At 67.3% G+C, this 55315-nt stretch carries 56 protein-coding genes (1 of these 56 only partly in view); 17 read left to right on the top strand and 39 right to left on the bottom strand.

The genetic code is table 11. The features are described 5' to 3' along the window. From BBX35_RS10825 to BBX35_RS10805, 5 genes are all read right to left on the bottom strand, one after another. Positions 1–1491, bottom strand: partial view of a tripartite tricarboxylate transporter permease gene (locus BBX35_RS10825; protein ID WP_067219668.1) — the 5' portion only. The gene continues 36 nt to the left of window position 1, outside the view; 1491 of the gene's 1527 nt are visible here — the first part of the coding sequence; its start codon is at positions 1489–1491; its stop codon lies beyond the left edge, outside the window. A 1-nt stretch (position 1492) separates the two neighbouring features. After that, positions 1493–1975 carry a tripartite tricarboxylate transporter TctB family protein gene (locus BBX35_RS10820; RefSeq protein WP_067219988.1) on the bottom strand — a complete coding sequence of 161 codons (483 nt, stop codon included), beginning with the start codon at positions 1973–1975 and terminating at the stop codon, positions 1493–1495. A gap of 66 nt (positions 1976–2041) precedes the next feature. Beyond that, positions 2042–3034 carry a tripartite tricarboxylate transporter substrate binding protein gene (locus BBX35_RS10815; protein WP_067219985.1) on the bottom strand — a complete coding sequence of 331 codons (993 nt, stop codon included), beginning with the start codon at positions 3032–3034 and terminating at the stop codon, positions 2042–2044. A gap of 137 nt (positions 3035–3171) precedes the next feature. Next, positions 3172–4098 carry a LysR family transcriptional regulator gene (locus BBX35_RS10810; protein ID WP_067219665.1) on the bottom strand — a complete coding sequence of 309 codons (927 nt, stop codon included), beginning with the start codon at positions 4096–4098 and terminating at the stop codon, positions 3172–3174. A 61-nt stretch (positions 4099–4159) separates the two neighbouring features. Further along, complete coding sequence (locus tag BBX35_RS10805; protein WP_067219664.1) at positions 4160–4939, bottom strand: amidohydrolase family protein; 780 nt, start codon at positions 4937–4939, stop codon at positions 4160–4162. An 86-nt stretch (positions 4940–5025) separates the two neighbouring features. Here BBX35_RS10805 and BBX35_RS10800 point away from each other — a divergent pair, with 86 nt between their 5' ends. The 4 genes from BBX35_RS10800 to BBX35_RS10785 are packed head-to-tail and all read left to right on the top strand — an operon-like array spanning position 5026 to position 8701. Continuing rightward, positions 5026–5757 (top strand): GntR family transcriptional regulator, encoded by a 732-nt coding sequence (locus BBX35_RS10800; protein WP_067219661.1) that lies wholly within the window; start codon positions 5026–5028, stop codon positions 5755–5757. A gap of 29 nt (positions 5758–5786) precedes the next feature. Next, on the top strand, positions 5787–6743 hold the full coding sequence (locus tag BBX35_RS10795) for a tripartite tricarboxylate transporter substrate binding protein (protein WP_067219658.1): 957 nt from the start codon (positions 5787–5789) through the stop codon (positions 6741–6743). A gap of 1 nt (position 6744) precedes the next feature. Next, complete coding sequence (locus BBX35_RS10790; RefSeq protein ID WP_067219656.1) at positions 6745–7191, top strand: tripartite tricarboxylate transporter TctB family protein; 447 nt, start codon at positions 6745–6747, stop codon at positions 7189–7191. A 1-nt stretch (position 7192) separates the two neighbouring features. Next, positions 7193–8701, top strand: a complete 1509-nt coding sequence (locus tag BBX35_RS10785) for a tripartite tricarboxylate transporter permease (protein WP_067219654.1) — start codon at positions 7193–7195, stop codon at positions 8699–8701. 272 nt (positions 8702–8973) lie between these two features. On the opposite strand, the gene BBX35_RS10780 is transcribed toward BBX35_RS10785, so the two are convergent. From BBX35_RS10780 to BBX35_RS10750, 7 genes are all read right to left on the bottom strand, one after another. Beyond that, positions 8974–10389 carry a M20 family metallopeptidase gene (locus BBX35_RS10780; RefSeq protein WP_067219652.1) on the bottom strand — a complete coding sequence of 472 codons (1416 nt, stop codon included), beginning with the start codon at positions 10387–10389 and terminating at the stop codon, positions 8974–8976. A gap of 1 nt (position 10390) precedes the next feature. Next, a complete protein-coding gene (locus BBX35_RS10775) occupies positions 10391–11974 on the bottom strand; it encodes a gamma-glutamyltransferase (protein ID WP_067219649.1) in 1584 nt (527 codons plus the stop codon). Between the two features lie 60 nt (positions 11975–12034). Next, positions 12035–13057 (bottom strand): oligopeptide/dipeptide ABC transporter ATP-binding protein, encoded by a 1023-nt coding sequence (locus tag BBX35_RS10770; protein ID WP_083202186.1) that lies wholly within the window; start codon positions 13055–13057, stop codon positions 12035–12037. Next, positions 13054–14040, bottom strand: coding sequence for an ABC transporter ATP-binding protein (locus BBX35_RS10765; protein WP_067219646.1), 987 nt, complete (start codon positions 14038–14040; stop codon positions 13054–13056). The genes BBX35_RS10770 and BBX35_RS10765 overlap by 4 nt, the downstream gene beginning before the upstream one ends. Positions 14041–14045: 5 nt before the next feature. Beyond that, positions 14046–14945 carry an ABC transporter permease gene (locus BBX35_RS10760; protein ID WP_067219644.1) on the bottom strand — a complete coding sequence of 300 codons (900 nt, stop codon included), beginning with the start codon at positions 14943–14945 and terminating at the stop codon, positions 14046–14048. Positions 14946–14951: 6 nt separating this feature from the next. Further along, positions 14952–15869 (bottom strand): ABC transporter permease, encoded by a 918-nt coding sequence (locus tag BBX35_RS10755; protein WP_067219642.1) that lies wholly within the window; start codon positions 15867–15869, stop codon positions 14952–14954. 177 nt (positions 15870–16046) lie between these two features. Next, positions 16047–17543, bottom strand: coding sequence for an ABC transporter substrate-binding protein (locus BBX35_RS10750; protein WP_228187649.1), 1497 nt, complete (start codon positions 17541–17543; stop codon positions 16047–16049). Between the two features lie 195 nt (positions 17544–17738). On the opposite strand from BBX35_RS10750, the gene BBX35_RS10745 reads away from it, so the two are divergent. Then, positions 17739–18515, top strand: coding sequence for an IclR family transcriptional regulator (locus BBX35_RS10745; protein ID WP_067219637.1), 777 nt, complete (start codon positions 17739–17741; stop codon positions 18513–18515). A gap of 15 nt (positions 18516–18530) precedes the next feature. On the opposite strand, the gene BBX35_RS10740 is transcribed toward BBX35_RS10745, so the two are convergent. The 6 genes from BBX35_RS10740 to BBX35_RS10715 are packed head-to-tail and all read right to left on the bottom strand — an operon-like array spanning position 18531 to position 24501. Then, positions 18531–19796: a four-carbon acid sugar kinase family protein gene (locus BBX35_RS10740; protein ID WP_067219635.1), complete on the bottom strand. Its 1266-nt coding sequence runs from the start codon at positions 19794–19796 to the stop codon at positions 18531–18533. A 4-nt stretch (positions 19797–19800) separates the two neighbouring features. Further along, on the bottom strand, positions 19801–21099 hold the full coding sequence (locus BBX35_RS10735; protein WP_067219632.1) for a ribulose-bisphosphate carboxylase large subunit family protein: 1299 nt from the start codon (positions 21097–21099) through the stop codon (positions 19801–19803). An 8-nt stretch (positions 21100–21107) separates the two neighbouring features. After that, positions 21108–21647 (bottom strand): VOC family protein, encoded by a 540-nt coding sequence (locus BBX35_RS10730; protein ID WP_067219629.1) that lies wholly within the window; start codon positions 21645–21647, stop codon positions 21108–21110. 8 nt (positions 21648–21655) lie between these two features. Beyond that, complete coding sequence (locus BBX35_RS10725) at positions 21656–22933, bottom strand: TRAP transporter large permease (protein WP_067219626.1); 1278 nt, start codon at positions 22931–22933, stop codon at positions 21656–21658. Beyond that, positions 22930–23454, bottom strand: coding sequence for a TRAP transporter small permease (locus tag BBX35_RS10720; RefSeq protein WP_067219624.1), 525 nt, complete (start codon positions 23452–23454; stop codon positions 22930–22932). The genes BBX35_RS10725 and BBX35_RS10720 overlap by 4 nt, the downstream gene beginning before the upstream one ends. A 30-nt stretch (positions 23455–23484) precedes the next feature. Further along, positions 23485–24501, bottom strand: coding sequence for a TRAP transporter substrate-binding protein (locus BBX35_RS10715; protein ID WP_067219622.1), 1017 nt, complete (start codon positions 24499–24501; stop codon positions 23485–23487). Between the two features lie 191 nt (positions 24502–24692). Here BBX35_RS10715 and BBX35_RS10710 point away from each other — a divergent pair, with 191 nt between their 5' ends. The 5 genes from BBX35_RS10710 (at position 24693) to BBX35_RS10690 (ending at position 28623) form a co-directional block, all read left to right on the top strand. Next, entirely contained in the window at positions 24693–25706 is a 1014-nt protein-coding gene (locus BBX35_RS10710; protein ID WP_067219620.1) for a LacI family DNA-binding transcriptional regulator, read from the top strand. Positions 25707–25908: 202 nt separating this feature from the next. After that, positions 25909–26100 carry a PLD nuclease N-terminal domain-containing protein gene (locus tag BBX35_RS10705; protein WP_067219617.1) on the top strand — a complete coding sequence of 64 codons (192 nt, stop codon included), beginning with the start codon at positions 25909–25911 and terminating at the stop codon, positions 26098–26100. A gap of 114 nt (positions 26101–26214) precedes the next feature. Then, positions 26215–26406 carry a NepR family anti-sigma factor gene (locus BBX35_RS24090; protein WP_067219615.1) on the top strand — a complete coding sequence of 64 codons (192 nt, stop codon included), beginning with the start codon at positions 26215–26217 and terminating at the stop codon, positions 26404–26406. Beyond that, positions 26406–26984: a sigma-70 family RNA polymerase sigma factor gene (locus BBX35_RS10695; protein WP_067219613.1), complete on the top strand. Its 579-nt coding sequence runs from the start codon at positions 26406–26408 to the stop codon at positions 26982–26984. Before BBX35_RS24090 ends, BBX35_RS10695 begins: the two co-directional genes overlap by 1 nt. Then, positions 26971–28623 carry a sensor histidine kinase gene (locus BBX35_RS10690; RefSeq protein ID WP_067219611.1) on the top strand — a complete coding sequence of 551 codons (1653 nt, stop codon included), beginning with the start codon at positions 26971–26973 and terminating at the stop codon, positions 28621–28623. Before BBX35_RS10695 ends, BBX35_RS10690 begins: the two co-directional genes overlap by 14 nt. 308 nt (positions 28624–28931) lie before the next feature. Here BBX35_RS10690 and BBX35_RS10685 read toward each other — a convergent pair whose 3' ends face one another. Both BBX35_RS10685 and BBX35_RS23655 read right to left on the bottom strand, forming a co-directional pair. Continuing rightward, positions 28932–29111, bottom strand: coding sequence for a DUF1328 domain-containing protein (locus BBX35_RS10685; RefSeq protein ID WP_067219609.1), 180 nt, complete (start codon positions 29109–29111; stop codon positions 28932–28934). A 90-nt stretch (positions 29112–29201) separates the two neighbouring features. Continuing rightward, positions 29202–29378, bottom strand: coding sequence for a hypothetical protein (locus tag BBX35_RS23655; protein WP_171901433.1), 177 nt, complete (start codon positions 29376–29378; stop codon positions 29202–29204). Between the two features lie 547 nt (positions 29379–29925). Between BBX35_RS23655 and BBX35_RS10675 the strand changes: the two genes are divergently transcribed. The 3 genes from BBX35_RS10675 (at position 29926) to BBX35_RS10665 (ending at position 31387) form a co-directional block, all read left to right on the top strand. Further along, positions 29926–30483 (top strand): PRC-barrel domain-containing protein, encoded by a 558-nt coding sequence (locus BBX35_RS10675; protein WP_067219603.1) that lies wholly within the window; start codon positions 29926–29928, stop codon positions 30481–30483. Between the two features lie 122 nt (positions 30484–30605). Beyond that, complete coding sequence (locus BBX35_RS10670) at positions 30606–30956, top strand: ElaB/YgaM/YqjD family protein (protein ID WP_067219601.1); 351 nt, start codon at positions 30606–30608, stop codon at positions 30954–30956. A 5-nt stretch (positions 30957–30961) separates the two neighbouring features. Further along, on the top strand, positions 30962–31387 hold the full coding sequence (locus BBX35_RS10665) for a hypothetical protein (protein WP_141402587.1): 426 nt from the start codon (positions 30962–30964) through the stop codon (positions 31385–31387). A 39-nt stretch (positions 31388–31426) separates the two neighbouring features. Here BBX35_RS10665 and BBX35_RS10660 read toward each other — a convergent pair whose 3' ends face one another. Both BBX35_RS10660 and BBX35_RS10655 read right to left on the bottom strand, forming a co-directional pair. Continuing rightward, positions 31427–31960 carry a sigma-70 family RNA polymerase sigma factor gene (locus BBX35_RS10660; protein ID WP_067219595.1) on the bottom strand — a complete coding sequence of 178 codons (534 nt, stop codon included), beginning with the start codon at positions 31958–31960 and terminating at the stop codon, positions 31427–31429. Further along, positions 31957–32157, bottom strand: coding sequence for a NepR family anti-sigma factor (locus tag BBX35_RS10655; protein ID WP_067219593.1), 201 nt, complete (start codon positions 32155–32157; stop codon positions 31957–31959). The genes BBX35_RS10660 and BBX35_RS10655 overlap by 4 nt, the downstream gene beginning before the upstream one ends. A 138-nt stretch (positions 32158–32295) precedes the next feature. Here BBX35_RS10655 and BBX35_RS10650 point away from each other — a divergent pair, with 138 nt between their 5' ends. Beyond that, complete coding sequence (locus BBX35_RS10650; RefSeq protein ID WP_067219590.1) at positions 32296–33090, top strand: response regulator; 795 nt, start codon at positions 32296–32298, stop codon at positions 33088–33090. An 80-nt stretch (positions 33091–33170) separates the two neighbouring features. Here BBX35_RS10650 and BBX35_RS10645 read toward each other — a convergent pair whose 3' ends face one another. Beyond that, positions 33171–33368: a CsbD family protein gene (locus BBX35_RS10645; protein WP_067219589.1), complete on the bottom strand. Its 198-nt coding sequence runs from the start codon at positions 33366–33368 to the stop codon at positions 33171–33173. Positions 33369–33539: 171 nt separating this feature from the next. On the opposite strand from BBX35_RS10645, the gene BBX35_RS10640 reads away from it, so the two are divergent. Next, positions 33540–35144 carry a CHASE domain-containing protein gene (locus BBX35_RS10640; RefSeq protein WP_083206199.1) on the top strand — a complete coding sequence of 535 codons (1605 nt, stop codon included), beginning with the start codon at positions 33540–33542 and terminating at the stop codon, positions 35142–35144. Between the two features lie 201 nt (positions 35145–35345). After that, positions 35346–36476: an AI-2E family transporter gene (locus BBX35_RS10635; RefSeq protein WP_067219586.1), complete on the top strand. Its 1131-nt coding sequence runs from the start codon at positions 35346–35348 to the stop codon at positions 36474–36476. On the opposite strand, the gene BBX35_RS10630 is transcribed toward BBX35_RS10635, so the two are convergent. From BBX35_RS10630 to BBX35_RS10600, 7 genes are all read right to left on the bottom strand, one after another. After that, positions 36443–37222, bottom strand: a complete 780-nt coding sequence (locus BBX35_RS10630) for an iron ABC transporter ATP-binding protein (RefSeq protein ID WP_067219584.1) — start codon at positions 37220–37222, stop codon at positions 36443–36445. The genes BBX35_RS10635 and BBX35_RS10630 overlap by 34 nt on opposite strands. Next, positions 37219–38187 (bottom strand): iron chelate uptake ABC transporter family permease subunit, encoded by a 969-nt coding sequence (locus tag BBX35_RS10625; protein WP_067219582.1) that lies wholly within the window; start codon positions 38185–38187, stop codon positions 37219–37221. Before BBX35_RS10625 ends, BBX35_RS10630 begins: the two co-directional genes overlap by 4 nt. Positions 38188–38233: 46 nt before the next feature. Then, positions 38234–39235: an ABC transporter permease gene (locus BBX35_RS10620; protein WP_067219579.1), complete on the bottom strand. Its 1002-nt coding sequence runs from the start codon at positions 39233–39235 to the stop codon at positions 38234–38236. A gap of 43 nt (positions 39236–39278) precedes the next feature. After that, positions 39279–40205, bottom strand: a complete 927-nt coding sequence (locus tag BBX35_RS10615) for a siderophore ABC transporter substrate-binding protein (protein WP_067219576.1) — start codon at positions 40203–40205, stop codon at positions 39279–39281. Positions 40206–40248: 43 nt separating this feature from the next. Next, on the bottom strand, positions 40249–41229 hold the full coding sequence (locus BBX35_RS10610) for an alpha/beta hydrolase (protein WP_067219574.1): 981 nt from the start codon (positions 41227–41229) through the stop codon (positions 40249–40251). Between the two features lie 5 nt (positions 41230–41234). Then, entirely contained in the window at positions 41235–41522 is a 288-nt protein-coding gene (locus tag BBX35_RS10605; RefSeq protein ID WP_067219570.1) for a DUF2218 domain-containing protein, read from the bottom strand. Positions 41523–41612: 90 nt separating this feature from the next. Beyond that, the gene (locus BBX35_RS10600; protein ID WP_171901432.1) at positions 41613–43793 is read right to left on the bottom strand and encodes a TonB-dependent siderophore receptor; all 2181 of its coding nucleotides are present in this window, start codon (positions 43791–43793) and stop codon (positions 41613–41615) included. A gap of 165 nt (positions 43794–43958) precedes the next feature. Between BBX35_RS10600 and BBX35_RS10595 the strand changes: the two genes are divergently transcribed. Then, positions 43959–44963, top strand: a complete 1005-nt coding sequence (locus BBX35_RS10595) for a helix-turn-helix transcriptional regulator (RefSeq protein WP_067219568.1) — start codon at positions 43959–43961, stop codon at positions 44961–44963. A 142-nt stretch (positions 44964–45105) separates the two neighbouring features. On the opposite strand, the gene BBX35_RS10590 is transcribed toward BBX35_RS10595, so the two are convergent. From BBX35_RS10590 to BBX35_RS10550, 9 genes are all read right to left on the bottom strand, one after another. Next, entirely contained in the window at positions 45106–45915 is an 810-nt protein-coding gene (locus BBX35_RS10590; protein WP_067219565.1) for a phosphodiesterase, read from the bottom strand. 27 nt (positions 45916–45942) lie between these two features. Then, positions 45943–46971 carry an ABC transporter ATP-binding protein gene (locus BBX35_RS10585; RefSeq protein ID WP_067219564.1) on the bottom strand — a complete coding sequence of 343 codons (1029 nt, stop codon included), beginning with the start codon at positions 46969–46971 and terminating at the stop codon, positions 45943–45945. Then, positions 46968–47759 (bottom strand): ABC transporter permease, encoded by a 792-nt coding sequence (locus BBX35_RS10580; protein WP_067219561.1) that lies wholly within the window; start codon positions 47757–47759, stop codon positions 46968–46970. Before BBX35_RS10580 ends, BBX35_RS10585 begins: the two co-directional genes overlap by 4 nt. A gap of 4 nt (positions 47760–47763) precedes the next feature. Further along, positions 47764–48567, bottom strand: a complete 804-nt coding sequence (locus tag BBX35_RS10575; RefSeq protein WP_067219558.1) for an ABC transporter permease — start codon at positions 48565–48567, stop codon at positions 47764–47766. 118 nt (positions 48568–48685) lie between these two features. Then, positions 48686–49648 (bottom strand): ABC transporter substrate-binding protein, encoded by a 963-nt coding sequence (locus BBX35_RS10570; RefSeq protein ID WP_171901437.1) that lies wholly within the window; start codon positions 49646–49648, stop codon positions 48686–48688. A gap of 64 nt (positions 49649–49712) precedes the next feature. Continuing rightward, positions 49713–50777: a LacI family DNA-binding transcriptional regulator gene (locus BBX35_RS10565; RefSeq protein WP_067219554.1), complete on the bottom strand. Its 1065-nt coding sequence runs from the start codon at positions 50775–50777 to the stop codon at positions 49713–49715. Between the two features lie 302 nt (positions 50778–51079). Continuing rightward, positions 51080–52189, bottom strand: a complete 1110-nt coding sequence (locus BBX35_RS10560) for an ABC transporter ATP-binding protein (protein WP_067219551.1) — start codon at positions 52187–52189, stop codon at positions 51080–51082. Positions 52190–52204: 15 nt separating this feature from the next. Beyond that, a complete protein-coding gene (locus tag BBX35_RS10555) occupies positions 52205–53935 on the bottom strand; it encodes an ABC transporter permease (RefSeq protein WP_083206194.1) in 1731 nt (576 codons plus the stop codon). Between the two features lie 96 nt (positions 53936–54031). Continuing rightward, a complete protein-coding gene (locus tag BBX35_RS10550; RefSeq protein ID WP_067219973.1) occupies positions 54032–55315 on the bottom strand; it encodes an ABC transporter substrate-binding protein in 1284 nt (427 codons plus the stop codon).

The raw sequence follows: 55315 nt of genomic DNA, 5'->3' as shown, positions 1-55315 counted from the left end.
CCACGCCTCGCGGGCCATGCGGCCGAGCGGCGTCTGCGAGATCAGCAGCGCCAGGAAGGCGATCAGCAGCACGCAGGAAATCGGATGCGACAGGAAATCCCAGATGAAGGTCGCCGGATCGTTGCGCGCCCCGATCATCGCCCGCCGATAGTTGGAATCCATCATCGGGCCCAGGATGACGCCGAGGATCACCGGCCCCACCTGGAAGCCGTAGACCTTCAGGAAATAGCCGAACACGCCGAACAGCAGCATCCAGTAGATGTCGACCGGATTGTTCTGGATGGCGTAGGAGCCGACCGCCGACAGGATGATGATCAGCGGCAGCAGGATCGCCTTCGGGCACTCGACGATCTTGGTGAAGATGCGGATGCCGGTCAGGCCGAAGATCAGCAGGAAGATGTTGGCGAGCGCCAGGTTGCCGACCGTGAACCAGAACAGGTGCGGGGTCTCGACCAGGAGCAGGGGGCCGGGCTTCAGCCCGTGGATGAACAGCGCGCCGATGATGACGGCGGTCACCGCATCGCCCGGAATACCGAGCGTCAGCATCGGCACGAAGGCGCCGCCCACGGCCGCGTTGTTGGCTGCTTCCGGCGCCACCAGCCCTTCCTTGGCGCCCTCGCCGAAGGGCACTTCCGGGTTCTTCGTCGCCCGCTTGGCATCGTCATAGGCCAGCAGGGCGGCGATGTCGCCGCCGGTGCCCGGCAGCGCGCCGATCACCGTGCCGATGCCCGAGGCGCGCATGGCGACGCGGAAATAGCGGCGCACGTCGGCAAGGCGCGGGATCACCCGGTCGATCTTCTGCTTCACCGCCGGCAGGTCGAGCTGGTGCAGCTGCACGAAGGCCTCGGCGACGCCGAAGAAGCCGATCATCGCGACCACGTAAGGGATGCCGCCCATCAGGGTGATCGTGTCGAAGGTGAAGCGCCCTTCCGCCGTCATCGGGTCGAGGCCGACCATGCCGATCAGCACGCCGAGCGCACCGGCGAAGACGCCCTTGGCGAAGCTCTCGCCGGACAGGGTGCCGACCAGCAGGATGCCGATCATCGCCAGCAGCAGGTAGTCGCGCGAGGTGAACATCAGCGCGAAGTCGGACAGCATCGGCGCGAACAGGGCGAGCGCGGCAACGCCGACGAAGCCGCCGAACACCGACATCACCGTGGTCAGGCCGACCGCCTCGCCGGCCTCGCCGCGCTTGGCCATCGGGTAGCCGTCGAGCGCGGTGGCGATGGCGCTCGGCGCACCGGGAATGTTGAGCAGGATCGCGGTGCGCGACCCGCCATAGACGCCGCCGACATAGACGCCGGCGATCAGCGCCAGCGCGTCGTTGACGCTCCATTTGAAGGTGAAGGAGATCAGGATCGACACGGCCATCGTCACCGACAGGCCGGGAATCGCACCGACATAGATGCCGGCCAGCGTGCCCGCCGCCGTGAGCATCAGCAGCCAGGGGTCGAGCCAGGAGATTGCCAGGTATCCGAAGGACTCGAGCATGTCAGAACAGCCCCTGCAGCAAGGTGCCCTTGGGCAGCACCACCTGGAAGACGAGGCTGAACACCACGTGGATCGCCGCCAGTCCGGCAAGGCTGACCAGCGCCGTCAGCCAGAAGCTGCGCCGCCACAGGAACTGGATCGACACGAACAGGAAGAGGCCCGAGGCGGCGAGGAAGCCGAGCCAGGGCATCGCCAGGATATAGAGGCCGACCAGCACCACCATCACGGTCTGGCGCAGCGGCGTGATATCGGCGAGGAAACGGCGCAGGCCCCCGCCGGCCGGCGTCATCGCCAGCGCCTTCAACAGGATCACCAGCGAGCAGACGACCATCAGCCCGGTCGCCAGCATCGGAAAGATGCCGGGGGTCGACAGGCCGGAAAAGCCGGAAATCTTGTAGGCTTCGGCGAACAGCCAAAGGCTGAGCGCGAGAAGGGCGACGGCGAAGGCGAGCTCGCCCGGCCGCCGCTGGGCTCGCGAGGACATCATGACCCTCCTGGCAGCATGAGGGCTGCGGCCGGAACCCCGTCGTCCCGGCCGCAGCAAAGGGCGTTACGGGCGCGGGATGCCCAGGCTCTCCGGGCTGACCTTGGCGGCGCCCGTGTCCTGCAGCGCCCAGGCCGTGACCTGCTGCCACTTGGCAAGGAAGGTCTCGGCCTCCTCGCCGGAGATGTTCATCATGACGTTGCCGCGATTGGCCATCAGCGTCTTGAACTCGTCGCTGCCGGCCGCCGTTGCGAAGGCGTCGACCAGCTTGGCCTTGACGTCGTCCGGCGTGTCCTTGCGCACGAAGACGCCGTAGAACGGGCCCCAGGGCAGGTAGGCGGACATGCCGGGGATCGTGTCGGTGACCGCCGGAACGCCCGGCAGCGTGTCGACCGGCTCGGCATTGACCACCGCCAGCGCGCGCATCGTGCCGGCCTTGATCTGCTCGGCCGCCGCCGACAGGCCCGACGGCATGAAGTCGACCTCGCCGCCCAGCATCGCGGTCAGGCCGGGGCCCTCGCCGTCGAAGGGAATGGCGGTGACGTCGAAGGGCGCGGAGTTGGAGAGCAGCGCGCTGACCGTCGAGGGCAGACCGCCGGGGCCGGTGGAGCCCATCTTGATCTGGCCCGGATTGGCCTTGATGTCGTCCAGCAGCTCGGCCAGCGTCTGGTACTTGGAGGCCTGCGGCACGACGATCACGGCAACGCCGCGGCCGAGAATGTTGACCGGGTAGAAGTTCGAGTAGTCGAGCTTGCTGACGCCCATGATCGGGTGCAGCTGCGGGTTCTCGGCGCCATAGAGGAACGTGTAGCCATCGGCCGGCGCGGCGTTCACATAGGCGGTGGAGATGGCGCCGGCGCCGCCGGACTTGTTGAGCACCACGATGGGCTTGCCGAGCGCGGCCTCCGCGGCCGGGTTGACCGCACGGGCGACGACGTCGGTGGCACCGCCCGCGCCCCACATCACCACGCCCAGCATCTCGCGCTCGGGGAAGTCGGCGCTGGCAACACCGGCGGACAGGGCAAGAGCAGCGACTGCTCCGGCAAGACTGCGGATCATCATTTCCTCCCAGGATCGTTGTTGCGGTCCGCCCGATCCTCCCAGACCGTGAGATGGCAGCCGCTATTGCATGTCAAAAATCGCATGCCGAAAAACTTAACGCAAATACCAATAATGCAGAGATCAATAACCTGTGGTTATGTCGCCGTGCGCCGGGTCGCCGCATCCATCTCGCCGCGCAGCAGCTCGACAAAGGCCTCGGCAAAGCCGGAGATCTCCAGGTCCGAGCGTCGCGCCACATAGGTGCGGAACGGCGTCGGCTCGGCAATCGGGATCAGACGGATGTCCGGCTCGACGCGCGGCAGGTCGGCGACCGTGAAATTGTCGAGAACGGCAACGCCGAGGTTCTGCCGCACCAGCCCCAGGACCGTCGTGCCGAAGCGGGCACGGATCTCGATGTGGAAGTCGAGACCCTGGCGGGCGAAGATCTCGGCCAGGATCGCGCCGTAAGGGTCCGCCGGGTCGATGCCGATCAGCGGAAAGGCGGCGATGTCCGCCGCGCCGACGCTGCTGCGCGCGGCAAGCGGATGGTCGCGATGGGCGACGCAGAACAGGTGCCCCTGCGCCAGCGGCTCGAAGACGATCGAGGAATGCTCGAAGCGGTGGCTCATGCACACGAACTGGCCCTTGCCGAGCAGCAGGAAGTCGATGGCCTCCTCGATCTTCAGGATCTCGATGTTCATGCGGATGTCGGGATAGCGGGCCTTCAGCCCGGCCGCCGCCAGCGGCACCATCACATTGGCGATGCTGGGCACGGAGGCGAGCGAGATCTCGACATCATGGCCGCGCTCCAGCTGGCCGATGGAGAGCTGCAGGTGGACGAGCTTCTTGTGGACCTCCTGCAGCTGCAGGAACACCTGCTGCGATTCCGGCGTCGGCACGTAGCGGCCGCCGCTGCGGGTGAACAGCTTGATGCCGAGCGAGGCTTCCAGATGCTTCATCGTCCGGCTGATGCCAGGCTGGGCGACGTTGAGAATGCGCGCGGCACCGGCAATCGAGCCCGCCACCATGACGGCGCGTAGCACTTCGATCTGGCGGAGCGTCAGCGGGGTCTCGTTGGCCATGCGCGGGCAAGGCTACAGCCGCGCTCGCCGCTTGGAAAGCGGCGGCTCGCCAAAGCCCCCCTCAGGCGAGGGAAAGGCCGTAGAGCGCCTTCACCGCCGCAGCATCGTCGCCGATGCCGAAGGCCTCGCGGGTAGCGGCCGCCCGGTCGTAGTCGGTGATGGCCTCGTGCTGGGTATGCGGCCAGTCGGTGCCCCAGACCACATGGTCCGGCGGCAGCAGCGCAAGCAGCGCACGGGCATGCGGGGCGACATCGACCGGCGAGCGGTAGGGAGCGGAAAACTTCACGAAGAGACCGGACAGATCGCCGGCCTGCGCCAGCGCGCAAAGCCAGGGATCGCAGGCCGGATCCGCCTCGTCCGGCAGGCCGAAATGATCGACCACGACAGTGACGCCGCGCGACAGAAGCGGGCCGACGATGGCCGGCAGGCGCGGCCCCTCCAGCTGGATCTCCACATGCAGCCCGCGCTCGCGCAGAAGCTGAAGCAGTCCGGCGACGGCCGGGCTGTCGAGATCGGGGAGCGGCGCCCCGCGCACCAGGTTCCAGCGAATGCCGCGAATGCCGGCCGCGACCAGCGCATCCAGCGCGCCGGCCTCGATCTCGTCCGGCACGACAGCGACGCCGGCAAAGCGCTGCTGGTCGAGCCGCGACAGGGCATCGAGCAGCTGGGAATTGTCGAAACCGAGAAAGCTGACCTGGACGATGACGCCGCCGGAAAGGCCGTGCCGCGCGATGCCGGCCTGCCAACTGGCCAACGGCGCCGGGACCGCCGGCACGTAGCGCGCACCGCGCGTCGCCGTCACTTCCTCATAGACATGAACGTGGCAATCGAACCGGATCATCCGCAACTCCCGAGCAGAATTCATATATATGACTAGTTGACTGAATGGGTCAACATCCGCTAAGGAAGGTTCGAGGAGGAGACGGAATGGCCCACAGGATACCCAGCGCGGACGAGCGGCTGCCGGCCTATGCGAGGCTGCGCGACGCCCTTGCCTCCCGCATTGCCAGCGGCGAATGGGGTCCGAACCATCCGATCCCGTCCGAGGCGCGTCTCGCGCGCGACTACGGCATCTCCATCGGCACGGTCCGCAAGGCGGTCGACGGGCTGGTGGCGGAAGGCCTCTTGGAACGGCGCCAGGGCTCGGGCACCTATCTGCGCCGACCGTCCTTCGATGCGACGCTCTTCCGCTTCTTCCAGGTGCGCGGTCCCGACGGCGCCCCCTCCTCCATTCCGACCAGCGAGCTGATCCTGCGCGCCCGCACCAAGGCGCCGAAGGAGGCCGAAGCGGCGCTCGGCACGGACGACGTGATCGGCATCATCCGCCTGCGCTCCCTGTCGGACGAGCCGGTCCTCTTCGAAGAGCTCTATATTCGCGCGGACCGCTTTGCCGGCTTCGAAAGCCTGCCCGACAGCGCCTTCGGGCCGCTGCTGTATCCGCTCTATTTCGACCGCTTCGGCGTGCTGGTGAAGCGCGCGACGGACGACCTGTCCTTCGGCCGCGCCGACGAGCAGGTCGCGGCGCGGCTGAAGCTGAAACCCGGCGACCCGCTGGCGATCATCCGGCGAACCGCCTTCGACATCGACGGAACGCCCGTCGAGTGGCGCATCGCCCGCGGCAGTGCCGCGCAATTCCACTACCGCAGCGAAATTGGCTGACAAAAGCCGCCTTACGGGAGAGAAACAACATGAAAATCAACAAGATCATTGTCGCAGCAGCCCTGCTCGGCTGCACCTCCATGCCCGCTCTTGCCGACTATCCCGAGCGCCCCATCGAACTCACCATCCCGGCCGGCGCCGGCGGCGGCACCGACACCAGCGCCCGCAAGCTGGCCCTGCTGCTGGAAGAGAAGCTCGGCACCTCCATCGCCGTGCTGAATGTCGGCGGCGGCGGCGGCTCGGTCGGCGCCTCGCAGTTCATGCAGGCCAAGCCCGACGGCTACGCGCTCTTCGCCACCTGGAACAGCCCGCTGACCACCGTGCCGCAGGTCCAGAACGTCGCCTACACGCTCGACAGCTTCACGCCCATCGCCTCGACCTCCGAGACGGCCTACACGCTGTGCGTCCATCCGGAGTTTCCGGCCGAGACGGGCGAAGAGTTCCTGGCCGAGCTCGCCGCCAACCCGGACAAGTACACCTACGGCAACGACGGCATCGGCGGCACGATGCAGCTGGCGGCCGAACGCATCTTCCAGGCCCGCGATATCAAGGCGGTCGCCATCCCGTTCGGCGGCGCCGGCGAGACGCTGCAGAACTTCCTCGGCAAGCATGTCGACATTTATGGCGGCTCGATCTCGCCGGTCCTGCCTTACGTGGAGTCCAAGGAGGCCAAGTGCCTCGTCGTGACCTCGGCCGCCGACGTGCCGGCGCTGCCGCAGGCGGCCGGCCTTGAAAGCCTCGGCCTCGGCGACAAGGAAACCCTGCTTTGGCGGGCGATCCTGGGTCCGAAGGGTCTCGACCAGGCCATCGTCGACAAGCTCGCCGCCGTCATCGACGAGGCGGTCAACGACCCGTCCTATGTCGAGTTCCTGGCCTCCAAGGGCGAGGTCCCGAACGTGGTCAAGGGCGAGGCGCTCGGCGAGCGGCTGAAGGCCGAGTTCGATGCCCTGGCCGTCGTGTCCAAGAACCTGGGCCTGGCGAAGTAAGATGGAGCGCAGCCAGGACCTGACCCTTGGCCTGCTCTTCGCGGGCCTCGGCCTGGCGGCCGCATGGCAGGCCGGCTCCTATCAGGGAGCCGGCGGCACCTACCCGATGGTGCTGGGTGTGGTCCTGGCGCTTTGCGGCGCTCTGGTGATGCTGCGTGCCGCCCGCTCGAAAACCGACGCGCCGCGGCGGCTCGTCGACGTGCCGGCCAACCTCGTGAAGGCGCTGGCCGCCGGCGTGATCTACGTGGCGCTGATCCTGCCGCTCGGCTTCTACACCGCCTCCGCGCTGCTGATGCTGGCGCTGCCGCCGGTGCTGGGCTTCCGCCGCCCGCTCTACACGGCGATCGTGGCGGCAAGCTTCGTCGCGCTGGTCTGGATCGTCTTCTCGCTGGTGCTCAACAAGCCGCTGCCGCCCGAGCTGTGGGCCGCCTCGCGCCTTGGAGGCTGAGATGGACTTCTTCCTGAACGCCGCCTCCGCCGTGATGGCGACCGGGCCGCTGGTCGCCATGCTGGGCGCGACGCTGCTCGGCGTGCTGATCGGCGCCCTGCCCGGCCTCAACCCGGTCATGGCCATCGCCCTCTTGCTGCCGCTGACCTACTCGATGGACCCGCTGGTGGCCCTTGCCATGGTCGCCGGTATCTACAACGGCTCGATGTATGGCGGCGCGATCCCGGCGATCCTGCTGCGCATTCCGGGCACCCCGGCCTCCATCGCCACGACCTTCGACGGCTTCCCGATGGCCGAGAAGGGCGAGGCGGCCAAGGCGCTGAAGATCGCCTGCTGGTCGTCGGCCATCGGCGGCATCGCCAGCGCGCTGGCGCTGATGACCGTCGGGCCGCTGCTGGCCCGCGCGACGCTCTATTTCGGCCCGGCCGAATATTTCTGGGTCGCCATTTTCGGCATGGCCTCGGTCGGCGTCATGGTCGGCAGCGACCCGGTCAAGGGCATCATGGCGGCGGTGCTCGGCCTGCTGCTCGGAACGGTCGGCATCGACCAGCTGTCGGGCCAGGCACGCTACACGTTCGACCAGCCCTGGCTGCTCGGCGGGCTCGACCTGGTGGTCGTGCTGGTCGGCCTCTACGCCTTGCCGCCGGTCCTGCAACTGGCCGAAAAGTGCGATTTGAAAGGCCTTTCGGCCGCCCAGCTGCGGCTTGCCAGCGTGCCGTTCCGCAAGGGCGAGGTGCGCGGCCTGTTGCCGACCTGGGGCCGCTCGTCGCTGATCGGCATCTTCGTCGGCATCCTGCCGGGAGCGGGCGGCAACATCGCCGCGTTCCTGAGCTATAACGCCGCCAAGAACGCCAGTTCCGAGCCCGACAGCTTCGGACAGGGCAACCCGCAAGGCGTGGCGGCGGCCGAATGCGGCAACAACGCCGACAATGCCGCCTCGATGATTCCGGCGCTGACCCTTGGCATTCCTGGCAATGTGGTCGCCGCGCTGGTGCTGAGCGCGCTGATGATCCACGGGCTGCAGCCGGGGCCGCAGCTGTTCCACCAGAACCCGGTTCTGGTCGGCGGCTTCATGATCGAGATGCTGCTGACCTCGGTGTTGATCCTGTTGGTGGGCGGCGCTGCCGCGACACGAATTTTCGCGCAGATTCAAAGGCTTCCGGGCGTCCTTCTGGTGCCCTCGATCCTGGTGCTGATGTGCGTCGGCGTCTATGTGATCAACGGACGGCCGGTCGACCTGTGGGTGATGCTGGCGGCGGGTGCTGCCGGCTACCTGCTCGAAAAGCTGAACGTACCGCTGGCGCCGATCATCCTGGGCATGATCCTCGGACCGATGGCCGAGCAGAGCGTGCGCCGCGCGCTCTTGATCAGCCGGGGCGATCCGGTGGAGCTGCTGACGCGGCCGATCTCGGCGGTGCTGGCCGCGGCGACGCTGGCGATGATCCTGTGGCCAGTGATGAAGGCGCTGAAGCGCCGCCGCGCCAAAAAGATGAGCGAAAACAAAGCATAAGAGAGTTTCGAGAATTTTCGAGACGGATTTTGCAAAATTTCGAGAAATCTTGACGCAAGCGCTCTCAATCGTCTCAAAAAACGACGCCCGGACGAGACCCCGTCCGGGCGTTGTCGTATGCGAGGATATCTCGAACCTATCCCCGGAAGCGGGCGACGACCGGCGGGACGCTTATCCCCGCCAGCGGTTTTCCAGTAATCCCCGCCGGTCCGACCCGTGGCATGATGGCGACGGATCGGACGCGCAGGTTTGCCGATTGAGGCGGCGGCGTCTCAGGCGGTCGCTTCGGCCGTCTTGCCGGCGCGGGCCGCGTTCGCCTCGCCGATGTCCCAGAACAGGCCGGCCATCATCGCCAGCGCTTCGCGGGTCATGGAATGGAGCGCGTGCTCGTTCGGCGCGTGCTGGGAGCAGCCGGGGTAGGAATGCGGTACCCAGACGGTCGGCAGGCCAAGAATGTCGGCGAAGGTCTCGTTCGGCAGCGAGCCGGCGAGGTTCGGCAGGATCGCCGGCTTCTTGCCCGTAGTCGCCTCGATGGAGGTCTTGACCCGCGTGACCCAGGGATGATCGGGGTCGAGGCGCGTTGCATGGAAGAAGCCGCGGTCGGCCGGGACGATCTCGACCATCTGGAAGCCGTTGGCATCGAGATGGCGACGCAGCGCCGGCAGGATGTCGTCGGGATCGGTGCCCACCACATAGCGCAGCTGGCAATGGGCATGGGCGCGGCCCGAGATGGCGTTGACCGGAGCGGACGGCACGCCGCTGGTCTGGGCCAGAATGGCGAAGCTGTTCCAGCCGAAGACGCGCTCGGACGGGGTGAGGCTCTCCTCGCCCCAGTCGGTGTCGACGGAGGGGCCGTCGAAACCGCCGACCGGGCAGTCCTTCAGCGCCTCGCGCACGGCCGGCGTCAGGCTGGTCGGGCGCCATTCCGGCACCTGGATCTGGCCGCGGCGGTCGGTGATCGAGGCGAGCGCATGGGCCAGCACCATGGCCGGGTCGCGCAGCAGCCCGCCCCAGTTGCCCGAATGGTGGGCGCCCTCGCGCAGCTCGACGCGCAGGTCGAAATTGACCGCGCCGCGCGAGCCCATGAACAGGGTCGGTCGGTCGGGATGCAGGCGCGGGCCGTCGGAGGCGATCAGCACGTCGGCGGCGAAGGTATCGCGGTTCTGCGAGAACAGCTCGGCAAGACCGGGCGAGCCGCATTCCTCGCCCATCTCGATGATGATCTTGCAGTTGAAGCCGAGCGAGCCGCGCTCCTCGAGAATCGTCCGCAGCGCCGCGATGTTGATGCAATGCTGGCCCTTGTTGTCGGCGGTGCCGCGCCCGTAGAGCTTGTCGCCCTCGCGCACCAGGCGGAAGGGATGCAGCCCCTCGCGCCACTGGTCGGTCTGGGCGCGGATGACGTCGCCATGGCCGTAGGTGAGCACGGTCTCGAAGGCCGGGTCCTCGATGCGCTCGGCGAAGAGGAAGGGCACGGACGGGTCGACAGGGTTGGTCATGATGCGGCAGGCGAAGCCGAGCCCGGTGAGCTTGGGCTCCATCTCCTCGACGAGATAGCGCATCAGCTCCGCCCGGCGGGACGGGTCCTGGCTCTCGGTCTCGAAGGCGAGCATGCGGGCAAGCTCGGTCTCGTAACCGCCGCTCGAAAGGAAATTGTCGATGCGCGCGATGACGCTCTCACGGTTTGCCACGTCAGGCTCCCTCGGTTTCGGGCACGGCGTCGCCCCATGGCGACATGATCTCCGTGCACCCCATGTTGATGCCGTCCTGCCGCAGCACGCCCGCCGGGCAGGCGAAGGCATACGGGAAGACGGCGCGGCGGGTGGCCGTCACCGGATGGACGGCGGACAGCGCGGACACGACCGACTGCGGCAGCGTCTCGTCGGCGAGAATCGCCCCGCCGCCGCTGTTGTCGATGCGCGGCTGGTGGAAGGCCCCTTCCAGGGACATGTCGAAGTCCATCAGGAAGGAGGTGAGATTGAGCACGGCCGGCAGGATCTTGCGGCCGCCGGACGCGCCGATGGCGAAACGCCGGCCGTCCTTCTCGCCGATGGCCGGGCAGACGTTCATCAGGCAGGCCTTGTTGGGCGCCAGCGAGTTCGGCTTGCCGGGCTCCGGGTCGAACCACATGATGCCGTTGTTCATGAGGAGGCCCGTGGACGGCGAGACGACGCGCGAACCGAACACCGCCAGCAGCGTCTGGGTGACCGCGCACATGTTGCCGTGCCGGTCGACGACGCTGAAATGGGTGGTGCAGGACGGGGTGCCGGAGCCCTCTGCCTCGCCCGTGTCGCCCATTTCGCGCAGGCGCCGCTCGTAACTGGCCGACAGCGCTCGGGCCATCTCGGAATAGCTGGTGCCGTCCGGCGCGGAGGACGGCGTGAAGGCGGCCTCCATCATCGCCAGGCACTCGACGAGATTGGCGCCCGCCGTCAGGCCGCGCGCCGCATGGATGGTGCCGCCGCGATAGGACGTCTCCAGCGCGGGAGCGAGCACCGCCCGGTAGGCGGCAAGGTCGGCCTGCGACAGCGAACCGCCCTTGGCCTGGACATCGGCGGCCATCGCCGCGGCGATGTCGCCCTCGTAGAAGTCGCGCGCGCCGGCCTCGGCGATGCGCCGCAGCGTGCCGGCAAGCCGGGTCTGGTCGAGCCGCAGGTTGGGAACCGCGGTCCAGCCGGAGGATTTCGGCCAGATCCCGTCGTCGAGGAACATGGCCGCCGCATCGGGATCCTTGGCGAGCTCGCGCGCCACCGAGGAGATGATCAGCGAGGCATACCAGTCGACCAGCATGCCCTCGGCGGCAAGGTCGGCGGCCGGCATGACGAGGTCCTTCCACCCCATCCGGCCCCAGGTGGCATGCGCCAGTTCCATGCCGGCAACGGTGCCGGGAACGGCGATGGCCGTGGCGCCCTGGACGTTGCGGTCCTCCACCACGGACGGCCAGGGGAAGAGATCGTTCGACTTGCCTTCGCCCGACAGCGGGTAGTCGGCCGGGTCGAGAGCGGCGGGCGAGCGCATGCCGAAATTGATGCTGTGCGCCTTCTGCTCGTCCTCGCGCCACAGGACCATGGCGCCGCCGCCCGCAGGGCCGCTCATCCACGGCTCCAGCACGCCGACGGCGAAGGAGACGGCAACGGCCGCATCCACCGCATCGCCCCCGGCGGCCAGGACGGCAGCGCCCGTCTCGGCGGCCACCCGGTGCTGGGAGGCGACGACGCCGCCTTTGGTCTCGATCACATGCTTGCGCACGGACTGGGTGCGCGAAAGATTGCTCATGGGATGTTCCTCACCACAGACGGGACGACGACGGGGCGACGATGATCAGCGGGGCGGTGGTCAGCGGGCCGGCGCCGCGTGCAGATGGCAGTCGACATGGCCCTGCGGCCCGGCGACATGGGGCGGCGGGGTGGTCTTGCAGATGTCCATGACCTTGGCGCAGCGCGGATGGAAATGGCAGCCGGACGGCGGGTCGATGGGGTTGGGATAGGTCGCGCCGAGATGGGTGTCGGGCACCGAGAGGTTCGGGTCCGGCGTCAGCACGGATTCCAGCAGCGCCTGCGTATAGGGATGGCGCGGGCCGGCGAAGAGCTCGGACGCCGGCGCCTCCTCGACGATCTTGCCGAGATACATGACGGCAACCCGCGTCGCCAGATGCTCGACCACCGCCAGATTGTGGCTGATGAAGAGATAGGTGAGGCCCAGCTCCTCGCGCAGGTCGCCGAGCAGGTTGAGGATCTGCGACTGCACCGACACGTCGAGGGCCGAGGTCGGCTCGTCGCAGATGACGATCTCCGGGTTCATCACCAGCGCGCGGGCGATGGCGACGCGCTGGCGCTGGCCGCCCGACAGCTGGTTGGGATAGCCGCGCAGCACGCGCTGCGGCAGGCCGACGAGATCGAGCATCCGCGTGACCGCCTTGGCCCGCGAGGCGCTGTCGCCGATCTTGTGGACCACCAGCGGCAGGGCGATGATGTCCTCGATGCTCTTGCGCGGGTTGAGCGAGGAATACGGGTCCTGGAAGATCGGCTGGATGCGCCGGGCGAGCACGGTGCGCTCGCGCGCGGTGACTTCGCGCCCGTCGATCAGCACCTTGCCGGAGGTCGGCGCCTCCAGGCCCAGCAGGATCTTGGCGAGCGTGGACTTGCCGCATCCGCTCTCGCCGACGAGGCCGAGCACGTCCTTGCGGTGGATCTTCAGGTTGACGCCGCCGAGCGCATGCAGCGGCTTGGGGGCGGAGAACATGCCCTGCTTGACGCGGTAGGTCTTGGTGACGCCGGCGAGTTCCAGCACCGGAACGGCGCTGGCGTCGGACGCGGCGGCCGGGGCCGCGGCAGCTTGGGTCGTCGTGGTGGGGCTCATGACGGCGCTCCTGGCTGAACGTCGTGGATGCAGCGATACATGTGATCCTCGCCGGTCCGGCGCACCGGCACCTGCGAGGCGCACACGGCCTCGGCCACGTCGCAGCGCGAACGGAAGGCGCAGCCTTCCACCTTGCCGATCAGCGAGGGCACGATGCCGGGGATGGAGCCGAGATGCTCGCCGGGCTTGGTCTTGCCCGGGACCGGGATGCAGCGCAGCAGGCCGCGGGTGTAGGGATGGCGCGGATTCTCGAAGATCTCGCGGGCGCTGCCCTTTTCCACCACCTCGCCGGCATACATCACCACCACCTTGTCGGCGATGCGGGCGACGACGCCGAGATCGTGGGTGACCAGGATCATCGCCATGTTCATCTCGCGCTGGAGATCGGCGAGCAGGCGCAGGATCTGCGCCTGGATGGTGACGTCGAGCGCGGTGGTCGGCTCATCCGCGATGATCAGCTCCGGCTCGCACATCAGGGCCATGGCGATCATCACGCGCTGGCGCAGGCCCCCGGACAGCTGGTGCGGATACTGGGAGAGCCGGCTCTCGGCCGCCGTGATGCCGACCTTGCCGAGCAGCTCGATGGCCCGGGCCCGCGCCTCGGCACGGCTGACCGGACGGTGCAGCTGGAGCGCCTCCATCAGCTGGTCGCCGATGGTGTAGGCCGGGTTGAGCGAGGTCATCGGCTCCTGGAAGATCATCGCCATCCGGTCGCCGCGCAGGGCGCGCATGGCCCGCGGCGACTGCGTGCGCAGGTCGATGCCGGAAAAGTCGAGCTGTGCCGCGTTGCAGCGCATCTTCTTCGACAGAAGGCCCATGATGGCGAGCGAGGTCAGCGACTTGCCGCTGCCGCTCTCGCCGACGATGCACAGGGTCTCGCCGCGCTTCAGCTCGAAGTCGATGCCGCGCACCGCGTGAAGGGTGCCCTGCGCCATCGGGATGTCGATGGTGAGGTTGTCTACCTTGAGGACAGGTTCGCTCATGGATCTCAGCCCCTGTTTTCCGGTGCGGTGACGTCGCGAAGCCCGTCGCCGAGAAGGTTGATGGCCAGAACCAGGATGAACAGCGCGACGCCCGGAATGGCGATCAGCCAGGGCTCGAACAGCATCATCTGCTTGCCTTCCGAGATCATCAGGCCCCAGGACGGGGTGGGCGGCTGCACGCCGAGGCCGAGGAACGAGAGCGCGGCCTCCAGCAGGATGGCGTGGGCCATTTCCAGCGTCGCGACGACGATCAGGTTGTTGACGACGTTCGGCATGATCTCGCGCAGGATGATGCGCCGGGTCGAGCAGCCGATGGCCTTGGCGGCGTTGACGTATTCGAGATCGCGCACCTGTAGCACGGAAGAACGCATGACCACCGCGAACCGGTCCCACAGCAGCAGGCCGAGCACGCAGACCACCACCTGCAGCGAGCCGCCGAGAATGGCGACGACGGCCAGCGCCACCAGCACCACCGGCATGGCCAGGCGCACGTTGATCAGGAAGGTGACGACGAGGTCCACCCGGCCGCCGAAATAGCCGGCGGCAACGCCCATCGCCGTGCCGATGAGGCCGGAGATCAGCGCCGCGAACAGGCCGATGGCGAGCGAGATGCGGGCGCCGTAGAGCAGCCGCGCGAGATAGTCGCGGCCGAGGAAGTCGGTGCCAAGCAGATGGTTGGGATCGGCGCCCGGCATCCAGAACGGCGGCTTCATGCGCGCCATCAGGTCCTGGGCATAAGGGTCGTGCGGCGTCAGCAGCGGGGCGAACAGCGCCAGCGCGACGATGATCGCCAGCACGACGATGCCGAAGACGAGACCGTAATGGCCGAAGATGCGCTTGCGCAGGATCGCGGCCGGGCTCGGGGTGCGGAGGTCTTCCGCGACGGTTTCGATGGTGCGTGCCATGTCGGATCAGCCCACCCGGATACGCGGATCGAGCCAGGCATTGACCAGATCCGACAGGAACGTGAAGACGATGTAGAACAGCGAGAAGATCAGGATCAGCGCCTGCACGGTCGGCAGGTCGTTGCGGGCGATCGACTCCCAGGCGAGATAGCCGGCGCCGTGCAGGGCGAAGATGGACTCCACGACGATGGAGCCGCCCAGCATGAAGCCCATCTGCACGGCGGCGAGGCTGACCACCGGCACCACCGCGTTGCGCAGCGCATGCTTGAACATCACCCGCGTCTCGCTGGCGCCCTTGGCCCGCGCGGTGCGGATGTAGTCGGCGTTCAGCACCTCCAGCATGCCGGCGCGCGTCAGGCGCATGATCGCCGGCATGGCGTAATAGCCGAGCACGACGGTCGGCATGATGAAGTGCTTCCAGGTCGCCGAGCCGGACGGCGGCAGCCAGCCGAGCTGGATCGAGAAGACGACGATCAGCACCAGGCCGAACCAGAAGCTCGGCATCGCCTGGCCCATCACCGACAGGAACAGCGCGGTGCGGTCGATCAGGGAGTTCGGGCGCATCGCCGCGGCAACGCCGAGCGGGATGGCGGTGACCAGCGCGAAGGAAATGCCGCACACGCCGAGCAGCATCGTCGTCGACAGGCGCTCGCCGATCAGCTGGGCGACCGGCACGCGGAAATAGTAGCTCTGCCCGAAATCGCCCGACAGCGCGCCGAACAGCCAGTCGGCATATTGCACGAGAAAGGGCCGGTCGAAGCCGTAGAGGACGCGGATCGCCTCGATGTCGGTGGCGGAGGCGTTCTCGCCGGCAATGGCCGAGGCCGGGTCGCCGGACATGAACAGCAGGCTGAAGCTCAGCAGCGACACGGTGAAGGTCACCAGGATGGCGAGCCCCAACCGTTTCAGGGTGAACATAAGCATCTCGGGATCCGATCGTCAGGCGGCAGCGGCACGCGGGGGCGGAGCGGAACAGGCTTGACAATACCTTCTCATGCCGCGTCCCGAAGCGGGAGGCGGATGGTCAGGCATGGCGAAGCTGCGAAAGACACGATCCGCGCCCGGCGAGAGGAAAGCCGGGCGCGGGTCGCGGCGCGGCGCTTACTTCCAGCGAACGTGGAAGAAGCGCACGACCTCGTCCGGGGTCGGGGTGAAGGTCGCCTCCTTCGTGAACACGTAGTTCGCGTTGTAGGAGAAGAGCGGCACCCAGTAGGCCTCGTCGGCGATCTTGTTGAGCGCCTTGGAGTAGTTCTCCTTGCGCACTTCCGGATCGACGGAGGTGTCGGCGATGTCGAGCCAGGCCAGGACCTCGTCGTCACGGGCGAAGTCTTCCTTGCCGTGCTTGAAGAACTGGCTGGTGATCGCCGAGGCGTCGTTGACCGAGTAGGAGCCCCAGGTCTGGAAGCTCATGCTGGTCTCGCCCTTGTGGCGCATGTCGCGCAGGGCCGAGTACTGCAGGAACTTCAGGTTGGCCCGGATGCCGACATTGGAGAGGTAGGAGAGCATCGCCTCGGCATAGGGACGGTCGCGATAGGCGTAGAAGTCGACCTCGAAGCCGTCCGGATAGCCGGCCTCCGCGAGCAGCGCCTTGGCCTTCTCCGGATCGAAGTCGTACTTGGTCACGTCCACGTCGCAGCCGAACTGGCTCGGGAAGCAGGCCGAGTGCACGACCTTCGAGGCGCCCTTGAGCAGGTTGTCGACGATGGCCTGGCGGTCGATCGCATGGGCGATGGCCTGACGCACCTTGGTCTTGGTCATCGGGTTGTCGGCGCCGCTGCGGCCGGCCGCATCGAGCTCGAGATAGCCGATGCGCATGGTGCTCTCGTTGACCACGTTCGAGCGGTCCATCATCGCCAGCTTCTCGGCCTGATCGGCCGGCACGCCCCAGATGAAGTCGAGGCCGCCGCTGAACAGCTCGGCGAGCTGGGTGTTGACGTCCGGAATGGTGCGGATGTCGACGGTGCCGATGTCGGCCATGCCCTTCGGGCCGCCGTGGTAGCCTTCGTACTTCTTCAGCACGAAATGCTTGCCCGGCTCGACGCTCTCGACGCGGTAGGGACCCGTGCCGACCGGCTTCAGCGCCATGCCGGCGGGACCGGCCTCGGCGTAATACTCGTTCGGATAGATCGAGACCGGACCGGCGAGATACTCGAGCGCGGCCGGGAACGGACCATTGGTGAAGATGCGGACGGTGTACTTGTCGACCTTCTCGGCACCCTTCATCCAGTTGACGTTGCGCTGGACGACGACGCCGTTCTCCGGCTTGGCGACGAACTCGACCGTGTAGACCACGTCGTCGGCGTCGAACTCCTCGCCGTTGTGGAACTTGACGCCCTCGCGCAGCTTCAGCTCCAGCGTGGTGTCGTCGACCCAGGTCCAGGAGGTCGCGAGGTTGCCCTCGTACTCGCCCGTCTCCTGGTTGAGATAGAGCAGGCCGTCCCAGATGGACCGCTGCAGGATCACGCCCTCGCGGGCGGAATTGAAGTAGCTGTCGACCGATTCCAGTTCCTTGGTGAAGGCGGCGTTCAGCGTGTCATTGGCCTTGTCGGCCATGGCGCTGCCGGCAGTCATGACGACGGCCAGCGCAACAGTGCTCATCAGGAGGCGTGTCTTCATCTGCTCAATCAACCGGCGCGGAACCGGTCCCTCTGGCTTTAGATTATTATATACTAATACGTTTGACCGTATTATGGTTGAGCGTATTGGGCAGTTTGGAACGTGTCAAGAATCCAAAACTCACGCCATCCGCAAGATTCTTGCGCAGACGGCGGAGCAAAGGGACAGGGAGGGTCGATGCCGAGGGAAAAGCAGGACACTTTGTTCGTCGGCTCGCTCGACAAGGGATTGCGGGTGCTGAGCCTGTTCAACGAGCACCACACGGTGCTGGGGCTGACCGAAATCGCCGAGCTCACCGGCCTCGACAAGAGCGCGGCACAGCGGCTGACCAACACGCTGCACAAGACCGGCTACCTCAACAAGGACCCGGAATCGCGGCGCTACAGTCCCTCGATCAAGTTCCTGGAACTGGGCAACGCCTATCAGTGGGCGGACCCCCTGGTGCAGCTCGCCATGCCCAAGGCGATCGAGCTCGGCCGCTCGCTCGGCGAGCGGGTCAACGTCGCCCGGCTCGCCGGCCAGGAGATCGTCTACGTGATCCGCATCCCGACCCAGCTGACCGCCTTCGGGGCGATGGTCGCCGGCCGGCGCCTGTCGGCGCTGACCACATCGAGCGGACGCGCGATGATCGCGCGGCTGAGCGAGGAGGAGCGCAAGGTGGCCGTTGCGACCTGGCCGATCAAGCCGCTGACGCCGAAGACGACGACGGACCGGGCCAAGATCGCCGAGGCCATCGAGGAGGCCGTCGCCTATGGCTACGGGCTGACCCACAGCGAGAACATCATGAACGAGATCGGCATCGCCGCGCCGATCATGTCCGGCGACGGCCGGCCGGTCGCCACCGTGCAATGCTCCGTGTCGAGCCTGAAATGGAGCGTGGAACGGGTGCGCAGGGAACTGGCGCCGCACCTGATCGAGGTGGCCAACTCGATCCACCTGCCGCGCGGTGCCTGAGGCTTCACGCCCCCTTTAGCCGGCGAACCGGTCGAAGAGATCCGGCGGGCCGACCTGGCCGCCCTTGAGCAGCACCCGCATGCCGTCGAGCGGCGTGCCGGGCGCATGGCCGCGGCAGACGGCAACGCCGGAGCCGGCGCGCGCCTCGAAGGAAAGGCTGTCGAAGCCGAGCCGGCGCACCACCGCCCCCGACGTGTCGCCGCCGGCAACCGCCAGCGCGGCGACCGGCTGCAGCGTCAGGATCCGCGCGGCAAGCTCCGCAAGGCTCTCCGACAGGGCATCGGGCGCCAGGCCGTAATCCGCATCCGGATCGAGATGGGCGAGCACGTTGGTGCCGGCGGCGAGCATCTGCGCGCACCGCGCCGCGAACAGCTCCCGCCCCTCCCCTGCGATATCTTGCGCACCGAGCGGAAGGCGCGTGTAGCGCGATGCGGCCGCGACCTGGGCCGCCGTCGCCGCAGAACGGCTGCCGGCAAGCGCAAGGCGTGGCCCCGCGACCGGGGCGAGCGCGGGCGACGCGGCTCCGGTTTCGGCTGCCGTGCCCGCCACCGCTTCGGCAACACCGCTGGCGCCGACCAGCAGCAGCGGCCGGCCGTGGGTTTCCAGCAGCGACAGGGCAAGGCCCAACATCTCAATATCCGTATCGTCGACCGCATCGACCAGCACGCGGCGCCCGCCGCCCTCGGCCATGGCCGCCAGAACGGCGGCGGCATCCGCCATCTCGGGCCGCGCCAGCAACGCCAGATCGCCGAGCCCCTGTGCCGCCAGATGCCGGCGCAGGTCCGCCTCGCCCATCGGCGTGACCGGATGGCGGCTCATCACCGGGTGGCGGTCGATGCGATGCACCGCACCGTCGGGCGCACGCGCGAACAGCGTGCCGAACAGGCAGAAGCGCTGCAGGCTGGGCTGGCCGCCAAGGATGACTGTGAGGGCCGGCGACAGCTCCTCCTCCAGCACGGCGACGGCCGCGCCGACATTGCCCACATGCGGGGCGGAATCGAAGGTGGAGCAGATCTTGTAATGCACGAAACGGGGCAGGCGAGCCCGCACCATCGCCATCAGGGCGCGCAGGCGGGGCTCGACCTCAGACGGCGCGCAGGCGCGAAAGTCGGTGGCGATGCCGACGGCCGGAAATACCCCTCGCCCGCGCGGCGTTTCGGGCAGGCGGGCAAGGCCCGGCCCCTCGACGCACAGGCGCGCGGCGATGCCGGCCTCGGCCAGCGTCGCAAGCGTGTCGGACGCGCCGGTGAAGTCGTCTCCGATGAAGACGTAGCCGCTCATCGTGCTAACCGGCCTTCTTCCCGAAGAAGGACAGCGCGCCGGCAAGCTCCGGCCGCGAGGCGGCTGCCTGTTCGAGATCCTCGTTGGCGGCCACCGCTTCCCACGCCTGGCGCAGGCTGGCGACGCCGGCTGCCGGGCCCGAAGGATGGGCGAGGATGCCCCCGCCGGCCATGAACAGGAAGTCGCTGGACCCGGCCGCACGCGCGGTGACCGGCAGGGTGCCGGCCCACTGGCCGGAGGAAAAGGCGGGCATCACCGCATCCGAGGCATCCGGCGCATCAAGGGCGAGCGGCTGCAGGCAGCGGCGGGCCGCCTCCTCGACTTCGCCAGGTGCGTCGGAGAACTTGCCGCCGATGCCATGCACATGCATGTGGTCGACGCCGGCAAGGCGGTAGAGCGCCTGATAGGCATCGAAGCCGATGCCGAGCAGCGGATGACGGGCGAAGGCGCCGTAACCGTTGCGATGGCCGTGCACGACGAGCGGCGTCGAGCGGCGCAGCGTCTGCATTGCCGACAGCCCGCACCAGTTGAGGCTGGCCATGACGCAGGAGCCGCCCTCGCGCTCCACCAGGTCCGCATGGCGGCGCATGGCGTCGAGCTCGTCGGTGATGTTGAAGGCGATCATGACAGTGCGGCCGGTGCGCTCGCGATAGGCGCGCACCTTTGCCATCACCGCGCGGACGCGCTCCTCGAGCGGCGCATGGACCGGATCGGCGCAGATCTCGTCGTCCTTGACGAAGTCGACGCCGGCCTCGCACAGATCCGCGACCAGTGCGGCGATCTCCTGCGCGCTGAGGCCGACATTCGGCTTGATGATGGTGCCGAAGAGCGGCCGGCCGGAGACGCCGAGCGCGGACCGGGTGCCCGCGACGCCGTGCCGGGGCATGTCGAAGCGGGTGCGATAGGCCTGCGGCAGGGCGACATCGACGAGACGCAGCCCCGTCACCTCGCCGAGATCGTAGAGATTGCCGGCGACCGTCGCGGCAAGCGTCGGCAGGTTGGCGCCGACATTGGCGAGCGGATAGGCGATGCGGACCCGCGCGCGCCGCCAGGGGCCGGGCGTGCCCTGCCGCTCGAGCCAGGCGCTGGCAAGGCTCGGGGCGCTGGCCGGCTCCAGCTCTTCCACGGAGAGAACCTCGGCGCCGGCGCGGGCGCGCAGCTCGTCGCTCTCGCCGGCAACGCGCACGAAGGTGCCGCAGCTCTGCTCGCCCGCCATGATCGCCGCGACCTTTTCCGGCGCGAGCGGCGTCTCGACCAGATAGGTCGCCTCGACGCTGTCGGGTTTCAGGGGGATCGCCCGCATCGCGCGCCTCAGATCGAGGAGAGGTCGGGGAAGGGGCGGACCGGATCGCTGCCGTCCCAGCCGTCGGAGGCGGTGCGGATCAGGTCGAACATGCGACCCTTCGGCCCCATCACCTCGGACAGCTCGATCACCGTGCCGGGATGGGCTTCGCGGTCGAAATAGGCGAAGCGGCCGTTGGCGCCGACCTTGCCGCTCATTTTCACGCGGAAGCCTTCGGCCTCCATGCGGGCGAGATCGGCATCGTAGTCCTGCGTCCAGTAGGCGACGTGCTGCAGCCCGCGATGGCCGGCGAGACGGAAGTCGCGATACATCGACGGGGCGTCGTTGCGGGTCTGGATCAGCTCGACCTGCACCGGGCCGCTATTGGCCAGCGCGACGGAATTGTGGACCTCGTAGGACTGGCCGTCATAGCGGTAGTCCTCGATCGGCACCTTCGGATTGTAGTACCACGGGCCGACGCCCATGACCTTGTACCAATGCTCCATCGCCGCTTCGATGTCGTCGACAACGTAGCCGAGCTGGCGGATTGCACCGAGAAACCTGCTCATGAAGAACCCTATTGCGAGAGAAGTCGGGGAAGCCACGTCGACACCGCCGGCACGGCCGAGACGACCAGCAGCGACAGCGCGAGGGGCAGGAAGAAGGGCAGCACGCCGCGAATGACCGAGTGGACCGGCATCCTGGCGACGATGGAGACCATGTAGAGGCTCATGCCGATGGGCGGCGTCAGCAACCCGATCATCAGGTTGAGCACGAAGACGATGCCGAGCTGCAGCGGGTCGACGCCGGCCTGGTGCAGCGCCGGAGCGACGATGGGCGCGATGATCAGGATCGCCGCGATGGATTCCAGGAACATGCCGACGACGAGCAGCAGCACGTTGACCAGCAGCAGCAGCACCAGCGGATTGTCGGAAAGGCCCAGCAGCACCTGGCCGGCCATAGCCGGAACCTGATCGAGCGTCAGCACCCAGGCGAAGACGGCCGCCGTCGACACGATGAAGAGGATGCCGGCGGTCGCCTCCACCGTTTCGCGCAGGCTCTCCCACACAGCCCTGAAGGTCAGCGTGCGGTAGACGAGGAAGCCGATGGCCAGCGCATAGGCGACCGTGACGCCGGCGACTTCGGTCGGGCCGAAATAGCCGCTGAGCAACCCGCCGATCAGGATCACCGGGGCGACCAGCGCCGGCAGCGAAATCACCGCCTTGCGGGCGACGGCGGAAAGCGACGGGCTGACCGTGTCGCGCGGCAGGTTGTAGATGCGCGCCATGACGGCGACCTGCACCATCAGGAAGAGCGTGATCAGCAGCGCCGGCACGATGCCGGCGACCAGCAGCTGCACCGCCGAGACATTGGTGACGCTGGCATAGATGATCAGAGGGATGGAGGGCGGGAAGATCGGCCCGATGGTGGCCGCGGCGATGGTGATGCCGGCGGCGAAATCGCGGCGGTAACCCTGCGCCGACATCTGGTCGATCTGGATCTTGCCGAGCGCGCCGATATCGGCGAGCGCGGCGCCCGAGACGCCGGAGAAGATCAGGCTGACGAGGATCGACACCTGCGCGACCGCGCCGCGGATGCGGCCGACGACGAGGCGTACCAGGTCGAAGATGTGGGTGGTGACGCCCATCGCGTTGAGGAGGCTCGCCGCCAGGATGAACAGCGGCACGGCCAGCAGCGGTGTGGAATCGAGCGCGTTGATGCCGCGCTGCGCGAGCACATGCACCGGCAGGTCGAAGCCGACGATGGCCACCGCCGAGGCAAGGCCGAGGGCGACGGCGATCGGCGCGCCGAGCAGCAGCGCGGCGGCGAAGACGAGAAGAAGCACGAGGCTCATGGCAGGGCCTGATCGGAACCGGGGGGCGTCTCGCCGCGAAGCAGGGCGAGCAGACGGGCAAGGGTGACCAGCGCCAGCAGCACCATCGCGACGATGGCGGGCGCGTAGAACACCCAGTTGGGAATGCCGAGGGTCGGGGTGGCGAACTTCCACGCCCGGCCGAGGAAACGGTAGAGCCCGTAGAGAAAGAAGAGCGAGAAGGCGAGCACGCAGAGCTCGACCAGCACCCCGGTCCAGCGACGGGCGGGTGCCGGCAGCGACATCGGCACCAGCTCCACCGCCACGTGCCGGCCCTGCAGCGCCAGCAAGGGCACGCAGAGGAAGACGAGCGCGACGCCGCAGAAGCGGGCGAGCTCGTCCGCCCAGGGCATGCCGAGATCGAGAAGGTTGCGGCCGAGCACCTGGCCGACCACCAGCACGCTCATCGCCGCCAGCAACAGAACGGCGAGGGTGCGGCAGATTTCCGCCGCACCTGCAAGGAGCCTGCCGCCCGGCGGGACGGATTCAGTCGTGCCGGTCATGGCCGCACCTCTCGCTCATTGGTCGGGCGATCAGGAGATCGCCCGGATCTTCTCGTAGAGGGCACCGTATTTTTCGCCGAAGCGCTCGTCGACGACCTTGCTGACCGAGGCGCGGAAGGCCGCGACGTCGAGACCGTCCTCGGGGCCGATCACCGTCATGCCGGCATCGCGCAGCGCCTGTGTGTCCTTGGCCTCGTTGTCCTGGATCGCCTTGGTGGCGCGCTCGCGGATCTCCAGCGCGGCGGCGGCAACCGCCTCCTTCTGGGCCGGCGACAGGGCCTGCCAGGAGTCTTCGTTCATCACGACGACCTCGGCATTGGACATGTGGCCGGTCAGCATGAGATGGGACTGTACGTCGTACAGCTTGACGTTGAGGATGACGTTGACCGGGTTCTCCTGGCCGGCGACGACGCCGGTGGCGAGCGCGGTCGGGACTTCCGACCAGTCGACCGGGACGGGGGCTGCGCCCATGCCCTCGATGGCGGCCTGGTAGATCGGGAAGGGCACGGCGCGGATCTTCTCGCCGGCAAGGTCGGCCGGCTTGTAGACCGCCTTGTTGGCGGTGAGATTGCGGCGGCCGAAATAGTGGGCGTAGATCACGCGGACATTGGCCGCCTGGATCAGGCCCTGGTTGAGCTCCTGCATCACCGGCGAGTTGATGTCCATCACCTTCATCAGGTGGTCGACGTCCCGGTAGAGATAGGGCGTGTCGAGCGCGGCGAAGGGCTCGTAGAGCGAGCCGATGCCGCCGGCGGTGTTGTGCGAGAAGGCGATGGTGCCGAGCGAGACCGCCTCGGCCAGCTCCTGCAGCTTGCCGAGCTGCGAGGAGGGATAGACCTGCACGGCGATGTCGCCGCCCGAATGCTTGCCCACCGCTTCCGCGAACCAGTCGGCCTGGGCGCCGGCGACGCTGGCCGGCTCGTTGTTGTGGCCGTAGCGCAGGGTGACGGACTGGGCGCGGGCTAAGCCCGGCGCCATGGCGAAGGCACCCGCGCCGAGACCGAGCGCAAGGGCGCCGCGCCGCGTGAGGGAAAACTGTCTGGTCATTGCATCCTCCCAAGATGGTTCCATGGCCCGGATTGTCCGGAAGCTCATGAGGTATTTTGACGGGCCCGCACACGCAGAGACCGCCGAAATCCGTTCCTCTTGACAAAAGGCTACGAAGCCGTGAGCATCACGTCAAACATCAAATATTGAGGTATTTTGAGGTGCCCTCAGGAGAAACCCAGATTCCGTCCATGGCGGATCTGGCCGAGGCGGCCGGGGTGTCGCTGGCAACAGTCGACCGGGTGCTGAACCGCCGCAAGGGCGTCAAGGACCGCACGGTCGCCCGGGTGCTCGCGGCGGCGGTGGAGCTCGGCTACATGAGCGCGGAGGAGCGCGAGAAGCTCGGCGGCCAGCGCCCGCCGAACGTCGCCTTCCTGCTGCCGATGGGCAGCAACCCCTATCTGCGCCTGCTCGGCGACAAGGTGCGGGGCGTCGCCGACACCCAGACCCGCGATGCCTCGCCCCTGCGCTGCTTCTTCATCGAGAGCTTCGACGCCGGCGCGCTGGCCGCAGCGCTGCGCCACCACGCCCGCTGGGCCGACGGCATCGCCTTCATGGCCATCGACCACCCCTTGGTGCGCGAGGCCGCCGAAGAGGTGAGCGCGGCCGGCACCCGGCTCGTCACCATCGTCTCCGACCTGCCCCACCCGGCGCGCGAGGCCTATGTCGGGCTCGACAACCAGGCGGCCGGGCGCACCGCCGCGCTGCTGCTCGGCCGGTTCTGCGGCGCGCGCGAGGGCAGCGTCGCTCTGGTCGCCGGCAGCCGCACCTACCGCGCCCACGCGGAACGCGAGATGGGGTTTCTCGGCCTGCTGGAGGAAGCCTATCCCGATCTCAGGATCGTCGGCATGCGCGAGGGCCACGACGACCGCAACGAGAACTACAACCACACCCGCTCGCTGCTGGAGCAGAACCCGGATCTCGTCGGCATCTACAATGTCGGCGGCTCGTCCGACGGCATCGCGAGGGCGCTGGCCGAACAGGGCGCGGGCGACAGGGTCGTCTTCATCGGCCACGGCCTGACCGCCGACACCCGCCGCCTGCTGATCGAGGGCACGATGGACGCGGTGATCAATTCCGATCCGGATCAGGTGATCGGCGAGACGCTGGCCCGCTTCGCCCAGCCGGCCGGGACCGCGGGACTGCGCCCGCCGCTCAAGATGGACCTGATCTTCCGTGAGAACATTCCCTCGCAATACCTTTAACCAGCTAATTTAGTTCCCGATTGAAGGCCCTGCGACGGCACGCAAACTTTCCGCTACGTCGCCGGAACCAAACCGCATCCTTGAGCGTTCTTCTGCCGACATCGCCTTTTTTGACAGGTCTGTGGCCGCACCCCGGTCCCCCTCCCGTCCGGCGACGAGAAGAACTGCACGCCGCGCAAGCGGCCGTACAAGGAGTGTGAACATGGGTATCGAGGTGGGGGGCCTGCTCGGCCTCATCATTCTGGTTCTGGATGTCTATGCCATCGTCAAGATCATCGGGTCGGGCGCCTCGACGGCCGCCAAGGTGATCTGGATCCTGCTGATCCTGTTCCTGCCGGTCCTCGGCTTCCTGGCATGGCTCGTGGCCGGTCCTTCGCGACCGGCAACCGTTTGACGCACCCGTTCGCCAGCCCCGCAACGACCGCATCAGTAAAAAGTCCGGGGTCGGACGGAACCAATTCCGACCCCGCGCGTTTACGGTGCGGAGCTGAAGAAGGATTTGCTGCCAATGCTAAATTATAGCGAGAAGTCCCTGAGAAAAGAGCCGCCTAACGCCTCTGACGGAGATGTGCACTCTCGCATCAGCAATCAGCTGCAAACCTACTACAACGAGGTGCTGACCCAGCCTCTGCCCCAAAGGTTCGAGGATCTGCTGAAAAAACTTGATGACGAAAGCGGTTCCGAGGGGGAGGCCCGGTAATGAGCGAGCACAGCCTCGAGCTGAAAAACGAGATGGTGGCTTGCATCCCGAGCCTGCGCGCCTTCGCCGCGTCGCTGGTGGGCATGGGCGACCGCGCCGACGATCTGGTCCAGGAAGCCCTGATGAAGGCGTGGACCAATCTCGGCCGCTTCGAGCCCGGCACCAACATGAAGGCCTGGCTGTTCACCATCCTGCGCAACACGCTCTACTCGACCCATCGCAAGCGCAAGCGCGAGGTGCAGGACGTGGACGGCCGCTACTCCGCGACGCTCGCCGCGCACCCGAATCAGACGGGTCACCTCGACCTCGATGACTTCTGCCGCGCCCTCGACCAGCTCCCCGACGACCAGCGCGAAGCGCTGATCCTCATTGGCGCCTCTGGCTTTTCTTATGAAGAAGCTGCTGAAATTTGCGGCTGCGCCATCGGCACGGTAAAAAGTCGCGTCAACCGCGCCCGTTCGCGGCTGGCCGACATCATGGGAACAGAGTCGACGAGCGAGTTCGGACCGGATCGAGCCGTGGAAGCTGTCCTCGCCCTTTCTCCCGGTTCGACGGTGAAGATCAGTGCCATGGAGTAAACTGCCGCCCAACAGCACCCGGCTTGATCGAAGGCTGTTCGCCCATATCGCGGCAGCCCTCATTCCCCTCGCCGCTCTCGCCTTCCTGCTGTCCTATTCCGATCTCGAAAGACGTTCCCAGGAGGAGCACAAGCGCTTCCTGGATTATGCCCGCCTGATCGGACAGTCCAGCGCGAAGGTGATTGCGCGTGCTGAAGGTTATGCCAGCGCCCTCAACTCCCTCGACCCTCAGGTCCTGGGAGATTGTCGGCGTGTATTCGCCTCCATGCGCGAGGACCTGATCGAGGCCACCGAGCTTTCGATCTATCGGGGCGAGATCCCGATGTGCAACATCGGCCTCGACGAGGACGGCACGGTGAACGAGCGCCCTGTCGGCGCCCCCAACGAAGCCGTCACCGGCCCCGCCGCCAAGACGATCACCGTCTCGCGGACCAACGAGGCGACCGGAACCCGCATCGATATCGGCCTGCGCCCGCAGACGCTGCTGATCGCCCCGATCACGGCGACGGCGGCGACCAATATCGGCTTCGCGCTGGTCGACAAGAGCAGCGCCGTCCTCGCCTCCCACGTCTATGAAGAGACGGACATCGGCAGCTTCCTGCAGATCGTCGGCGAGACGCGCGCGGACGGGGCGGACTTTTCCGAAAGCGACCGCGGCTGGTTCGTCGGCTCCAGCACCCTGCCCGGCACCGACTACCGGGTGGTCACGGCCAGCCGCTCGTCCGAACACCGGCTGGAACTGTGGCTGACGGTGCTGCGCGCCCTGCTGCCGCCGCTGATCCTGCTGGCGGTGGTCTTCGTGGTGCTGCGCTACGGCATCCAGCGCTTCCTGCTCCGCTATCTCAGCCACATCTACTCCACCTTCCGCCAATACGGCACGGGCAACACCCGGGCGCGCGTCGGCCAGCTGGCATCGGCACCGCCGGAGATCGACCTCCTCGGCGTCACCTTCGACATGATGGCCGACCGGATCGAGCGGCGTACGCACGACACCGAGGCCGCGCTCGCCGAGCAGCGCCGGCTCAGCCGCGAGCTGCACCATCGCATCAAGAACACCCTGCAGATGATCATCAGCCTGGTGAGCATGCAGCGGCGCGATGCGACGGGTCCGCGCGAGAAGGCCGCGCTCAGGGTGACGCTGGAGCGGATCCTGGCGATCGCCGCCGCCTATCGCGTGTCCTACGCCTCGACCGAGGGCACCAATGTCGCACTCACCGCCCTGGTGCACGAGGTGGTGGAAGGCCTGCGCGGGCCGGCGATGCTGCCGCAGGGACGGGTGCGGATCCAGACGAATGCCGGCGCCAACGCGGCGGAAATCGATCTCGACCGGGCGATCCCGCTCGCCTTCATCCTGGCCGAGCTGCTGCCGCCACGCTTCGATTGCCTGCTGCCGGGAGAGGTCGTGTCCATCGAGCTGAGCGGGGCCGAACGCATCGCTATGGTGATTTCCGGCGCCAGCCAGATCAACGACACGCTCGACGGGAACGAGACCGGCGCCCCGACCTCGCTGCGCTCGCGTCTTGTGCATGCCTATCTGCACCAGCTGGACGCGACCTGCGGCATGGAAGACGCCATCGCCCGCCTGGAGATCCCCCTCCATCCGATCCCTCCGGCGCAGACCTCCGCATCCATGCACTGAAGGCTACCCCTCGCCTCTCCGGCCCTCTTCGAAACACCGACCGATCTTGCTGCAGCCGACAGGAGCGATCCTGTCGGCTTTTTGCGTTGCCGGAGCCAACGGATGGGGGGGGGGCGTAACGGGGGGAGCAGGCGGAACGGGGTTAGCGGGCTGAGCAAGAAAGCTCCCCTACCCCTGCCCCGAACGCGCGGCCATTGCCGCCACAAAAAAAGGCGCCGCGGGGGTTGAGACCCCGCGGCGCAACAGGCAGGCGGACAGACGAGGGAGGAGTGAGCAGGCCGCCTGCGTCGACGGTCGATCGGCTGCTATCAGACCGTCGGAGGACGACGACCGCTGATCAGGCCGTAGACCAGCGAAATCACGAAGAGAATGATCGCCACGACGAAGATCAGCTTGGCGATACCCATGGCCGTGCCGGCGATTCCGCCGAAACCCAGCACCGCCGCGATCAGCGCGACAACAAGGAAGGTCAGAGCCCAACCGAACATGATATTTCTCCTTTGAACAGCTTCCCGGTTGCCGCAATACAGTCTGCGAAACCGGTACTCATGTCCCATGCGGCGACAAGAACGGGTCGATTACTGCAACAACCCCACCTGCCTTAAGTTTGCACCATCGTGCATGGTCATGAAGTCAACCCACCAGCGGCGAATTTGTTCAATCTGCACTGAACTTTTTTTGAAGAAAACGTGCTGCCCCGCAGGAACATTGGGATTCTGACGCTTCTGAAAGCTCTCCGCGAGCAGCGAGAACACGGGGCCCCTGCACGAGAGTCCGGTGCAACGGCCTGGATGGAAGGGCGAGCACAGGGGGCGGAAGGTCGACATCAGGATCGAGAGCCAGGCCTCAGGACGCATCGCCGCGAACTTTCTTCCGCGTTTTTTCGTTCCCCGCCGCCCGCCCGGGCCTCCGGACCAGGGGGCAAGGCCGGCCCTCGGGACCGCGGGTGAGTTTTTTCGAAATTTTTTCCGGTGCGTTTTTCCGGCCCGTTTTTCTGGCCCGTTCCGGGCACCCCGGTAGCGAAAAGGCCTCCCCCTACACGCGCGGTATACGCGCGCGCGTTCTTCTTGAGGCTTGCGGCCCGAACCGCCGCGACAGCGCCTGGGGACCAGGTGGGACGGACACGGGCCCGGACAGGGACGCGGACAGAAAAGCACATGCGAAATCGAAAAATCGGAAACGCGGCCGGAACCTTTCTCCGGCGAGCGGGTTCTTCTGTCGTGACCAAGACGAAACCTGAGCCGAACCCAAGATCGGCACGAAGGTGGAGGTCACGAGACAACAAATCAGGAGACTAAAGACATGATCCGCACGCTTCTGACGACGACCGCTCTTGCCGCCGCTCTGACCACCGGCGCCCTCGCTCAGGACCAGAAACTGAACGAAGACACCGGCATGACCCCGGCGGCTCCCGAGATGAACGCGACGCAGCCGGCTCCGGCTGGTGACGCGGCCGCCCCGACCACCGCTCCGAGCATGGACGCTGCTCCCAGCATGGAAGCTCCGGCAACCACCGGCGACACCGCCGCCGCCCCTGCCGTCGAAGAGCGCGACATTCTGGCCGAGGTCGGCGTGACCACCGCCGAGGAGCTGATCGGCAGCACCGTCTACAGCGCTGACGACAGCGACATCGGCGAGGTTTCCGATGTGGTCGTCGCGGCCGACGGCAAGATCGAGGCCATGGTTGTCGACGTTGGCGGCTTCCTGGGCATCGGTGCCAAGCCGGTCGCCGTGGAGCTCTCCTCGCTGGAGGTCCGTCGCGACGAGAACGGTGATGCCCGCATCTACACCACGCAGACCCAGGAGACCCTGGAAGCGATGCCGGAGTTCTCTGCCGACTCCGTGACCCCGGTCGAGTAATCGATCGACACAGGCAGTCAAGGGAGGTGCCGGCGCAGTCGGCGCCTCCTTTGCCCGTTCCCCTCCTTTGCCTGCTCCCGTAATGCGAGGGTGCGGGCTTGTCTTCCGAGAAGGAGACTTTCATGCCGAATACCGCCGACACCAAGTCCGCTGCCGCTGCTGCCAAGGCTGCCCGCGCCGAGGACGAAGCCGCGACCATCCAGGAGAACATCGACCGTCTGCGCGGCGATATCTCGTCCCTGGCCAAGTCGATCTCGCGCTACGGCACCGAGAAGACCGGCGAATATACCGAGCGCGCCAGCAAGGCCGGCAAGGACATCGCCGACGTGTCGCAGCAGACGCTCGACAGCCTCACCGAGGAGCTGAACCGCCTCGAGCAGTCGCTGACCTCCCATGTCCGCCGCAAGCCGCTGCAGTCGCTCGGCATCGCAGCCGGCATCGGCTTCCTGATCGCCCTGCTGTCGCGGCGTTGACCGCGATGTTGCGTCTTGCCCCTATCCTGGCATCGATGCTCTCGGTGGACCTCGGCGCAGCCCTGCGCCGAGCCCGCCGCTCGGCCCTGTTCTGGGCGCTGGCCGGACTGTTCGCCTTCGCCGCCTATGCAGCGGCGCTCGTCGCCGCCGGCCTGGCACTGGCGGCGCACTATCCGCCGGCGACCGCCGCGCTGATGGTCTGCCTGTCGCAGGTGGGTCTCGCCGCCCTGGCGCTTCTCGGCCTTGCGATCAGCAATGCGGTCGAACGCCGGCGCCAGCGCAAGAACGACAGCCAGCGCACGCTGGCGACCACGGCGATGATCGCCGCAGCTTTGCCGATGCTGCAGTCGCGCAAGGGCATGGCGGTGGCAGCGGTTGCCGGTCTCGCCGTGCTGATGGCGCTGCGCCGCGGCGGGGATGAGCAGGAGTGATCCGAACCGTCGGGGGAAGGAGTTTCCGGCGAAGAAACGTCAGACGGAGGAGCCGACCGGCTCGTCCGCCTCGCCCTCGGGCAGCTCCATGAGCTCCCGCAGCCGTGCCCGCGCCCGGTGGACGCGGCTTTTCAGCGTGCCGGTGGCGCAGCCGCAGATCTCGGCCGCCTCCTCATAGGAAAAGCCGGAGGCGCCGACGAGCACGATCGCCTCGCGCTGGTCGCTCGGCAGGGCATCGAGCGCGCTTCGGAATTCGGTCATGGCGATGGAGGCGTGCTGGCTGGGTTGGACCGACAGCTGCAAGGCAAGCTTTTCGTCCTCGTCCTCGACCTCGCGGGAGGACTTGCGCAGCAGGCTGTAGAAGCAATTGCGCAGGATACGGAACAGCCAGGCCCGCATGTTGGTGTCGGCAATGAAGCTCTGACGCGCCTTCCAGGCGTTGAGGATCGTGTCCTGAACCAGATCGTCGGCCAGATCCGCGCGTCCGCACAGCGAGACGGCAAAGGCGCGCAAGGCAGGAAGCTGAGCCAGCATCTCGCGCTTGAAGTCGGCCGAAGATGGCGCGCTCGTCATTTATCGGATTTCTCCGAGGCTGCCTTTTCCGCCTCGTCGAGCTGTTCCAGCAGATCGAGGAACCGTCCCGGCGTCCCCTCTTCCTGTATCGTGTCGTAGAGCTCGCGCAGGCGCTGCGTGATATATTCCTGGCTTGCGGCGTTCTCCGCGTCGGCGACGGCGGAGCGACCCGTCACCGTCTTCCTGGTTCCATTCATCCGAAAACACCCGGTTCATCCAATTCGCCCCACAGTATAACGGGCAATGAAAAAAAATGGTGCCGGGCAGGGAACTTTTCTCCGCAAGCCACGTTAGACTGGTGTTGAGCGCCCGGACGGGCAGACAGGGAGTTCCACATGCCACTTTCGCAACGTATTGCGCCCCACCTCCCCTACTTGCGTCGATACGCAAGAGCGGTGACCGGGTCGCAGCAGTCTGGCGACGCCTATGTCGCCACCACGCTGGAGGCGCTGATAGCCGACGTCTCCTCCTTCCCGGAAACCGGAAGCGACCGGGTATCCCTGTACAAGGTCTTCGCGGCCGTCTTCGGATCGGTCCAGATGGACATTCCGAACCTCGATTCGCCCTTCGCCTGGGAACGCCGGGCAACGGCGAACCTGGCCATGCTCCCCTCCCCGGAGCGGCAGGCGTTTCTCCTGACATCGGTGGAAGGTTTCGCGCCGGAGGAAACCGCGCAGATCCTCGACGTGCCGGTGGACGAGGTCGAGGTGCTGCTGTCGGACGCAGCCCGCAACATCTCCCAGCAGATCGCCACGGACATCCTCATCATCGAGGACGAGCCGCTGATCGCCATGGATATCGAGCATATCGTCACGGAGCTGGGTCACCGGGTCTGCGGCGTCGCCCGCACCCACAAGGAAGCGGTCGAATTGTTCACGCGCAAGAAGCCGCGGATGATTCTCGCCGACATCCAGCTGGCCGACGGCAGCTCGGGCATCGATGCGGTGAACGACATTCTGAAGAGCGAGCCGATGCCGGCGATCTTCATCACCGCCTTCCCGGAGCGTCTGCTCACGGGCGAGCGTCCGGAGCCGGCCTTCCTGATCACCAAGCCGTTCAATCCCGACATGGTGCGGGCGCTGATCAGCCAGGCCCTGTTCTTCGACCAGACCGTCGAAGCGGCGGCCTGATTGGTCTTGTCTCCCGTCCAGAACCGGCCCCGCGCCACCTCATCGGTGGCGCGGGGCATTTCATGCGGGACGCCGGAAACTTACGAACGGCTCAGCCAGTCGTCGACCTCACGCTGGGCGTTCTCTTCGGCAACGCCGTAGCGCTCCTGGATCTTGCCGACCAGCTGCTTGCGGTTGCCGGCGATCACGTCCATGTCGTCGCCGGTGAGGTGTCCCCAGCGCTCCTGGACCTTGCCCTTGAATTGTTCCCAGTTGCCTTCGATCTGGTTCCAGTTCATGAAACTCTCCTTGTACTTCGATGCGAGCCGACCTCGCATCAGATGAACCCCTGTTCGGGAAAAAGGTTCCCGCGCAGACACTGAGAACGTGCCGTTTCCGCGGGGGCCGCAGCGGGACGGAGCGCAGGCGAGGCTGCGCAAGCGAAGGACTCGGCACGATGGAAAAATGACGTGATCCGGCTCCTGCCTCCGAGCATTCTGCTAGTCGTCGCCCTGGCCGGCGCCGGCATGACCAGCGTCGTCTACCGTGCGGAAAACGCCGCCGACCGGATCCGTTTCGAAACCATCGCGCAGGCCGCGGCCGACCGCGTCGGCAACCGCGTGCGCCAGCACATCGCCCTGCTCGTCTCCACCCACGCCTTCTTCGCCGCCACCGACGAGGAAGTCTCGCGCGACGCGCTGGCCCGCTTCACCGCCTCGCTCGGCCTGGAGAAGGACTACGAGGGCATCCGCGGCATCGGCTATGCCCGGCTGATCCGCACCGGCGAGGAGGCCGGGACCGAGCGCGACATCGCCGAAGCCTACGGCATCGACCGGGTGGTCTGGCCGGACACCGAGATGGAGCGGCGCACGCCCATCGTCCTGCTGGAGCCGCCGGACGAGATGAACCGGGCGGCGCTCGGCTTCGACATGTTCAGCGATGCGCGCCGTCGCGAGGCGATGCTGGCGGCGCTGGACAGCGGCGCTCCGCGCGCCAGCGCGCCGGTGGAGCTCGCCCAGGAGATCACCGAGGACAAGCAGGCCGGCTTCCTGGTCTACATCCCCTTTCGCCCGCAGGCGGACGGGCCGGTCGCCGGCTTCGTCTATTCGCCCTTTCGCGCCGGCGACCTGCACGATGCCGCCCTTGGCGGCTCTGACCGCCTGCCTCTGACCTTCCAGACCCTAGACACGACCGGCGAGGAGGCGATCCCGCTGTTCCGCTCGCCGGGCTATGGCGAGAGCGACGCCTACAAGAACCTGAAGACCCAGAGCGTGCTGGATGTCGCCGGACGCCGGTGGACGTTCAGCGTCCACGCCACGCCGGAGTTCCGTGGCCGGGTCCAGCATCTCTACTCCATCGTGACCGGCGCGACCTCGCTGCTGCTGGCGCTGGCGCTGGCCATGTCGACGCGCTTCCAGATCAAGTCGGTACGGGCGGCCCGGGCGCTGCACGCCGCCTCGCAGAAGGCGGTGCAGGAGAAGGACCTGATGCTTCAGGAGATGAAGCACCGGATCAAGAACTCCATCGCCCGGGTGCTGGCCATCGCCCGCCAGACCGCCGCCAGTTCGGACACGATCGACGAGTTCTCCCAGTCCTTCTCCGCGCGCCTGCACGCCATGGCGAACGCCCAGGACATGCTGACCCGCTCGCACTGGCGCCAGGCGGACCTGCGCGAGCTGCTGGCAACCGAACTGAAGCAGGTGCTGGGGTCGGACTACGACGAGCGGATCGACGGGCCGAAGGTGCTGCTCGACGAACGCACCACCCAGGCGCTCGGCCTGACCTTCCACGAACTGGCGACCAATGCGCTGAAATACGGCGGCATCTCCTTCGGCGAGGGCGACCTGCGCATTTCCTGGACGGTTACCGGCCGGCGCAAGCATCGCGAATTGCAGCTCAGCTGGGTGGAGACCTCGTCGGGGCCGATCGACACCTCCGGTCCGATCCCCACCTCCGGCTTCGGCACGCGGCTGATCGACGCCAATATCCGCGGCGAACTGGGCGGCCAGCTGGAGCGCGAGCTGCGGCCCGACGGGATGAGCGTGCGCATGGTGATCCCGCTCGCCGACACCTGAGCGGCCCGGCCGGCCGACGTCTCCATAGGTTTCGATCGCGCGCCGTCATCGCCGCAGGGAACCTTTTTGCCGGCTGTCACGTTGAAGATGGGAGGTCGTCTGCTGCTGTTGTCGGGACAGCGATGCCGGCCCCACCGACGCCCCGCCGCGAGCGCGGCGCACGGTCGCGCAACCCGGGGGATGGAGACGATCTTGTCAGCGATGGATTGGGAAACGGTGCTGGCCAATGCGGCGCGCCTTGCGGTGGTCGTGATCGGCCTTCTGGCCGTCATTCTTGCCATCGACCACGCCCAGATGATCCTCGCGCCGATTTTCCTTGCCGTGGTCATCGGGCTGATGTTCGGCCCGCTCTCCGACACGATCGAGCAGTTCGGCATTCCCACCTGGATCTCGGCGCTCGGCGTCGTCGCAGCCTTTCTGAGCCTGATCGCGATGACCGCGACGGCCTTTGCCGTTCCCCTTTCCGACTGGATGGACAAGCTGCCGGACATCTGGGAGAAGCTGCAATCGCAGCTGACCAGCTGGCAGGGCGTCATCGCCTCCTTCGGCGGCATGCAGGAGGAGCTGCGCTCCGCGCTCGGCCAGACGACGGGCATGAAGGTGGAGGTGGACGACACCTCGGCGGTGGAGAGCGTCGCCTATTTCGCCCCGGCGCTGATGGCGCAGATCGTGCTGTTTCTCGCCAGCATGTATTTCTTCATCGCCACGCGGAAGCAGTTCCGCGAGGCGGTGCTCGCCTTCTGCCCGACCTCGGCGCTGCGCGCCACCACACGGCGCATCTTCGAGGATGTCGAGGTGCGCGTGTCGCGCTACCTGCTGTCGATCACCGCCGTGAACATCATCCTCGGACTGGCCGTGTCGCTGGCCCTGTGGGCGCTCGGCGTACCCTCGCCAATGCTGTGGGGTCTGCTCGCCGGGGTGCTGAACTACGTGATCTATATCGGCCCGGCGGTGATGGCCCTGCTGCTGACCGGCGTCGGCCTTGCCACCTCGGACACGACCTTCGGCATCCTGGCGCCGCCGCTGGTCTACCTGTTCCTCAACCTGATGGAAGCGCAGTTCCTGACCCCGGCGGTGCTCGGCCGCACCATGACGCTGAACCCGTTCGTGGTGCTGCTGGCCATCGCATTGTGGATCTGGCTATGGGGGCCGGTCGGCGGCTTCATCGCCGTGCCCTGCCTGCTGATCCTCGACACGGTGCTGACCAACCTGTTGCCGCTGAGCGAGGTGACCGAGGCGTCCCAGAGCGAAGCCTCGCCGATCGGACTGGCCGTGCCGCCCGCCTCCGGCGCCCCGGCTCAGGCCCCGTCGGCGCCCTCGGGCAGCGTGTAGGTCGTCACGAACTGGCCCTCCAGCCGGTGCACAGCGATGGGAATGTCGTAGATCGCCGTCAGGTTGGCGCCGGTCATCACCTCGCCGGCGCTGCCGTGGCACAGCACCCGCCCCTGTTTCATGCCGATGATCCGGTCGGAGAAGTTTCCCGCGATGTTGATGTCGTGGAGGACGACCACCACCGCCTTTCCGAAGCGGCGCGAGGCATCGCGCAGCAAGTGCATCATCGACACCGCATGGCGGATGTCGAGGCTGGCGAGCGGCTCGTCGAACAGCATGTAGTCCGTGTCCTGCGCCAGCACCATGGCGACATAGGCGCGCTGGCGCTGGCCGCCGGAGAGTTCATCCAGAAAGCGGTCGGCGATGGGCTCGAGCCCGAGATAGGAAAGCGCCCGGCCGATCATCGCATGGTCCGCCTCCCCCAACCTCCCGCGCGAATGCGGATAGCGGCCGAAGGCGACGAGATCGCGCACGGTGAGCCGGGCGGCAATGCTGTTGTCCTGCTTGAGGACCGAGAGCCGGCGCGACAGCGCTTCGCCCGCAGTGGTGGCGACATCCAGCCCATCGACGGTGACCGTGCCGCGGTCGGCGGCGAGCAGCCGCGCGATCAGACCGAGCAGCGTCGACTTGCCCGCCCCGTTCGGGCCGATGATGCCGGTGAGCCCGCCGCGCGGGATGGTCAGGCTGACGCCGTCGACGACGACATGTCCTTCATAGGCCTTGGTCAGTCCCTCGATCTCGATCAACGCGCCATTCCCCTCAGCAGCATGACGATGAACAGAATGCCGCCGATGAACTCGGTGACGATGCCGACCGCCGAGCCGAAGCCCAGCAGCTGCTCCAGCACGAGCTGGCCGCCGGCCAGCAGCAGGATGCCGATGAGCGCCGCCCCGGCCAGCACATGCGCATGGCGGAAGCCCGGCACCAAGAGATAGGCGACATTGGCGACCAGGAGGCCGAAGAAGCTGACCGGCTCGAAGCCGTTGAGCGGGCCGACAAGGGCGGTGGCGACGGCGACCTGCAGCGAGACGAGGATCAGGATCAGCGAGATGGTGCGCCGGTAGTCGAGCCCCAGGTTGATCGCCTGGTCGCGGCCGAGCAGCAGCACGTCGAGTCGGTCGCGCATTCGCCACAGCACCAGCGACACGGCGACGATCACCAGCGTGGCAACGACCAGAAGGTCCGGCGCGACGCCGTTGAAGCTGGCGAAGAGCCGGTCCTGCAACACCACGAATTCGTTCGGATCGATGACCCGCTGCAGCAGCACCATGGTGCCGCGGAACAGCAGGCCGAAGACGACACCGACCAGCAGCAGCACCTGCAGGCCCCGCCGCGCGCCGAGGAACAGCCAGCGATAGAGCGCCAGCGAGAAGGCGAGCGTCGCCAGCGTTTCCACCGCGAAGAGCAGCCGGGTGTCGATGCTGGCCAGCCGCGCCGAGCCGAGGAAGAAGACGAAGCACGTCTGCAGCAGCGCATAGAGCGCATCGAAGCCCATGATCGACGGGGTGAGGATGCGGTTGCCGGCAATCGTCTGGAAGATCACCGTCGAGATGGCGATGGCGCTCGCCACCACGCAGATCGCCAGCAGCTTGCGCCCGCGAAAGGCCAGCGCGAACTCCCAGTTGCCCTTGACCCCGACGGTCATGAAGGCGACCGCCACAACGAGAACCGCCAGCGCCAGCAGGGACAGGACCACGGCGGGCCGGCGCAAGCTGTCCTTGAGGCCGCCGCGAAAAAGCGCGGCCGGGAGAGCGCGATCATGCGGCACGGGAGGGACGTCCAAGCAGGAGGTAGAGGAAGACGAGGCTGCCGAGCACGCCGAACACGGTGCCGGCCGGGATCTCGTAGGGCGCGACGATGAGGCGGCCAGCAATGTCGCAGGCGAGCACCAGGCCGGCGCCGCAGATCGCCATCCATGGCAGCGAGCGGCGCAGGTTGTCGCCCATGGCGAGGCTGACGAGATTGGGCACCACCAGCCCGAGGAAGGGAATCGAGCCGACCGTCGTCACCACCAGCGCCGAGATGAGCGAGACGATGACGAGGCCGACAATGAGCGTGCGCCCGTGGTCGAGGCCGAGATTGCGGCTCATGTCGCGCCCGAGCCCGGCGATGGTGAAGCGGTCCGCGGCGAGATAGGCAAGGACGCTCAAGGCGAGCGTCAGCCACAACAGTTCGTAGCGGCCGGCGATCACCACCGAGAAATCGCCGTTGCGCCAGGCGCCGAGAGACTGGATCAGCCCGTAGTGATGGGCGATGTAGGCGGTGAGCGAGCCGATGATGCCGCCGAACATGATGCCGGTGAGCGGCACCAGGAGCGGCGAGCCGGGCGGGATCGCACGCAGAAGGCGCAGGAACAGCGCCGTGCCGGCGCAGGCGAAGCCGGCGGCGACCAGCGACTTCACCACCACCGGGGCACCCGGAAAGAACAGCAGCATCACCAGCATGCCGAGGCCGGCCGCCTCCGTGGTGCCGGCGGTGGTCGGCTCGACGAAACGGTTGCGCGTCAGCATCTGCATGATGACGCCGGCAATCGCCAGGCACGAGCCGGCGAGCATCAGGGCGGCGGTGCGCGGCAGCCGGCTCTCGAGAAGCGCGACCAGCGCCGCCTCCCGCGTTGCCGGATCGAGCAGCCGGCCGGGGGTGAGGTCGGCAACGCCGACGAAGAGGCTCAACACCGCCAGCGCCAGCAGGGCGAGCAGCCCCGCGGCAAGCCCTCCCGCAGCCGGGCCGTTCGGGGAGCCGGAACGTCGTATCGCCATGTCAGGTGTCGCTGTTCATCGAAGGGACCGCACGGCAGGACGCTCAGTCGAGCGCGGCGGCAATCTCGTCCACCATCGCCTGCATGGCGGTGAGGCCGGTGCCGCTCAAATACCAGCTGTCGGGATCGAGATACACCACCCGGCCGTTGGTCCAGGCCTTGGTCCTGCGGACGATCTCGTTGTCGAGCAGGACGCTGGCCGCCTGGCCGCGCTGGCCGATGGCCGCATCGCGGTCGATGACGAAGAGCGTGTCCGGGTCGGTCTTGAGGAGGAATTCGTAGGAGACCGCCTGGCCGTGGGTCGCGACCGCAAGGTCGGCGGCGGCAGGCGCAACGCCGAACACCGTGTGGATGATGCCGAAGCGCGAACCGGGACCATAGGCGCTCATGCGTCCGCCGGTGGTCATGATGATGAGGCCGGTGCCGGCGCCCTTCGCCTTGCCCTGGAGCGCGGCGATGGAGGCATCGAGTGCGGCGATGCGGCGCTCGGCTTCCTCCTCGCGCCGGGTGATGCGCGCCAGCAGCCGGACCTTGTTCTTGGCGTCCTCGATGTAGCGGGAGGCATCGACCGTGACGTCGACCGCCGGGGCAATGACGGCAAGCTCGGCATATTTGGCGGCCGAGCGTCCGCCGGTGACGATGAGATCGGGCGCGGCGGCCGCCACCGCCTCGAAATCCGGCTCGAACAGCGAACCGATCTTGGGATAGGCGGCCTCGTCGTATTTGCGGAGATAGGCCGGCTTCACCCCCTCCGGCACGCCGGCAACGGGAACGCCCAGCGTATCCAGCGTGTCGAGCGCGGCAAGATCGAAGACGAGGATCGTCTCGGGGCCGAGCGGCACCTCGCTGGTGTCCTGGGCGTGCTCCACCGTGATCGTTTCGGCGTGCAGCGGCGCGGCCGCGCCGAACAGCAGGGCGCAGGCCGCAAGGGCGGAGAGCAGGGAGGCGAGGAAGCGGGCAGGAACGGGCATGTCATCCATCCGTTGGATGTGGGAACGGGTTGGGGCCGCACGCTCAGTCGGTGCAGTCGATGGCGAGTTGCACCGCGTCGAGCGCGGCAAGGATGCGGGACGTCTGGTGGGTACGCCCCTCGTATTCCTCGTAGGAAAAGCGCAGGTGCCCCTCGCCCTTTTCTTCGACAAGGCCTGCAAGCGCGCGGGCATTGGTCACCATCGCGTTGCTGGAGATCCAGCGGCGGCGGGCCTCGACCCCCTCGCCGGCGCGCGCGTCCTGCGGGCCGAACTCTTCTTCCGCGCCTCCGACAGTGACGCGCAGGCCCGGCACGGACGCATCGGCTGAGGCTGCCGGCGGGCGGGCAAGAAGACGGTCAAGATCCGCGAGGACCTGCCGGTCGTCGACCCAGATGGAGGGGCTGCTCGCCGCATAGCAGGCGAAACTGCCCGGATCCGTGACGAGGCGGCGCAGCACCATCAGCCCGCCGAGGGAATGGCCGAACAGGGTCTGCGGCCCGGTGCTCTCGCCGAGCACGCTGTGCACCAGCGGCTTCACCTCGTCCTCGATGAGGGCAAGAAAGGCATCGCCGCCGCCGAGTTTCGGCCAGGGTCGGCCATTGGGCCGCTCCGGCATGACATGGACGCCGTCCGCCCGCGCGGTCGGCGGGGTCATGTCGTAAACGCGCCGGTCGACGCTGGCGCGGCCCCTCGGCCAGGCGATGGCGGCGACCGCGACCGGCGAACGGCCGGTGCGGACCGCGAGCCCGTTGAGCGTGCGGGAAATGTCGGTGAGGAGCGCGAAACTGTCCTCGCCGTCGAAACTGTAGAGCACCGGCCAGCCGCCGGCCGGCGCCTTGCCTTCCGGCCGGAAGACCAGCAGGCGGAAATCCTCGCCGCTCGCCTTCGCCGTGAAGGCGATCTCCACCGCGCCCTCGATCCGCGCGGGGACGACGCCCTGCCCGGACGCGCGCGCAGGGGTACCCGCCGCGACCAGCGCCGCGAGGCAAGGCACGATCAGGGATCGCAGGGCAGGCAGCGGCATGAAGCTCAGTCCTTGGGTTGCCAGACGATCTCCGGCTTTTCCCGCCAGGAGAAGCGCTCGAGATGGTCGTGGACGACGAACTTGGTGCGCGCCAGCGTCTCCTCGGTCTCCGAGACGCATTCGATCTTCAGCTGCTCCGCATCCGCCCATAGACGGCAGTCGCCGAAGGGAAAGTCGACCTCACCGCGGGTCGCGTCGAAACGGGCCTCGACCTTGTGGGCGAAGTGCTTGCACAGCTGCTGCAGGTAGCGCGATGCGTTGGCGGTGGTCACCGTCGTCTGAATGCCCGGCATGAATGGCTGTCCGCTATCAGGTTGCGCGGGACGGGGCGAAGAGAAGTCTCCGTCCCGTCCGTGTCGTTTGGTGCTTCCCCGGGGAAGCGATCAGAACTTCGCCGAGAGCCGGAAGGTCGCGCTGCGCGGCTCGCCGTAGAAGTTGAACACCGAGTTGCCGCCGACGCGCGAATAGTACTTCTCGTCGAAGATGTTGTTGACGTTCAGCGTGGCGGTGAAGTTGTCGTTGATCCGGTAGCCGGCCAACAGGTCGGCGGTGACATAGCCCGGCGCCTTGATGGTGACGCCGCCCGACACGCTCGAGAACGAGCTGAACGCGGTGACGCCGCCGCCCACGAACACGCCCTCGAAGGCACCGAAGCGCTCGTCGAACGCGTATTTGGTCCACAGCTGGAACATGTGCTGCGGGGTGTAGGTGCTGAAGGTCTGTCCGGCCTGGGCCGTGTTGAGATAGGTGCTGTCGGTATAGGTGTAGCCGCCGGCGATCTCCCAGCCCGGCAGCGGCGAGCCCGACGCCTCGAACTCGATGCCCTGCACCTCGACCTCGCCCTGGGCGATGGAGGCCCCCGGCGTCGTCGGGTCGGCGACCGCGCGGTTGGAGTCGCGCAGGTTGAAATAGGCGAGCGAGGCGTTGACGCCGCTGTCGAACAGCTCCGCCTTCAGGCCCGCCTCGTACTGCCGGCCCTCACGCGGGTCGATCATGTTGCCGGCGACGTCCGTTGCCGTCTGCGGCTGGAAGATCTCCGTGTAGCTGGAATAGGCGGAGAGCCAGTCGGTCAGGTCGAAGACGACGCCGGCATAGGGCGTGAACTTGGCATCGACGTCCTGCTTGCTCGTGACCGCGCCGGTGACGAGGTTGGTCGTCGAGGCGCTGTACCAGCTCAAGCGGCCGCCGCCGATCAGGGTCAGCCGCTCGATCGGCTTCACCCGCAGCTGGCCGTAGACGCCGAAGCGGTCGGAATCGGTGCCCGTCTGGACGTTGTAATTGACCACCGGCTCGGGCAGCGCGGAGTTCCAGTTGTAGATGTTCTGGTTGCCGGCGATGGTGCCGGCGCCCTGCAGCAGCGTGGCGTCGGTGTTCTGGTAGTCGACGCCGACGATGATGTTGTGTTCCTGGCCGAACAGCTCGAACGGCTTGCTGACATGCGCATCGAGAGCGAGCGAGCCGGCCTTGTAGTCGCGCGCCAGCCAGCGGGTGTCGGCCGTGTCGCCGCCGCCGGAGATGATGTCGCCGCCCGCGCCGACATAGCCGTTGGCCCAGGCATAGAGGAAGTCGACATCCGTATCCTGATAGCGGGCCGAGACCTTGGCATGACCACCGTCGTCGAACTTGTGCTCCAGCTCGGCGATGTAGTCGGTGACGGAATTGTCGAAGCGGTTCCAGTCGGCGCCGGTATAGGTGGAGCGGTCGAGGTCGAGCAGCGTGCCGTTCTGCGTCGTCGGCAAGCCGTTGAACGGAGTGATGTCGCGGACCTGGTGGCTGACCGAGAAGGTGGCCGTGGTGCTCTCGCCGATATCGGCCTGGATCGTGCCGTAGGCGACGCCGACGCCGTTCTCGGTCGTGTCGACGAAGCCCTTGTCGTGCTGGAGGACGCCGACGAAGCGGCCGCGCACCGAGCCCGATTCGTTGAGACGGCCGGTCACGTCGACCTCGCCGCGCTTGTGCTCCCAGGAGCCGAAGGCGCCCTCGAAGCGGGCCTCGAAATCGCTCTTGGCCTGCTTCAGGCGCATGTTGATGGCGCCCGCCGGCTCGCCCGCCCCGCCGAACAGGCCGGCCGGACCGCGCAGGATTTCCACATGGTCGATGATTGCCATGTCGGGCTGGGTGCCGTAGACGCTCGACAGCGGCGCGGGCAGGCCGTTGAAGTAGAGATTGTCGAACTCGAAGCCGCGCGAGAACAGGCTGGACCGGCCGTTGTCGTTGTTCAGCACGACGATGCCCGGCGTCTCCCGCAGGGCCGTGTCGAGCGAGGTGTAGCCGCCGTCCTCGAGCCGCTCGCGGGTGAGAACCGTGGTCGACTGCGGGATCTGGCGGACGGGCACGACGTCCTTCTCGCCAACGCTGACGAGATTGGTGGTGTAGCTGTCGCTCTCGTCCGTCTCGTAGCTGGCGCCCTGCACGACGATGCGGTCGAGCACGGTCGGAGCCGCGTCCTGCGCCAGCGCCGAAGCGGGAAGGATGAGACCGAGCGCGGTCGTCGCGAGCAGAAGCCGGCCAATCCGGGGCGAAGCCTCGCCCGGTACCGCCTGATGGCCAATCTTCATAGTCATGCACACCCCCATACACTGCCCGGCAGCGGGTGCCGAGCAGAAACTTGATAAAAACACTCATGTTTGTTAGAGGAAGGGCCCGACCAATGCCACCGCCGGACCTTTGCGCAGGCGTCAAAGATGTTTGCGCGGCGCGCGGTGCCCGCAGGAGAGGCGGCCACGACAATGTCAACCGGCTGCAACATCAGGGATAACGACGTTCTCGCCAACGACCTGCAGGACTGCGCGGCCGTCACCGGCCCCGGATTCCAGTTGCTGCGGCCGCTGACATCTTCGCGCGCGGCGGTGCTGCACGGCGACCACCGGATGACGCGCCTGCGCACGGGGCTGAACGTCCATACCTCCGACACGGTGACGCTGCAGGACATCGCCACCACCATCGAGCAACCGCCCGGCCTGACGCTGATGCTGTTCCTGGACGGCGGCGTCGATGCGACCATCGGCGGGGTGCCGCTCAATGTCGGCCGGCACGAGAACGAGCCGGTGCGCGGCGTGTTGATGTCGCGCACACGGCCCGACCGCTTCGTCCGCCATGCCCGCAAGGGCGACCGGCTGCGCAAGGTGATCGTGACCATGTCGCCGCAATGGCTGGCGGAAAGCGGCATCGACGACATTGCCGGGCGCGAGACGGTGCGCGCGTTCTGCGACACCCATCTCGCCCGCTTCGACTGGGTGGCCAGCCCGGCGATGATCGCCATTGCCGAGCAGATGCTGCATCCCCCGCATGATGGCAGCTTTTCCGAGAGCCTGTATCTGGAAAGCCGGGCGCTCGACCTTGTCGCCGAGGCCTTCGCCGCGCTCGCGGGCGAAGGGCGCGAGGCGCTGCGCACCGAGCTGTCGCCCGTCGAGCAGCGGCGCCTGCAGGCGATCAAGGACGTGCTGGCCGACCCGGAGGCCGACGGCCTGTCGCTGGATCAGCTTGCCCGGCAATGCGGGGTCAGCCTCAGCAAGATGCAGCGCCTGTTTCGCCTCGCCCATGGCGGCACGGTGTCGGAATATGTCCGCAGCACCCGCCTGGTGCGGGCGCGGCAGCTGCTGGAGCGCGAGGGCATCACCGTCGCCGAAGCTGCCCACCTGGCCGGCTACAGCAGCCCGGCCAACTTCGCCACCGCCTTCAAGCGCGCCTTCGGCATCTCCCCGCGCGAGGCACGGCGCAGCGCCCGCGCCTGAGACGGGGCTTCAGCCAGGACGCCGGGCGCCGGCGCACCCGCCTCATGCAATCGGCCCGAAAACCGCAATGGGCTTTCGGGCCGATGTCGTGTGTTTCAGATCGATCTCCGATCCTGTGCGCCCGGAGGTGCGCAGCGCAGTCTCAGACGCCGAGGAACGGATGCGGCCCGTCGAAGCGGCCGACCGGGATCCAGTGGCTGAGCAGCACGCCGTCGCGCAGCTCGTGCAGCATCATCGCGCCCGGCTCCACCGTCAGGCTGTTGCCGGCATTGGCGCGCTGGTCGAGCGTCACCGCATGCGAGGTGCCGGGGCAGACCTGGCAGATGCGCCCGTCGACAAGACCGGCGATGGAGCGGTGCAGGTGACCGCAGACGATTCGCACCTCGCCCTTGTAGCCGGCGATCACGTCGCGCAGCGCGCCCGCATTGTGGAGGTTGTTGGCGTCCATTGCGGCGATGCCGGAGGTGATCGGCGGATGGTGCAGGCCGAGCAGCACCGGCTTGTCGCCGAACACCGCAAGACGCGCCGACAGGGTCTCCAGGCTCGCGGGCGCCAGCTCGCCATGCGGACGCCCCTCGACTAGCGTGTCGAGGCAGATCACCGCGAGGTCGTCGAACTCGGCCACCCAGTCGATGGGACCGCTCTCCGGCATCCAGCCGCTGGCGGCCAGGCTGGCGCGCATCGGCTCGCGGGCGTCGTGGTTTCCCGGCACCGCGCGCCAGGGCAGCTGCAGCGGCGCCATGATTTCCTGGAACCGGCGGTATTCCTCGTCGGTGCCGTGCTCGGTCACGTCGCCGGTGACGATGACCATCGCCACCGGACCGATGGCCGGCAGCCAGCGGTTGATGGTGGCGACCGTCTCGGCAAGCGCTGCGGCGGTGTCGACCTTCTCGTAGGCCAGCTGGCCTTCGGGAACGATGTGGATGTCTGAAATCTGGATGATCTTGGTCATGCGAAGAACAGGTCCCTGAGCTGGGATTTACGAGCGGTCCTGGGGAAGAACGAGAAGGTCGTCGGCATCGATGCGCACGCGCACGCTATCGCCCGGACGCGGCGCTTGCCGGCCCGGATGGGTGGCGAACAGCGTTTCGCCCGTGATGCCGGCAATGCCGATGCGGTAATGGCCGCCGGAGAAGGCGACGGTCTCGACCGTGCCGGAAAGCGGGCCGGCCTCGTCGAGATGCACGTCCTCGGCCCGCACGAAGACCTCGACACCGGCCGCGCCAGCCGGCAGCGGCAGGTGGCCGCCGGGCAGGATCAGATGGCCGTCGACGATGGAGCCGGGCAGCGGCATCGCATTGCCGATGAAGCGGGCGACGAACGAGGAGGCCGGCGTGCGGTAAAGCTCCTCCGGCGGTCCGACCTGCTGCATCTGCCCGTGCGACATCACAGCGATACGGTCGGCGATGGCCAGCGCCTCCGCCTGGTCGTGGGTGACGAAGACGGCGGTGATGCGGAACTGGCGCAGCATGGCGGCGAGCTCGTCGCGCAGGCTGTCGCGCAGGGCCGCGTCGAGCGCCGACAGCGGCTCGTCGAGCAGCAGGATGCGCGGGCGCGGCGCCATGGCACGGGCCAGCGCCACGCGCTGTCGCTGGCCGCCGGACAGCGCGGTCACCGCACGCTCGGCATAGTCGCCGAGCCGGCACAGGGCCAGCACCTCGTCGACGCGCTGCTCGCGCTCGGCCTTCGGCACCTTCCGCACCTTGAGGCCGTAGCCGATATTCGCCCTGACCGACATGTTGGGGAACAGGGCGTAGGACTGGAACACCATGCCGACATTGCGGTGCTCGACGGCAAAACGGGTCACGTCCTCCTCGTCGAAACGCACCTCGGTGCCGGCATCCGGCGTCTCGAGACCGGCGATGATGCGCAGCAGCGTGGTCTTGCCGCAGCCCGAGGGGCCGAGCAGCGACAGGATCTCGCCCTGGCCGACGGTGAGGTCGGTCGGCAGCAGGGCACGGGTGCCGTCGGGATAGGTCTTGCTGGCGTTGCGAATGGTCAGCGTCATCGGGAAATCCTCTGTGCCCTGTCGGTGGCCCACTGCATCGCCATCAGCAGCGGCACGATCATCACGAAGAAGACGAGCGTGTAGGCCGAGGCGATCTCCAGGCGCATCGAGGCGTAGCTGTCGGCCAGGCCCACGGGCAGCGTCTTCAGATAGGGTGTGTGCAGCATCCAGGTCAGGTTGAACTCGCCGATCGACAGCGTGACCACGGTCAGCGCGCCGGCGAGAATGCCCGGCATGGCATTGGGCACGACGATGGTGCGGAAGCGCGTGGCGGCGGACGCGCCGAGCGTTGCCGCGCTTTCCTCCAGCGACTTCAGGTCCATCGCCATCAGCACGGCCAGCACCGAGCGCACCATGAAGGGTAGCGTGTAGAGCACGTGGCCGACCAGGATGAAGGTCCACGACGTGCGGAAGCCGGTCATCGAGCCGTAGAGCTGCAGCAGGGCGAGCGCCAGCGCCAGGCCCGGCACCGCCAGCGGCAGCGAGATGAACTCCTCCAGCACCCGCGACATGCGGCCGGGGTTCTTGGCCAGCGCATAGGCCGCCGGCACGCCGATCACCAGCGTGACGGCAAGACAGGCGATGGCAAGGCCCATCGACAGCAGGATGCTGTCCGCATAGAGCCGCCACACCTCGTCGACCCAGCGCAGGGTCATGCCCGACGACAGGCCGCGGAAATAGTTGACGGTGAGGCCGGCAAGGATCGACTGGATCGCCGGGACGATGAGGAAGGCCGCCGTCAGCAGGGTGACGGCAAGCTGCAGGAACCGGGGAAGGGTCAAACGCATCGCATCAGCCCCCCGCCGCGACGGTGGCACCCGCGAAACTGCGCGCAAGCAGCAAGAGCACCCAGGTGGCGATGCCGAGCAGCACCGACAGGGCCGAGGCCATGGCGATGTTCGCCGACAGGGTGAACTCGGTGTAGATCACCATCGGCAGCACGTCGATGTCGGTCGCCAGCGTGAAGGCCGTCCCGAAGGCGCCCATGGCGGTGGCGAAGGCGATCGCGCCGGCTGCGACCAGCGAGGGCGCCAGTCCGGGCAGGATCACGTCGAAGATGATCCGGTAGGGCGAGGCGCCGAGCGTGCGCGCGGCTTCCTCCAGCGAGGGATCCAGCTTCTCCGTCGCTGCCATCACCGTCAGCAGCACGCGCGGGATCGAAAAGTAGAGATAGCCCAGGAACAGGCCGAGCAGCGAATAGGCGAAGACCACATGGCCCGGCAGCATCATGTTGAACAGGCCCTGGCGGCCGCCCAGCAGGATGATCAGGAAGCCGACCACCACGCCGGGAAAGGCAAGCGGCAGGGTCAGAATCGACAGCAGCGCGCCGCGTCCGGGAAAGCGATTGCGGGCCAGGAACAGCCCCGCGGTGGTGGAGATCGCGAGTGCCACGACGCTCACCGCCAGCGAGACGAGCACCGTCTGCAGCAGCGTCTGGAGATAGCGCGGTGTCTGCAGGATCTGCAGGTAGATGCCCCAGCCCTCGGCCCCCTCGCCAGACGCCATCACCAGCCGCACCAGGGGCAGGGCAAGAAAGGCGAGCGAGAAGACGGCGAGCGGCAGCAGGCAGAGCGCAATGAAAGTGCGATTGGCCATGGCGGTCCGTCGTCATGTTCATGTCGGAAAGCCCGCGCCGAAACCGGCACGCGGGCGAGAACCACGGATGCCGGGCGCGCGTTGCCGCACGCCCGGCCCCCATGGGAGGATGGCAGCGTTACTTGACTTCGTTCAGGTAGCGCTCGCCGAAGGTCGCCTGGGCCTTTTCCATCTCGGCATAGTCGACCGCGACGGCCCGCTCGTAGTCCGAGGCCGGCAGGAACTTGGCGGCAACATCGGCCGGCAGTTCGACCGGACGGGCCGGCTGCAGGTAGGCGTTGGTCCAGATCGCCTGGCCTTCGTCGGAGAGGATGAAGTCGAGCACCTTCTTGCCCGTCTCCTCATGCGGCGCGCCGGCCACGAGGCTCATGACGTAGGGAACGCGGATCGAGCCCTCACACGGCAGGACGAACTCGAAATTGCCGTCCTCCTCGTACTTGCCGCGATAGGCGTTGAAGTCGTAGTCGAACAGGATCGGGATCTCGCCGGAGACGACGCGGGCGAACGAGGTCTGCTTGGGGACCATCGGATCGTTCTGCGCCAGCTCCTTGAAGAACTGGATCGCCGGATCGAAGTTGGTCAGGTCGCCGCCGAAGGCGATGTTGGCAGCCACGGCGCCGGCATAGCCGACGAAGGCCGAGGACGGGTCGAGATAACCGACCATGCCGCGGTATTCCGGCTTCTTCAGATCGGCGAAGCACTGCGGCACCGGGGCCCCGCCCAGCGCGTCGACATTCACGAAGAAGCCGAGCGTGCCGTAATGGACCGCGAACCAGCGGCCGTCGGCATCCTTGAGGCCGGCGGGGATCTCGTCGAAGCCGGCCGGCTTGTAGGGCGTGACGACGCCTTCGTTGCCCGCCTTGATGCCCGTGGTCACGCCGTAATAGGCGACGTCCGCGACCGGGCTCGCCTTCTCGGCCAGCAGCTGGCTGAGCGCCTGACCCGAGTTCTTATTGTCGTGCGGCATCTTGACGCCGAGCTTTTCGTCGATGGCCTTCAGCATCGAGCTCCAGTCGGCCCATTGCGGCGGACAGTTATAGCAAACAGCGTCTTCGGCCTGAGCCGGCAAAACGGCAACCATTGTCATTGCGGTTGCAAGAAGCATATGTTTCACGGCGGTGACTCCTGCGGTTCGGTAGCTCGGGTTACTGTCTCGACGGCGGGGAAGTTGCCGCTTCTCCGCCGTCTGTGTTTCCCGGCAGCGGCGGTCCGAGACTGCCGCCCTGCCGGAAACTGAAAGTCCTGGCCGGATCCGGCCGCGCCGGCGGCGTCTTGCCGGCTAGCCGTGCCAGGACGGTTCGTGCCGCCCCCTCGCCCATCGCCCGCGGATCGGTCACCACGGTGGCAAGGTTCGGCTCCACCATCAGGCCCGTCGAGATGCCGTCGAAACCGACGATCGACAGGTCCTGGGGAATGCGCATGCCAAGGCCTCGCGCCGCCTTCATGGCCGCGAGCGCCAGATAGTCGTTCGATGCGAAGATGCCGGTGACGTCCCGGTTGGCCGCCAGCAGCGCGCGCAGCAGCTCCAGCAGCTGGCCCTCCTGCTCGGCGATCTCCAGCAGCACGGGAGGCGCCATGCCGAGCGCGGCGCAGGCCTCGGCGAAGCCCTCGAAACGCTCGCGCGAGCGGTCTGAGCGGCCGAATTCCAGCGCCAGAAAACCGGTGTGCCGATGGCCGAGCCGGGAGAACTCCCGCGCAACGGCGGCCGCGGCCGCCCGGTTGTCGACCGTCCAGGCCGGAAAGCCTTCGCAGGGGCGGTTGTAGACCAGCGCGCAAGGCACCCCGCGCGCCGTCACCTGCTGCAGCCCCTCGCTGTCGTCGACATTGCTGACCGTGACGATCAGCCCGTCGACCTGCTTGGCGAGCAGGGTGCGGATCGCCCGGCTTTCCAGCTCGGCATCGTAGTCGGAACAGGCAAGGATGAGCTGATAGCCGGCGCGGTTGGCCTCGGCCTGGGCGGCCTGCACCACATCGGCGAACACCGGATTGGCGAGCGAGGGCACCACGCAGCCGATCGTGCGGGTCGTGCTGCTCTGCAGGGAGCGGCCGAGATCGCTGAACTCGAAGCCGAGTTCGGCGGCGGCGGCGAGCACCTTCTCGCGCGTCTTCTCGCTCGTCGACCCCCGTCCGTTCAGGACGCGGCTGGCCGTCGCGATACCGCAAGCGGCGCGCTCTGCCACATCCTTGATCGTAGGTGGTCGAATTTTCACCAGTCCCTCCCAAGCCGGCTACGGATCGGTACAATACCGCCGAAATCGGAAAATGGAAACGTTTCCATTACACATACAGCGTGCAAATGTCAGTTTGATGAAAGCAAGGGCCTGCCCAAGACGCAGGCAGCCCCGCCCTCCGAAGCGGCCGAAACGGCGGCCGCGCCTGACGTATCAAGGCCTTGGCAGATTTCTGGAGGGTTGGCGCAGGGCGCGAACGGGCACGCCCTGGCGAAAAAACTCGAAACAAAAAATGGCGCCGTCCGCGGACGGCGCCATGATCTTGCGCGAAGTGCTCTCCCTCAGCGGGCGAGGATCACGCCCTGCCCCGGCACCACGCGCAGCATCACCTTGGTGCCGGCTGCACGCCGGTCGCCGCCGCGCCGGTGCACTTCGTCCACCAGCACCGAGCGGTCGCCGATCTCGACGAAGTAGCGAATCGTGTCGCCGAGGAACTCGCTGCCCGAGATGGTGCCAGGAATCGTCCCGGCGATCTCTCCAGCGCCACCATCGGCGAATTCCAGCCCGCGCGGCCGCAGCACGAAGCTCGCCTCGCCTTCGCCATGCGTCCCCTGCAGCGGGATCGACGAGCGCTCGTCGAGCACGAAGCGGCAGGCGCCGTCGCGTACGATCACGTGGCCGTCGAGGATGTTGGCGGTGCCCAGGAACCGCGCCACGAAGCTGTTGGCCGGCTGGTCGTAGACATGGTCGGGCTCGCCGACCTGCTGCACCACCCCGTCCGACAGCACCGCGATCCGGTCGCAGATCGTGTTCGCCTCTTCCTGGTCGTGGGTCACGAAGATCGTCGTGATGCCGAGCCGCCGCTGCAGGGCCAGAAGGTCCTGCCGCATCTGGACGCGCAGGTTGGCGTCGAGATTGGACAGCGGCTCGTCGAGCAGCAGCACCTTGGGCTCGATCACCACGGTGCGGGCCAGCGCCACACGCTGCTGCTGGCCGCCCGACAGCTGCGAGGGATAGCGGTCGGCATAGGCATCGAGCCCGACGAGCTCCAGCGCCTCGCGCACCCGGCGGCGGATCTCCTCCGCCGGCCGGCGCCGTTCCTCCAGCCCGTAGGCGACGTTCTGGCGAACGGTCATGTGCGGCCACAGCGCATAGCTCTGGAACACCATGCCGACATCGCGCTTCCAGGGCTGCAAGCCGATGACGTTGCGCTCGCCCAGCAGGATCTCGCCGCTCGGCCGCGGGCCGAAACCGGCGATCGCCCGCAACAGGGTCGACTTGCCGGAGCCGGACGGGCCGAGGAAGGCGAAGAACTCGCCGGCCCCGATATCGAGGTCGATGCCCTTGAGCACCTTGGTGGTGCCGAAGGACAGGGTCAGGTTGCGGATCCGGATCGGCGTCGCGCCGCCGGAGGTCCCGGACTGACCGGTGGTCTCAATCGCTTGAAGCATGATCGTGCTCCGTTGTCAGTGCGAGCCGGCGGACGCGGATTGCTCCCGTCGCGCCTTCTCCACGAGATGTTGGGCGAAGTAGGTGGCAAGGCCGACGATCACGACCGTGATCACGCCGAGGGCAGCACCGGGACCGCGCCCCGCCGCCGACTGCATGAACAGGTAGAGGCCGTAGGCGAGCGGCGCGTCGCTTTCCTGCGCCACCAGCATGATCGTCGCCGACAGTTCGACGGCGGCCGTCGCGAAGCTGGTGACGAAGCCGGCGACGAGACCGGCGGCCATCAGCGGCAGCACGATCCTGCGCACCGTGCGCACCTTCGGAGCACCGAGGTTTTCCGAGGCCTCCTCCAGCGACGGACTCACCTGTTGCAGCGCCGCCGAGCACGAGCGCAGCGCGTAAGGCAGGCGCCGTGTCGCCAGCGCGATGACGATGATGCCCCACCATGTGGCGAGAGGCGCACCGGTGAACGGCATGTCGACGCTGTAGAACAGGCGCAGATAGCCGATGCCGAGCACGACGCCGGGAACCGCGAGCGCGGCCATGGCGATATAGTCCAGCCACTTGCGCCCGATCAGCGTCGTGCGTGCCGCCAGATAGGCGATGGCCGTGCCCAGCAGCACGTCGATCAGCGCGGCGATGCCGGCATAGAGCAGCGTGTTCTTGATGAAGGGCCAGGCCTTGTTGACCGCCACCGCATAGTGCTCGGTGGTGAAGCCGTCTGGCAGGACCGAGAAGGACCACACCGTGCCGAGCGACAGCAGCAGAAGGCCGATATGCGGCGCCAGCACGATGGCCAGCAGCGCCAGCACCACGAGATAGCAGCCGGCCGTTTCCAGTGCGCCGAGATCCCGCTTGGACAGGCCCCCGCCGCCCTTCTGGGTGGTGGAATAGTCCTTGCCGCGCATCGCGCTGATCGACACCCACATGGCGAAGATCGAGCAGACGATGAGGATGACCGAGATCACGTAGCCCATCGGGTCGGAGATGCCGACCGAGGAGATGCGCAGGTAGGCCTGCGGCGCCAGCATGTTGTTGACGTTCAGCAGCAGGGGCGTGCCGAGGTCGTCGAACACCTTGACGAAGACCAGCGAGGCGCCGGCGATGTAGCCGGGCATGGCCAGCGGCAGCACGATGCGTCGGAACAGCCGCATGCCGTGCGAGCCCAGCATCTGCGCGGATTCCTCCATCGACCGGTCGATGTTGCGAAGGCTCGCCGACAGGTTGATCAGGATGAAGGGGAAGTAGTGGATCGACTGGACGAGGATCACCCCGTTCAGCCCCTCCATGAAGGGCAGCGTGATGCCGAACCAGTCGCGCAGCAGCAGGTTGACGCTGCCGTTGGAGCCGAACAGCAGCTGCATCGCCACCGCGCCGATGAAGGGCGGCATGATCAGCGGAACGAAGCCAAGCGTCTGGATCAGCACCGCGCCGCGGAAGTTGAAGCGCGAGGTGATGTAGGCGAGCGGCAGGGCGAAGATGGTGGCCAGCACCACCGACATCGCGGCCACGTAGAAGGAATTGTAGAAGGACTCGCGGAACAGCGCGCTCCGGAAGAAGTCCATGAAGTTGGCAAGCGTCAGCTGGCCGCTGCCGGGATCGGTGAAGGCGACATAGATCACCATCGCCACGGGCAGGATCAGGAAAGCGACAAGGAAGAGCAGGATACCGAGCGCGGCCGTCAGCGGCCCCCAGGATATGCGCTGCCCGAAACTTGCACGCGAAGGGACGGTCGACAGCGCAGCCATGCGCGGTCCTCCTCATCAACGGGCGGGTTGTGTGGGACTGAAGGAACCGGGGCGGGCGATCCCGTGCCGGGACCGCCCGCAGACGCTGGTCTTGCGTCAGTTCGCGGACTTCGCCTTTTCGGCCAGGTCCACCGCCTTCGCATAGTTCTCGACGATGCGGGCGTCCCACTCCTGCTCGACCTCGGCCTGACGGCCGCTGGACTTGTCGTCCTCGCTCTTGCGCTTGGTCGTGAAGATGGCGCCGAAGGCCGGATCGTTCGCCGTCTCCAGGTCGACCGGGGTCCAGGCCACCAGGGCGCGCGCCTCGGCAATCAGATCCTTGGCCGCCTGCGAACCGCCGTCACCCACGGCCGCCTCGGCCTCGTGGATGGCCTTCACGGCCGCGGCCAGCTCCTTGTGGCGATAGGTGATCATGCTGTCGAACAGCGCGTTGACCGCGTTGTAATGCGCCTTGGAGGCTTCGCTGTCGAAGCTGACGCTGGCCTTGATCGTGTCGCCGACGAACGGGTTCGGGAAGCCCTCGGGCGCGTTGGCATAGGCTTCCGGATTGACCGGCAGACGCATGATCTTCGGGTCGAGCAGCAGCTCCTGGCCCTTCGCCGACAGCAGGAAGTCGACGAACTTCTTGGCATTGTCCTCGTTCGGCGCGTTGGTGACGACGCCGACATTGGCCGGCACCAGGGCGGTCACGTCCGGATAGACGAAATCGACCGGGAAGCCCGAGGAGCGAGAGGAGAAGCCGAAGAAGTCGATCACCACGCCGAAGCCGAAGGAGCCGGTGTTGACGCCGTCCGGCACGCCGAAGGAGCGCTCGGTGATGGTGTAGGAGTTGCCGCCGATCCACTTGATCTGCTCCCAGCCCTTCTCCCAGCCCTCGCCCTGCAGGATCGTCTCGATCGTCAGGTGCGTGGTGCCGGAGCGCGAGGGCGAGGAAATGCCGACATGGCCGAAATACTCGGCCTTGGTCAGGTCGGACCACTGCTTCGCCGGCTCGATGCCGTAGGACTGGGCGTAGCGGGTGTTCCACATGATGCCGTAGCCCGACAGGGCGAAGCCCGTGTAGAAGCCATCCGGATCGTTGATCGGATAGGCGCCGATCTTCTCCGGCAGGCCCTCGACCGACGAGGTGTACTTGACCAGCAGGCCGTCGGCCTTCAGCACCTCAAACGCGTCGGGAGCCGACGCCCAGAAGATGTCGGCGGAATTGTTCGACGTGGTTTCCTTCAGGAACTTCACGCCCGAGCTGGTGCTCTTGTTGACCACCTCGACGGTGACGCCCGGGTTGGCCTGCTCGAAGGCGTTCTTGTAGACGTCGGTGACGTCGGCAGGATAGGACGTGACGATGGTCAGCTTGTCGCTGGCGAGCGCGAGCGTCGTCAT

It is taken from the genome of Stappia indica, from assembly GCF_001696535.1.
GTDB lineage: Bacteria > Pseudomonadota > Alphaproteobacteria > Rhizobiales > Stappiaceae > Stappia > Stappia indica.
This window is presented reverse-complemented; position numbering and strand designations above follow the sequence as displayed.

Bases quoted from the DNA above. Each gene is read 5' to 3' on its own strand.
- BBX35_RS10820 (WP_067219988.1), bottom strand. From the start codon at position 1,975: ATGTCCTCGCGAGCCCAGCGGCGGCCGGGCGAGCTCGCCTTCGCCGTC.
- BBX35_RS10815 (WP_067219985.1), bottom strand. From the start codon at position 3,034: ATGATCCGCAGTCTTGCCGGAGCAGTCGCTGCTCTTGCCCTGTCCGCC.
- BBX35_RS10810 (WP_067219665.1), bottom strand. From the start codon at position 4,098: ATGGCCAACGAGACCCCGCTGACGCTCCGCCAGATCGAAGTGCTACGC.
- BBX35_RS10805 (WP_067219664.1), bottom strand. From the start codon at position 4,939: ATGATCCGGTTCGATTGCCACGTTCATGTCTATGAGGAAGTGACGGCG.
- BBX35_RS10800 (WP_067219661.1), top strand. From the start codon at position 5,026: ATGGCCCACAGGATACCCAGCGCGGACGAGCGGCTGCCGGCCTATGCG.
- BBX35_RS10795 (WP_067219658.1), top strand. From the start codon at position 5,787: ATGAAAATCAACAAGATCATTGTCGCAGCAGCCCTGCTCGGCTGCACC.
- BBX35_RS10790 (WP_067219656.1), top strand. From the start codon at position 6,745: ATGGAGCGCAGCCAGGACCTGACCCTTGGCCTGCTCTTCGCGGGCCTC.
- BBX35_RS10785 (WP_067219654.1), top strand. From the start codon at position 7,193: ATGGACTTCTTCCTGAACGCCGCCTCCGCCGTGATGGCGACCGGGCCG.
- BBX35_RS10775 (WP_067219649.1), bottom strand. From the start codon at position 11,974: ATGAGCAATCTTTCGCGCACCCAGTCCGTGCGCAAGCATGTGATCGAG.
- BBX35_RS10770 (WP_083202186.1), bottom strand. From the start codon at position 13,057: ATGAGCCCCACCACGACGACCCAAGCTGCCGCGGCCCCGGCCGCCGCG.
- BBX35_RS10765 (WP_067219646.1), bottom strand. From the start codon at position 14,040: ATGAGCGAACCTGTCCTCAAGGTAGACAACCTCACCATCGACATCCCG.
- BBX35_RS10760 (WP_067219644.1), bottom strand. From the start codon at position 14,945: ATGGCACGCACCATCGAAACCGTCGCGGAAGACCTCCGCACCCCGAGC.
- BBX35_RS10755 (WP_067219642.1), bottom strand. From the start codon at position 15,869: ATGCTTATGTTCACCCTGAAACGGTTGGGGCTCGCCATCCTGGTGACC.
- BBX35_RS10750 (WP_228187649.1), bottom strand. From the start codon at position 17,543: ATGAGCACTGTTGCGCTGGCCGTCGTCATGACTGCCGGCAGCGCCATG.
- BBX35_RS10745 (WP_067219637.1), top strand. From the start codon at position 17,739: ATGCCGAGGGAAAAGCAGGACACTTTGTTCGTCGGCTCGCTCGACAAG.
- BBX35_RS10740 (WP_067219635.1), bottom strand. From the start codon at position 19,796: ATGAGCGGCTACGTCTTCATCGGAGACGACTTCACCGGCGCGTCCGAC.
- BBX35_RS10735 (WP_067219632.1), bottom strand. From the start codon at position 21,099: ATGCGGGCGATCCCCCTGAAACCCGACAGCGTCGAGGCGACCTATCTG.
- BBX35_RS10730 (WP_067219629.1), bottom strand. From the start codon at position 21,647: ATGAGCAGGTTTCTCGGTGCAATCCGCCAGCTCGGCTACGTTGTCGAC.
- BBX35_RS10725 (WP_067219626.1), bottom strand. From the start codon at position 22,933: ATGAGCCTCGTGCTTCTTCTCGTCTTCGCCGCCGCGCTGCTGCTCGGC.
- BBX35_RS10720 (WP_067219624.1), bottom strand. From the start codon at position 23,454: ATGACCGGCACGACTGAATCCGTCCCGCCGGGCGGCAGGCTCCTTGCA.
- BBX35_RS10715 (WP_067219622.1), bottom strand. From the start codon at position 24,501: ATGACCAGACAGTTTTCCCTCACGCGGCGCGGCGCCCTTGCGCTCGGT.
- BBX35_RS10710 (WP_067219620.1), top strand. From the start codon at position 24,693: ATGGCGGATCTGGCCGAGGCGGCCGGGGTGTCGCTGGCAACAGTCGAC.
- BBX35_RS10705 (WP_067219617.1), top strand. From the start codon at position 25,909: ATGGGTATCGAGGTGGGGGGCCTGCTCGGCCTCATCATTCTGGTTCTG.
- BBX35_RS24090 (WP_067219615.1), top strand. From the start codon at position 26,215: ATGCTAAATTATAGCGAGAAGTCCCTGAGAAAAGAGCCGCCTAACGCC.
- BBX35_RS10695 (WP_067219613.1), top strand. From the start codon at position 26,406: ATGAGCGAGCACAGCCTCGAGCTGAAAAACGAGATGGTGGCTTGCATC.
- BBX35_RS10685 (WP_067219609.1), bottom strand. From the start codon at position 29,111: ATGTTCGGTTGGGCTCTGACCTTCCTTGTTGTCGCGCTGATCGCGGCG.
- BBX35_RS10675 (WP_067219603.1), top strand. From the start codon at position 29,926: ATGATCCGCACGCTTCTGACGACGACCGCTCTTGCCGCCGCTCTGACC.
- BBX35_RS10670 (WP_067219601.1), top strand. From the start codon at position 30,606: ATGCCGAATACCGCCGACACCAAGTCCGCTGCCGCTGCTGCCAAGGCT.
- BBX35_RS10665 (WP_141402587.1), top strand. From the start codon at position 30,962: ATGTTGCGTCTTGCCCCTATCCTGGCATCGATGCTCTCGGTGGACCTC.
- BBX35_RS10660 (WP_067219595.1), bottom strand. From the start codon at position 31,960: ATGACGAGCGCGCCATCTTCGGCCGACTTCAAGCGCGAGATGCTGGCT.
- BBX35_RS10655 (WP_067219593.1), bottom strand. From the start codon at position 32,157: ATGAATGGAACCAGGAAGACGGTGACGGGTCGCTCCGCCGTCGCCGAC.
- BBX35_RS10650 (WP_067219590.1), top strand. From the start codon at position 32,296: ATGCCACTTTCGCAACGTATTGCGCCCCACCTCCCCTACTTGCGTCGA.
- BBX35_RS10645 (WP_067219589.1), bottom strand. From the start codon at position 33,368: ATGAACTGGAACCAGATCGAAGGCAACTGGGAACAATTCAAGGGCAAG.
- BBX35_RS10635 (WP_067219586.1), top strand. From the start codon at position 35,346: ATGGATTGGGAAACGGTGCTGGCCAATGCGGCGCGCCTTGCGGTGGTC.
- BBX35_RS10620 (WP_067219579.1), bottom strand. From the start codon at position 39,235: ATGGCGATACGACGTTCCGGCTCCCCGAACGGCCCGGCTGCGGGAGGG.
- BBX35_RS10615 (WP_067219576.1), bottom strand. From the start codon at position 40,205: ATGCCCGTTCCTGCCCGCTTCCTCGCCTCCCTGCTCTCCGCCCTTGCG.
- BBX35_RS10610 (WP_067219574.1), bottom strand. From the start codon at position 41,229: ATGCCGCTGCCTGCCCTGCGATCCCTGATCGTGCCTTGCCTCGCGGCG.
- BBX35_RS10605 (WP_067219570.1), bottom strand. From the start codon at position 41,522: ATGCCGGGCATTCAGACGACGGTGACCACCGCCAACGCATCGCGCTAC.
- BBX35_RS10600 (WP_171901432.1), bottom strand. From the start codon at position 43,793: ATGACTATGAAGATTGGCCATCAGGCGGTACCGGGCGAGGCTTCGCCC.
- BBX35_RS10595 (WP_067219568.1), top strand. From the start codon at position 43,959: ATGTCAACCGGCTGCAACATCAGGGATAACGACGTTCTCGCCAACGAC.
- BBX35_RS10590 (WP_067219565.1), bottom strand. From the start codon at position 45,915: ATGACCAAGATCATCCAGATTTCAGACATCCACATCGTTCCCGAAGGC.
- BBX35_RS10585 (WP_067219564.1), bottom strand. From the start codon at position 46,971: ATGACGCTGACCATTCGCAACGCCAGCAAGACCTATCCCGACGGCACC.
- BBX35_RS10580 (WP_067219561.1), bottom strand. From the start codon at position 47,759: ATGCGTTTGACCCTTCCCCGGTTCCTGCAGCTTGCCGTCACCCTGCTG.
- BBX35_RS10575 (WP_067219558.1), bottom strand. From the start codon at position 48,567: ATGGCCAATCGCACTTTCATTGCGCTCTGCCTGCTGCCGCTCGCCGTC.
- BBX35_RS10570 (WP_171901437.1), bottom strand. From the start codon at position 49,648: ATGGTTGCCGTTTTGCCGGCTCAGGCCGAAGACGCTGTTTGCTATAAC.
- BBX35_RS10560 (WP_067219551.1), bottom strand. From the start codon at position 52,189: ATGCTTCAAGCGATTGAGACCACCGGTCAGTCCGGGACCTCCGGCGGC.
- BBX35_RS10555 (WP_083206194.1), bottom strand. From the start codon at position 53,935: ATGGCTGCGCTGTCGACCGTCCCTTCGCGTGCAAGTTTCGGGCAGCGC.
- BBX35_RS10550 (WP_067219973.1), bottom strand. From the start codon at position 55,315: ATGACGACGCTCGCGCTCGCCAGCGACAAGCTGACCATCGTCACGTCC.